At 66.3% G+C, this 57,671-nt stretch carries 47 protein-coding genes and 1 pseudogene (1 of these 48 cut by a window edge); 29 read left to right on the top strand and 19 right to left on the bottom strand.

The features are described 5' to 3' along the window. On the bottom strand, positions 1-1,504 hold the 5' portion of the coding sequence (locus ACQR1Y_RS16330; RefSeq protein WP_434875904.1) for a methyl-accepting chemotaxis protein. Its footprint begins 161 nt before the window's first position; only the first 1,504 of its 1,665 coding nucleotides appear in the window; its start codon is at positions 1,502-1,504; its stop codon lies off the left edge, out of view. Positions 1,505-1,775: 271 nt separating this feature from the next. Then, positions 1,776-2,738 carry a pyridoxal phosphate-dependent aminotransferase gene (locus ACQR1Y_RS16325; RefSeq protein ID WP_434875903.1) on the bottom strand — a complete coding sequence of 321 codons (963 nt, stop codon included), beginning with the start codon at positions 2,736-2,738 and terminating at the stop codon, positions 1,776-1,778. Between ACQR1Y_RS16325 and ACQR1Y_RS16320 the strand changes: the two genes are divergently transcribed. Both ACQR1Y_RS16320 and ACQR1Y_RS16315 read left to right on the top strand, forming a co-directional pair. After that, complete coding sequence (locus ACQR1Y_RS16320; RefSeq protein ID WP_434875902.1) at positions 2,712-2,873, top strand: hypothetical protein; 162 nt, start codon at positions 2,712-2,714, stop codon at positions 2,871-2,873. The genes ACQR1Y_RS16325 and ACQR1Y_RS16320 overlap by 27 nt on opposite strands. Positions 2,874-3,035: 162 nt before the next feature. Further along, on the top strand, positions 3,036-4,472 hold the full coding sequence (locus tag ACQR1Y_RS16315) for a PLP-dependent aminotransferase family protein (protein WP_434875901.1): 1,437 nt from the start codon (positions 3,036-3,038) through the stop codon (positions 4,470-4,472). Between the two features lie 628 nt (positions 4,473-5,100). Here ACQR1Y_RS16315 and ACQR1Y_RS16310 read toward each other — a convergent pair. After that, on the bottom strand, positions 5,101-5,577 hold the full coding sequence (locus tag ACQR1Y_RS16310) for a DUF3124 domain-containing protein (RefSeq protein WP_434876028.1): 477 nt from the start codon (positions 5,575-5,577) through the stop codon (positions 5,101-5,103). Positions 5,578-5,686: 109 nt separating this feature from the next. Between ACQR1Y_RS16310 and ACQR1Y_RS16305 the strand changes: the two genes are divergently transcribed. Both ACQR1Y_RS16305 and upp read left to right on the top strand, forming a co-directional pair. After that, entirely contained in the window at positions 5,687-7,417 is a 1,731-nt protein-coding gene (locus ACQR1Y_RS16305) for a cation:proton antiporter (protein WP_434875900.1), read from the top strand. A 59-nt stretch (positions 7,418-7,476) separates the two neighbouring features. Further along, a complete protein-coding gene (gene upp / locus ACQR1Y_RS16300; protein WP_434862270.1) occupies positions 7,477-8,112 on the top strand; it encodes a uracil phosphoribosyltransferase in 636 nt (211 codons plus the stop codon). A 46-nt stretch (positions 8,113-8,158) separates the two neighbouring features. Here the strand turns inward: upp and ACQR1Y_RS16295 are convergent, their stop codons facing one another. The 5 genes from ACQR1Y_RS16295 to ACQR1Y_RS16275 form a co-directional block, all read right to left on the bottom strand. Further along, complete coding sequence (locus ACQR1Y_RS16295) at positions 8,159-9,070, bottom strand: DMT family transporter (protein ID WP_434875899.1); 912 nt, start codon at positions 9,068-9,070, stop codon at positions 8,159-8,161. Between the two features lie 96 nt (positions 9,071-9,166). Further along, a complete protein-coding gene (locus tag ACQR1Y_RS16290) occupies positions 9,167-10,042 on the bottom strand; it encodes an NAD(P)-dependent oxidoreductase (RefSeq protein ID WP_434875898.1) in 876 nt (291 codons plus the stop codon). A 3-nt stretch (positions 10,043-10,045) separates the two neighbouring features. Then, a protein-coding gene (gene prfB / locus ACQR1Y_RS16285) for a peptide chain release factor 2 (protein ID WP_434862273.1) occupies positions 10,046-11,180 on the bottom strand; the annotation gives its coding sequence in 2 pieces (ribosomal slippage) (positions 10,046-11,110 and positions 11,112-11,180; 1,134 coding nt in all). A 119-nt stretch (positions 11,181-11,299) separates the two neighbouring features. Then, on the bottom strand, positions 11,300-13,807 hold the full coding sequence (locus tag ACQR1Y_RS16280; RefSeq protein WP_434862274.1) for a penicillin-binding protein 1A: 2,508 nt from the start codon (positions 13,805-13,807) through the stop codon (positions 11,300-11,302). A 230-nt stretch (positions 13,808-14,037) separates the two neighbouring features. Next, entirely contained in the window at positions 14,038-15,372 is a 1,335-nt protein-coding gene (locus ACQR1Y_RS16275) for an N-acetylmuramoyl-L-alanine amidase (RefSeq protein ID WP_434875897.1), read from the bottom strand. A gap of 802 nt (positions 15,373-16,174) precedes the next feature. Between ACQR1Y_RS16275 and ACQR1Y_RS16270 the strand changes: the two genes are divergently transcribed. Next, complete coding sequence (locus tag ACQR1Y_RS16270) at positions 16,175-19,387, top strand: Rne/Rng family ribonuclease (RefSeq protein WP_434875896.1); 3,213 nt, start codon at positions 16,175-16,177, stop codon at positions 19,385-19,387. Between the two features lie 93 nt (positions 19,388-19,480). Here the strand turns inward: ACQR1Y_RS16270 and dctA are convergent, their stop codons facing one another. Both dctA and ACQR1Y_RS16260 read right to left on the bottom strand, forming a co-directional pair. Beyond that, positions 19,481-20,818, bottom strand: coding sequence for a C4-dicarboxylate transporter DctA (dctA, locus tag ACQR1Y_RS16265; protein ID WP_434875895.1), 1,338 nt, complete (start codon positions 20,816-20,818; stop codon positions 19,481-19,483). Between the two features lie 130 nt (positions 20,819-20,948). Beyond that, positions 20,949-22,148: a pyridoxal phosphate-dependent aminotransferase gene (locus tag ACQR1Y_RS16260; protein WP_434875894.1), complete on the bottom strand. Its 1,200-nt coding sequence runs from the start codon at positions 22,146-22,148 to the stop codon at positions 20,949-20,951. A 153-nt stretch (positions 22,149-22,301) separates the two neighbouring features. Between ACQR1Y_RS16260 and ACQR1Y_RS16255 the strand changes: the two genes are divergently transcribed. Continuing rightward, positions 22,302-23,699, top strand: coding sequence for a M48 family metalloprotease (locus tag ACQR1Y_RS16255; RefSeq protein WP_434875893.1), 1,398 nt, complete (start codon positions 22,302-22,304; stop codon positions 23,697-23,699). A gap of 127 nt (positions 23,700-23,826) precedes the next feature. After that, positions 23,827-24,591 (top strand): DsbA family protein, encoded by a 765-nt coding sequence (locus ACQR1Y_RS16250; RefSeq protein ID WP_434875892.1) that lies wholly within the window; start codon positions 23,827-23,829, stop codon positions 24,589-24,591. 110 nt (positions 24,592-24,701) lie between these two features. Here the strand turns inward: ACQR1Y_RS16250 and ACQR1Y_RS16245 are convergent, their stop codons facing one another. Beyond that, positions 24,702-25,373, bottom strand: coding sequence for a GntR family transcriptional regulator (locus ACQR1Y_RS16245; protein WP_434875891.1), 672 nt, complete (start codon positions 25,371-25,373; stop codon positions 24,702-24,704). A gap of 133 nt (positions 25,374-25,506) precedes the next feature. Between ACQR1Y_RS16245 and tcuA the strand changes: the two genes are divergently transcribed. The 10 genes from tcuA to aat all read left to right on the top strand — a co-directional run bounded on the left by tcuA (position 25,507) and on the right by aat (position 35,569). Then, on the top strand, positions 25,507-26,922 hold the full coding sequence (gene tcuA, locus ACQR1Y_RS16240; RefSeq protein ID WP_434875890.1) for an FAD-dependent tricarballylate dehydrogenase TcuA: 1,416 nt from the start codon (positions 25,507-25,509) through the stop codon (positions 26,920-26,922). Then, positions 26,909-28,027 carry a tricarballylate utilization 4Fe-4S protein TcuB gene (tcuB, locus tag ACQR1Y_RS16235; protein WP_434875889.1) on the top strand — a complete coding sequence of 373 codons (1,119 nt, stop codon included), beginning with the start codon at positions 26,909-26,911 and terminating at the stop codon, positions 28,025-28,027. Before tcuA ends, tcuB begins: the two co-directional genes overlap by 14 nt. 186 nt (positions 28,028-28,213) lie before the next feature. Beyond that, entirely contained in the window at positions 28,214-28,966 is a 753-nt protein-coding gene (locus tag ACQR1Y_RS16230) for a DUF1236 domain-containing protein (RefSeq protein WP_434862284.1), read from the top strand. A gap of 264 nt (positions 28,967-29,230) precedes the next feature. Continuing rightward, positions 29,231-29,722, top strand: coding sequence for a type II 3-dehydroquinate dehydratase (locus ACQR1Y_RS16225; protein WP_434875888.1), 492 nt, complete (start codon positions 29,231-29,233; stop codon positions 29,720-29,722). 51 nt (positions 29,723-29,773) lie between these two features. Continuing rightward, on the top strand, positions 29,774-30,259 hold the full coding sequence (gene accB, locus ACQR1Y_RS16220) for an acetyl-CoA carboxylase biotin carboxyl carrier protein (protein WP_172109440.1): 486 nt from the start codon (positions 29,774-29,776) through the stop codon (positions 30,257-30,259). Between the two features lie 75 nt (positions 30,260-30,334). Further along, entirely contained in the window at positions 30,335-31,684 is a 1,350-nt protein-coding gene (gene accC / locus ACQR1Y_RS16215) for an acetyl-CoA carboxylase biotin carboxylase subunit (protein ID WP_434862286.1), read from the top strand. A gap of 115 nt (positions 31,685-31,799) precedes the next feature. Next, entirely contained in the window at positions 31,800-33,320 is a 1,521-nt protein-coding gene (locus ACQR1Y_RS16210) for a sensor histidine kinase (RefSeq protein ID WP_434875887.1), read from the top strand. Next, positions 33,317-33,754: a response regulator gene (locus tag ACQR1Y_RS16205; protein WP_434862288.1), complete on the top strand. Its 438-nt coding sequence runs from the start codon at positions 33,317-33,319 to the stop codon at positions 33,752-33,754. Before ACQR1Y_RS16210 ends, ACQR1Y_RS16205 begins: the two co-directional genes overlap by 4 nt. Continuing rightward, positions 33,751-34,839, top strand: coding sequence for a sensor histidine kinase (locus ACQR1Y_RS16200; RefSeq protein WP_434862289.1), 1,089 nt, complete (start codon positions 33,751-33,753; stop codon positions 34,837-34,839). Before ACQR1Y_RS16205 ends, ACQR1Y_RS16200 begins: the two co-directional genes overlap by 4 nt. 49 nt (positions 34,840-34,888) lie before the next feature. Continuing rightward, positions 34,889-35,569 (top strand): leucyl/phenylalanyl-tRNA--protein transferase, encoded by a 681-nt coding sequence (gene aat / locus ACQR1Y_RS16195; protein WP_434875886.1) that lies wholly within the window; start codon positions 34,889-34,891, stop codon positions 35,567-35,569. Between the two features lie 6 nt (positions 35,570-35,575). Here aat and ACQR1Y_RS16190 read toward each other — a convergent pair whose 3' ends face one another. Further along, entirely contained in the window at positions 35,576-36,559 is a 984-nt protein-coding gene (locus ACQR1Y_RS16190) for a DUF2155 domain-containing protein (protein WP_434862291.1), read from the bottom strand. 244 nt (positions 36,560-36,803) lie between these two features. Between ACQR1Y_RS16190 and ACQR1Y_RS16185 the strand changes: the two genes are divergently transcribed. From ACQR1Y_RS16185 to ACQR1Y_RS16150, 8 genes and pseudogenes are all read left to right on the top strand, one after another. Next, a complete protein-coding gene (locus ACQR1Y_RS16185) occupies positions 36,804-37,577 on the top strand; it encodes an SDR family NAD(P)-dependent oxidoreductase (protein ID WP_434875885.1) in 774 nt (257 codons plus the stop codon). A 40-nt stretch (positions 37,578-37,617) separates the two neighbouring features. Beyond that, positions 37,618-38,580 carry an alpha/beta hydrolase gene (locus ACQR1Y_RS16180; RefSeq protein WP_434875884.1) on the top strand — a complete coding sequence of 321 codons (963 nt, stop codon included), beginning with the start codon at positions 37,618-37,620 and terminating at the stop codon, positions 38,578-38,580. Positions 38,581-38,757: 177 nt separating this feature from the next. Continuing rightward, positions 38,758-39,114, top strand: a pseudogene (locus ACQR1Y_RS16175) (cupin domain-containing protein). A 162-nt stretch (positions 39,115-39,276) separates the two neighbouring features. Continuing rightward, positions 39,277-40,443 (top strand): amino acid aminotransferase, encoded by a 1,167-nt coding sequence (locus tag ACQR1Y_RS16170; protein WP_434875883.1) that lies wholly within the window; start codon positions 39,277-39,279, stop codon positions 40,441-40,443. A 17-nt stretch (positions 40,444-40,460) separates the two neighbouring features. Then, complete coding sequence (locus tag ACQR1Y_RS16165; RefSeq protein WP_434862296.1) at positions 40,461-41,084, top strand: YitT family protein; 624 nt, start codon at positions 40,461-40,463, stop codon at positions 41,082-41,084. A gap of 196 nt (positions 41,085-41,280) precedes the next feature. After that, positions 41,281-42,345, top strand: a complete 1,065-nt coding sequence (locus ACQR1Y_RS16160) for a ketopantoate reductase family protein (RefSeq protein WP_434862297.1) — start codon at positions 41,281-41,283, stop codon at positions 42,343-42,345. A gap of 101 nt (positions 42,346-42,446) precedes the next feature. Beyond that, positions 42,447-43,460: a Na+-dependent transporter gene (locus ACQR1Y_RS16155; RefSeq protein ID WP_434875882.1), complete on the top strand. Its 1,014-nt coding sequence runs from the start codon at positions 42,447-42,449 to the stop codon at positions 43,458-43,460. 116 nt (positions 43,461-43,576) lie between these two features. After that, positions 43,577-44,458 carry a transporter substrate-binding domain-containing protein gene (locus ACQR1Y_RS16150; protein WP_434875881.1) on the top strand — a complete coding sequence of 294 codons (882 nt, stop codon included), beginning with the start codon at positions 43,577-43,579 and terminating at the stop codon, positions 44,456-44,458. A gap of 123 nt (positions 44,459-44,581) precedes the next feature. On the opposite strand, the gene ACQR1Y_RS16145 is transcribed toward ACQR1Y_RS16150, so the two are convergent. From ACQR1Y_RS16145 to ACQR1Y_RS16125, 5 genes are all read right to left on the bottom strand, one after another. Continuing rightward, complete coding sequence (locus tag ACQR1Y_RS16145; protein ID WP_434875880.1) at positions 44,582-45,250, bottom strand: amino acid ABC transporter permease; 669 nt, start codon at positions 45,248-45,250, stop codon at positions 44,582-44,584. Between the two features lie 31 nt (positions 45,251-45,281). After that, positions 45,282-46,532 (bottom strand): NAD(P)/FAD-dependent oxidoreductase, encoded by a 1,251-nt coding sequence (locus tag ACQR1Y_RS16140; RefSeq protein WP_434876027.1) that lies wholly within the window; start codon positions 46,530-46,532, stop codon positions 45,282-45,284. 15 nt (positions 46,533-46,547) lie between these two features. Then, a complete protein-coding gene (locus ACQR1Y_RS16135) occupies positions 46,548-47,306 on the bottom strand; it encodes an SDR family NAD(P)-dependent oxidoreductase (RefSeq protein ID WP_434875879.1) in 759 nt (252 codons plus the stop codon). Positions 47,307-47,465: 159 nt separating this feature from the next. Then, positions 47,466-47,738 (bottom strand): hypothetical protein, encoded by a 273-nt coding sequence (locus ACQR1Y_RS16130; RefSeq protein ID WP_434875878.1) that lies wholly within the window; start codon positions 47,736-47,738, stop codon positions 47,466-47,468. Positions 47,739-47,777: 39 nt separating this feature from the next. After that, positions 47,778-48,716, bottom strand: coding sequence for a GlxA family transcriptional regulator (locus tag ACQR1Y_RS16125; protein ID WP_434875877.1), 939 nt, complete (start codon positions 48,714-48,716; stop codon positions 47,778-47,780). Between the two features lie 126 nt (positions 48,717-48,842). On the opposite strand from ACQR1Y_RS16125, the gene ACQR1Y_RS16120 reads away from it, so the two are divergent. After that, positions 48,843-49,574, top strand: a complete 732-nt coding sequence (locus tag ACQR1Y_RS16120) for a DJ-1/PfpI family protein (RefSeq protein ID WP_434875876.1) — start codon at positions 48,843-48,845, stop codon at positions 49,572-49,574. A 258-nt stretch (positions 49,575-49,832) separates the two neighbouring features. Here the strand turns inward: ACQR1Y_RS16120 and ACQR1Y_RS16115 are convergent, their stop codons facing one another. Continuing rightward, positions 49,833-50,243, bottom strand: coding sequence for an NADH:ubiquinone oxidoreductase subunit NDUFA12 (locus tag ACQR1Y_RS16115; RefSeq protein ID WP_434862426.1), 411 nt, complete (start codon positions 50,241-50,243; stop codon positions 49,833-49,835). Positions 50,244-50,399: 156 nt separating this feature from the next. On the opposite strand from ACQR1Y_RS16115, the gene ACQR1Y_RS16110 reads away from it, so the two are divergent. The 3 genes from ACQR1Y_RS16110 to ACQR1Y_RS16100 all read left to right on the top strand — a co-directional run bounded on the left by ACQR1Y_RS16110 (position 50,400) and on the right by ACQR1Y_RS16100 (position 56,327). Continuing rightward, the gene (locus ACQR1Y_RS16110) at positions 50,400-51,095 is read left to right on the top strand and encodes a BA14K family protein (protein WP_434875875.1); all 696 of its coding nucleotides are present in this window, start codon (positions 50,400-50,402) and stop codon (positions 51,093-51,095) included. Between the two features lie 448 nt (positions 51,096-51,543). Further along, positions 51,544-53,823 carry a CHASE3 domain-containing protein gene (locus ACQR1Y_RS16105; protein ID WP_434876026.1) on the top strand — a complete coding sequence of 760 codons (2,280 nt, stop codon included), beginning with the start codon at positions 51,544-51,546 and terminating at the stop codon, positions 53,821-53,823. Between the two features lie 218 nt (positions 53,824-54,041). Further along, positions 54,042-56,327: a CHASE3 domain-containing protein gene (locus tag ACQR1Y_RS16100; RefSeq protein WP_434875874.1), complete on the top strand. Its 2,286-nt coding sequence runs from the start codon at positions 54,042-54,044 to the stop codon at positions 56,325-56,327. Here ACQR1Y_RS16100 and ACQR1Y_RS16095 read toward each other — a convergent pair. Further along, the gene (locus tag ACQR1Y_RS16095; protein ID WP_434875873.1) at positions 56,290-57,183 is read right to left on the bottom strand and encodes a DMT family transporter; all 894 of its coding nucleotides are present in this window, start codon (positions 57,181-57,183) and stop codon (positions 56,290-56,292) included. The two genes, ACQR1Y_RS16100 and ACQR1Y_RS16095, sit on opposite strands and share 38 nt — an antisense overlap. Positions 57,184-57,671: the final 488 nt, after the last annotated feature.

Genomic DNA, 57,671 nt, shown 5'->3' with positions numbered 1-57,671 from the left:
TGTTCAGCGCTGCGATCTCCGAGGAAATCGTGTCGGTCGCATGCTTGGCCTGGCTCGCGAGGCTCTTCACCTCCGAGGCGACCACGGCGAAGCCGCGTCCGGCCTCGCCGGCACGGGCCGATTCGATCGTAGCGTTGAGGGCGAGCAGATTGATCTGCCCGGTGATGCCCGCGATCATCTCCACGATGCCGCTCATTGCCTGCGATGCCGCATTCAGCCGCTGGGCCTGGCCGTCCGCGGCCTCGACACGGCTGGTCGCGACCTTGGAATTCTCGCGCGACTTCGCCATGGTCTCGGAGATTTCGCGGATCGACGCGCTCATTTCCTCGCTGCCGGCGGCGACGGCATCGATCAGCTCCCGGGCGTTGTCGGCCTTCTTGCGGCCGATCGCCTGCGCGGTGATGTCGGTGGCGTATTTCACGACCTTGTAGGGCTTTCCGTTCAGGTCGAAGATCGGATTGTAGGAGGCCTGGATCCAGATCTCGCGGCCGCCCTTGGCGATTCGCTTGTACTCAGCCGCGCGGTATTCGCCGCGCCTGAGCGCGTCCCAGAACTCCTGATAGGCCGCCGAGTGGCGCTCGGCCGGTTCGACGAACATCGAATGATGCTGGCCGACGATGTCGGCCAGCGTGTATCCCATGGCCTGCTGGAAGTTCTCGTTGGCGGTGCGGATGGTGCCGTCCATGTTGAACTCGATCACCGCCTGCGACTTCTGGATTGCCGCGAGCTGACCTCCGCTATCCGCGGCTCGCATCTTCTGCGCCGTGACATCGGTTGCGAACTTCACGACCTTGAATGGCTTGCCCGTTTCGTTGAGGATCGGATTGTAGGTCGCGAGAATCCAGACCTCCTTGCCGCCCTTGCCGATCCGCTTGTACTCGGCCGCCTCGAATTCACCGCGATTGAGCTTGGCCCAGAACGCCGGATAGGCCGGACTCGCGCGGTCCTCGGGCGTCACGAACATGCCGTGGTGCTTGCCCTTGATCTCGTCCAGCGTGTAGCCCATCACGGACAGGAAGTTGTCGTTCGCCGTGATGATGGTGCCGTCCATGTTGAACTCGATCACGGCCTGGGCGCGGTTGATCGCCGCGATCTTGCCGGCGTCCTCCATGTCCTTGATCTTGTCGGCGGTGATATCGGTGGCGAACTTGATGAAGCTGACCACGTTGCCATCGTCGTCGAGCAGCGGCGCGTAGGACGCGTGAACCCAGATCTCCCTGCCACCCTTGCCGAACCGCTTGTACTGTGTGGTCCGGAACTCGCCGCGCCGGAGGCTCGCCCAGAAATCGCGATACCGCGCGCTATCGCGCTCCGCCGGGCTGACGAAGATGCTGTGATGCTTGCCCTTGATCTCCGCGAGCGTGTAGCCGCTCATCTTCAGGAGATTCTCGTTCGCGTCGAGAATATTGCCGTCGAGGTCGAACTCGATGACGGCCTGGGAGCGGTCGATCGCCTTGACCTCCGCCAGCGCGTGCTTCACCGCCTTGCCATAGAGAGTGAACACGTCCGGCATCCCCCACATTGCCGATAGCCGTAGTGGCCATCTACGACTGCAAACAATTTGCACAACCTCGTTGAGTAACTGTAAACGAGCACAACGCGAACATCGCAACTAACTGCAAAAAGAGTGAGTTCCCTCGTTCAGTTGATTGTTCCCGCGTGGAACATGGACCGGCGTGGCCTCCGGCATTCCTTCTGATGACTGCGATTCAGAGCCGGCCCGCTCGATCGCCGCGGCTCCTCAGCAACGCGCACGGTGCCGGATCAATCCTAGGTCACTGCTTCGACGCTGCGACGGTCATCAGCGCCTCCGACACCCGCCCCAGCGCCTCATCGAGATCCGGCAATCCCAGCAGGCCAAATCCGAGGCGGACCACGTGGGGCTCATCCGCGAACCACGATCCCGGAGCGACGCGGGTCTCGCGAACCGCGAGTTCGTCATGGAAGCGCGTGACGTCCGCATCGCCGAACACGCTGCGCTTGAGCCTGACGCAGCAAAGCGCGCCGGCATCCGGCCTGACCCATTCGATCAGGTCCGCATGAGCGATGACGAACGCCGCGGTCCGCGCCAGTCCTGACGCAAGATGCCGCCTCCGGCCCTCCATGATCGTCTCTCCTCGCTGCATAATCCGGAACGCGAGCGCTTCGTCGACCACGGAGTTGGAGATTGTCGTGTTGAACTTGCCCAGGATGAGCTGTGTCCGCAGCCCCGGGTGCTGCGTGATCAGCCATCCCATGCGGATGCCAGGCGCGCCGTGGGACTTGGAAAGCGATGCACAGCTGATAAGGCGGCGGTCGCGCCCGACGAGGCCCGGCCGGACCTCCGCCTCGCCATACACCGCCTCGCGGTAGGTTTCGTCCAGCAGCAGGAAAGCGCCAGGGCAGATCGCGTCCAGGGTTGCGAGCAGATCGCGCAATTCGCGATCCGTCAGGGCGACACCCGAAGGGTTCTGCGGCGACGCCAGGCTGACCAGCCGCGTCCGTGGCGTCAGCAGCGCTCTCAGCCGATCGAGCTCGAGACGATACCCGTCGTCGAACCTGACCGGCAGGTCGGCAACGCTCATGCCGGCGGATTGAAGCACAGTGCGCGCGTTGGGAAAGGCCGGCTGCCCGATCACCGCCTCGGCTCCCGGTTCGCTCAAAACGAAGGCGATCAGGAACAGCGCCTGCATGCAGCCGGCGGTCGTAACGACGTCGTCCGCCGTGACTCCATGGCGCGCTGCGATCAGCTCACGCAATTCGGCCCGGCCCTCTGTCGGCCCATAGGCGAGCGCAAGATCCTGCAGCTCGTCACCTCGGCGATCTGCAAACACATCGCCGAGCCGGAGATCCGGACCGAGGCTCTCGGCGAGATCGAAACGGACCGGCTGTGAGGTCAGGGACATGATGTCGTTATGCGGAAAGCGGCGCGGCACATAAGTCATCGGAGACCTCCGGGAAAACCTGCAAGGGACGCTACCGCCGCGACGAGCCTGGATGACAGATACAGACGGTGGCGATTGTCACCAGAACAGATTTGCGCTTGGATCATCTGTATGGAGGATCGCACACTCGCTCTGCCCCTATACGAAGCACTCGCCGCCCGCATTGCGGCGCTGGTCGATGACGGCGTGCTGCGTGCAGGGATGCGTGCGCCGTCGGTCCGCAGCTTCGCAGCCCAGCACGGGGTCAGCCTGACGACGGCGCTGCAGGCCTATCGCCTGCTGGAGGATCGCGGCGTGCTCGAAGCACGGCCAAAATCCGGCTTCTACGTCATGGTCAGGCCGCACCAGCAGCGCGCGCTGCCGACAGTCTCGCAGCCGCCGTCGCGCGCCACGCAGGTCTCGGTCAGCAATCCCGTGTTCAGCGTGCTGTCCTATGCTGGCGATCCATCCTATGCGCCGCTCGGCTGTGCCATTCCCAGCGCCGGCCTGCTAGCAGCTGAACGGCTCGACCGCCATCTCGCCCGCTGTGCGCGGGTCCACGGCCGCCGCTACAATGTGTACGCCGATCCGCATGGCGATGCCGAGCTGCGCGCCCAGATCTCCGACCGCGCCTTGCGACAGGGGCACGCGGTGGCGCCCGACGGCGTGCTGATCACCAACGGCTGCACCGAGGCGTTGAACATCGCTCTGAGCGTGACCACCAGGCCCGGCGACACCGTCGCGATCGAGTCTCCGACCTATTTCGGCCTGCTGCAGGTGCTCGAGGCGCGCGGATTGCGCGCGCTGGAGCTGCCGACCGATCCGGTGAGCGGCATCGACGTTGCCGCGCTGGACAAGGCTCTCGGCGCACGGCGCGTGTCGGCCTGCCTGCTCGCGTCGAGCTTCAACAATCCACTGGGATATCGGACCGCCGATACACGCAAGGCCGACATCACCAAGGTACTCACGCGTCACGACGTGCCCTTGATCGAGGACGACATCTACGGCGACATCAGCTTCGGCGAGGACCGGCCGCGCCCCTTCGCCGCGATCAGTCCGAAGGCCGACATCATCCTCTGCAGCTCGTTCTCCAAGACGATCGCGCCCGGCTATCGCATCGGCTGGCTCGCCGCCAACCGCCGTCACGATCAGATCCTGGCCGCCAAGTTCGCGCTGTCGCTCAGCGGCGCGGCGCTGCCGCAGAAGGCAATGGCCGACTTCCTCGGCTCGGGCGGCTACGACGCCCATCTCAGGCGCATCCGCAAGGTGTTCGCCGGCAATGTCGACCGGATGCGCCGCGTGGTCGATCGCAGCTTTCCGAAAGCGACGCGGATGACCGACCCGAAAGGCGGCTTCGTTCTCTGGTTGGAGCTGCCGAAGGGGTTCGACACCGATGCGCTCTATACCCGCGCCATGCGCGAGCGCATCTGCTTCGTGCCCGGCGGGCTGTTCACCGCGAGCGGCGGCTATCGCAACTGCCTGCGGCTGAGCTGCAGCCACGACTGGGACGCCCGCGTCGAGCGCAGCGTGGAGCGTCTTGGTGAACTGGCGTCAGAGATGCTCGCGTGATCCCCTGATGACGCCGGACTGCCTCGGTCGCGGCCGGATAGGTTCGGGTGGACCTGACAAGGCCGGGTCCGAAAGATTTTACTTTCGCTTTTCCAGAAAACATGTATGATGCCTGCCATCCTGTCCCGCTGCGAGGGGCGTACGCGTCGTCACGGACGTTGGGGCGGGGATGCGGTGGACGTGTTGGCGGTGCATGACGGGCATCGTGGCACGGACGGCGAAGTCGCGTGGTCCTGACCTCCCGACGCTGAGGTCAAGTCGGTGCCGGCAGACGCAAGGCATCGATGACGGGGCAAGAAAGCCCGGTCCCCGGGGAGATCGCGTATAAGCCGTAAAACCATCGCGCGGGGAATGCCGGGTCGAACCGGCTGAACCTGTGGTGACTGCCGCCTGCTTATTCTTCTGCAGGCGGGCCAATTTCTTAAAAGACATGGGTGAGGCCTTCACCCGGCATTCCCCGCGCCCTCGTTGTCGAGGGCCCGAGCCTCCCGCAGATCCCGGGCACGCTGGTGCCGCGGCAATGAAGAGGTGCGCCCGCCCACGGCGGCCCGTCGATGGTCCACGGATGGCTCTGCAGGCTCTCACCGACGTTGTCAGCGGGCGTGTCAGCAATCCGGCCGCCTCGCGTCTATCGCGGCCCGCCGCTCAGCCGGATCGGGCGGCCCTGGCTGATGAAGGCGTAGTGGCCCGCGCCGATGCCGCCGACCATCAGCGCCTCGACCACCGGCTCGGCGATCTCGCCGGTCGCCGCCCAGTCGATGACGAAATTGGCGCCGGTGCCGCCGCGGGTGTCCTTGGTCGGCACGAAGACCTCGATGGTCGCGAACGGCTTCAGCGCCACCGGCTCGGTCAGATGCGCCTGAACCAGTTTGCCGGCCGTGTCATAGTAGTTGATGCGCCGGAGAATCAGCGGCCGCTGCTCGGAGGCGTTGTGGACGCTCAGGGTGACCGAGAAATCCGCCTGGATCTTGCCGGGGGTCATCGCGACGCTGGAATAGACGGGAACATAGACCGCGCCGCTGACGGTCGCCGCATCCGCTGGAACCGCGGTCAGCGAGGCCGCGAAGGTCGTGGTGATGGCGTCGGCGGCCCGGGCCGCGCCCATCACGGCGGTGCCGGCGAGCCCCAGCGCGAGGACCGCAGTCAAGATGTGACAGATTGCGGGTTTCCTTGCGCGGCGGTGCGACATAAGTTGCCACCTTGGGGGTTGCTTCATGCATGAACTGATCGGCGACATCACGCTCTGCATCCTGTTTGCGTGGGTGCTTGGACTGGCGGCGCATTACTGGCGCCAGCCCTCGATTCTCGCATATCTGGTCGCGGGCTTCGCCATTGGCCCCTTCGGCACCGGCTGGGTCAAGTCCCAGGAATCGATCTCGGTGATCTCGGAGCTCGGCCTGATCTTCATGCTGTTCATGATCGGGCTGGAGATCGACCTGAAGAAGATCATCCGCGCCGGCCCGGTGATCCTGATCGCCGGCGGCGTCCAGCTGCTCGGCGGCGCCGCGCTCGGCATCCTGTTCTTCGTCGCCATCGGCATGCGGATGGGCGCCGAGAGCTACGACGCGCTGTATCTGTGCGTCGCCTGCGCGCTGTCCTCGACCGTGATCATCGTCAAGGTGCTGTACGAGAAGCGCGAGCTCGACACCCTGCCCGGCCGCATCACGCTCGGCGTGCTGGTGCTGCAGGACGTGTTCGCGATCCTGTTCCTGGCGGTGCAGCCCAGCCTCGACGATCTGCATGTCAGCGTGATCCTGCTGTCGTTCGCCCGCGCCGGCGCGCTGGTCGCGATCGCGCTGCTGCTCAGCCGCTACGTGCTGCCGCCGCTGTTCCACCGCATTGCGCGGACGCCGGAGCTGATCATGCTGGGGGCGCTCGCCTGGTGCTTCCTGATCGGCGAAATTGCCGAGCGGCTGCACTTGTCGCGCGAGATGGGCTCGCTGATCGCGGGCGTCTCGCTGTCGACCTTTCCCTACGCGCTCGACGTCACCGCCAAGATCACCACCCTGCGGGATTTCTTTATCACGCTGTTCTTCGTCGCGCTCGGCATGACCATCCCGATCCCGACGATGTCGGTGGTCGGGCTGGCGCTTGTCATCGCGGGGTTCACCGTGGCCAGCCGGCTGCTGACCACCTTCACGCCGCTCTACATGATGCGGCAGGGCCTGCGCGCGAGCCTGCTGCCCGCGCTCAACCTCGCCCAGATCAGCGAGTTCTCGCTGGTCATCATCCAGACCGGCGCCGCCGCCGGCCATCTCAAGCCGGGCACATCGAGCGCGGCCTCCTTCGCCTTCGTGCTCCTGGCGGTGCTCTCGACCTTCGTCATCGTCCGCTCCGACCCGATCGCACGCCGGACCATCCCGCTGTTGAAGCGGGTCGGATTGAACGATCTCGACGACAGCAAGGAGGGTGAGGCAGGCCATGAAGGCGGCGGGCACGGCGCGGGCCGTCCGATCGTGCTGCTCGGCTTCTTCCGCACGGCAAGCGCCCTGCTCAGCGAGATCGAGCGCAACCAGCCGGCGCTCTTAGAGCAGATCGGCGTGGTCGATTTCAATCCCGTGGTGTTCCGCACGCTGTCGGACCGCGGCATCCAGGTGACCTATGGCGACATCAGCAATGTCGACACGCTGGTCCATGCCGGCGTCGGCCAGGCCGAGCTGATCATCCTGAGCATCCCGGATTCGCTGCTCAAGGGCGCCAACAACGAGAAGCTGGTGCGGCACGTCCGCAGCATCAATGCCAAGGCCAAGATCGTGGCCACCGCGGACCTGCTCGCCGACGTCAACGACCTCTACAATGCCGGCGCCGACTACGTGACCGTGCCGCGGCTCAGCGATGCGCAGGTGCTGCTCAATCTGATCCAGGATTCCAGCGCGGGCCTGTTGTCCGAGCGTCGAAGCCAGGCCGAAGCGATGCTGGCCGACCGTCGCGAGGTGCTGCCGTGAGACGCGCTGACAGCTTCGCTCCCCACCTCCCCCACCTCCGAGCCCGTTAGACCCACATCATGGCCAATTCCAACGTTCACGTCGTCGATCACCCGCTGGTACAGCACAAGCTCTCGCTGATGCGCGAGCGCGACCGCTCGACCAAGGGGTTTCGCGAGCTGTTGAACGAGATCGGCATGCTGCTGGCCTACGAGGTCACGCGCGATCTGCCGCTCGAGCTCGTCGACATCGAGACCCCGATCGCGGCGATGAAGGCGCCGAAGATCGCCGGCAAGAAGCTGACGCTCGCACCGATCCTGCGCGCCGGCGTCGGCTTCCTCGACGGCATGCTGGCCTTGATGCCATCCGCGCGCATCGCTCATATCGGCCTGTACCGCGATCCCAACACGCTGCAGGCCGTGGAGTACTATTTCAAGGCGCCGCAGGACCTGACCGACCGCACCGTGATTCTGATGGACCCGATGCTGGCCACCGGCAACTCGGCCTGCGCCGCGGCCGAGCTTTTGAAGGCGCGCGGCGCCCGCGACATCCGCTTCGTCTGCCTGCTCGCCGCGCCGGAGGGCATCGCGCAGTTCGAAAAGGAGCACCCGGACATCCCGATCTGGACCGCGGCGATCGACGAGAAGCTCAACGACCACGCCTATATCGTGCCGGGCCTCGGCGACGCGGGAGACCGGATGTTCGGCACGAAGTAGGACGCCGCGATCGATGCGACCGCGTGACGACTTGCACAGGGAAGTGTCAGGACGCGCGCGGCGCGACGCGCAGAACATTGAAGATGCGTCCGTCGATCACCAGCAGCGCGCTCCCGATCACCAGCGCGCCGAGGATCTCCCGCAAGGCAATGGACTCCGCGAGCACGAGATATCCGAGGAGGATGGTGGTCAGCGGGATCATGAGCGTCACCAGGGTCACATTGGTCGCACCGGAACGGCGCAGGACCTGGAAGAAGACGATGTAGGCAAACGCCGTCGACAGCGCCGCGAGGGCGCAGATCGAAAGCCAGGTCTGCAATCCGGGCATCGGCAGCTGCCAGGGCTGGTCGACGATCCCCGCGATCACGAGCATCATCACGCTCGACGCGGACAGTTGGAAGGTCGCGGTCGCAAGCGGCGGCGAGTTGGCGAGGTGACGCCGCACCAGCAGGGCGGCGATGCCGTAGCTGAGCGATGCGCCGAGACCGAACAGAATGCCATAGCCGGCATCCATGTCCGACCCGCCCCGCAGGATCACGACGCCGGCGAGGCCCACGATCAAACCGGCGACACGGCGCGCCGAGAGGCTTTCCTCTCCCGCCGCAGCCATCACCGCGATCGTGAACAGCGGCGTGGTGGCGTTGAGAACCGCGGCAAGACCCGACGTGATGTAGGTCTGGCCGATCACGATCAAACAGAACGGCACAACATTGTTGAACAGCGCGACAGCAAAATAAGGCCGCCAGCCGCCGATCCCCCTGGGCATGCGGATCCCGCTCAGCCGCGAGACCGGCAGCAGGATCGCGGCCGCCAGCGCGATGCGCAGCAGCACGAGCGTCAGCGGCGGCAGCTCCTTCAGGGCGAGGCCATTGAAGATGAACGAGCCGCTCCACAGCAGCGACAGCAGGCCGAGCAGCGACCAGTCGCGCGGGTCCATCCTGTCGTTGGGAACTGCCATCACCGCCCGCCGCTGTTAGAATATTGCCTGATCGTTGCAGCGGCCGCCGAAAACTGTCCACCCGCTTTCCGTCGATGCAACGGCTCGCAGCCCAAATCAGCCCTTTGGCCGCGAGACCAGCTCGATCATGCGGCCCTCGTCCTCGTCGGGCATCGCCGCCTTTGCCTGCGCATACGCTTCGACCGCCGCCTGCGCCATCACCGGCCGCGTGCCGAGCAGCTCCTCGGCGAGCCGCAGCGCATAGGCCGCATCCTTGTGGCGGAGCGCCGCCGTGAAGCTGGCATTGGCGAAGTCGCGCGCGATCATCCGCGGCGCATGACGCAGTACCTGCGGGCTCGCTGCCACGCCGCTCTGGATCGCCTCGAGGACAAGGTTCATGTCGAGCCCGGCCTGCTCGGCGATCGCAATCCCCTCGGCGAGACCCGCGATCTGCATCGCGCCGAGCAGGTTGTTGATCAGCTTGTAGACGGTGCCGGCACCGACGGGACCGAAATGGCGGATGGTCGAACCGATCGGCGTCAGATACGGACGAGCACGGTCGAGATCGGCAGAGTCGGCGCCGACCAGCAGCGTGAGCTTGCCGCTCGCGGCGGCGTCGGGAAGACCCGTCACTGGACAATCGAGATAGGTGACACCGCGGGCATTCAGCTCGCGCGACAGCCGCAGCGCATGGTCGCGCGAGACGGTCGAGCATTCGATCGCGATGGTGCCGACCCGCATCGTGGCCGCGGCACCATCGGGCCCGAGCCATACCGTGCGCGAAGCCTCGTCATCGGCGACCATCGTGACGACCGCGTCGGCATCGATCGCGGCATCGGCCGGCGAGGTCGACCAGCGCGCGCCGCGCGCGATCAGGTCCTCGGCCTTAGACCTGCTGCGATTCCACACCGCCACCGAATAGCCGGCATCGAGATAACGGCCGGCCATGCCATGGCCCATCCGCCCCAGCCCGATGAACGCGACGCGCGCCACCGGCTAATCCACGTCGTCGATGACGGCGCCCGGCGACGTGCCGAAGGCACGCTGCGCCAGGGTCGCGGCCATGAACTCGTCGAGGTCGCCGTTGAGCACGCCGGACGTGTCGGAGGTCTGCACGCCCGTGCGCAAATCCTTCACCATCTGATACGGCTGCAGCACGTAGGAGCGGATCTGGTGACCCCAGCCGATCTCGGTCTTGGCCGCCTGGTCCGCCGCCGCCTTCTCCTCGCGCTTCTTCAGCTCGATTTCGTACAGGCGCGCACGCAGCATGTCCCAGGCCTGGGCGCGGTTCTTGTGCTGCGATCGGCCGGCCTGGCAGACCACCGCAACGCCGGTCGGAATGTGCGTCAGACGCACCGCCGATTCGGTCTTGTTGACGTGCTGACCGCCGGCGCCGCCGGACCGCATCGTGTCGACGCGAACGTCGGACTCCTTGATGTCGATCTTGATCGAGTCGTCGATGACCGGGAAGATCTGCACCGACGAGAACGAGGTGTGCCGGCGCGCATTCGAATCGAACGGCGAGATGCGGACCAGGCGATGCACGCCCGCTTCCGTCTTCAGCCAGCCATAGGCGTTGTGACCGGAGATCTGGATGGTCGCCGACTTGATGCCGGCCTCTTCACCCAAGGACTCTTCGAGATACTCGACCTTGAAGCCGTGGGTCTCAGCCCAGCGCACATACATGCGCAGCAGCATCTGAGCCCAGTCCTGGCTCTCGGTGCCGCCAGCGCCGGCATGCACTTCAAGATAGGTGTCGAACTTGTCGGCCTCGCCGGACAGCAGCGCCTCGAGCTCGCGGCGCGCGACCTCCTTCTTCAGCTCCTTGAGCGCGTTCTCGGCCTCAGTGACCACCCCGGAATCGTTCTCGGCTTCGCCGAGCTCGATCATCTCGATGTTGTCGCTGAGCTCACGTTCGACCTTGCCGATGCCGGTCAGCGAATCCTCCAGGGAGGTCCGCTCCTGCATCAGCCGCTGAGCTTTTTGGGGGTCGTTCCAGAGATTGGGATCTTCGGCGAGCTTGTTCAGCTCGGCCAGCCTTGCCGTCGATGTTTCGACGTCAAAGATGCCTCCTCAGCAGCCCGACCGACTGCTTTATCTCTTCTACGATTTTTTCGATTTCGGCGCGCATGTCGCTCTCTTTGGGCCCCGGCCGAAACGGCCGCGGCGGTCACGTCTGGTGGGGGATGTAGCGGCGCGCGGTGCAAAGCGCAATCGCGATGCACCGCGTCGGCACCAGTTTCAACGCGCTCAGTACAGGCTGCCCGTTCCCGGACGAATGATGAAGCTGCCGGCATCCGGCTGCCCGCCGCTCTGCGACGGCATCACGCGACCGTCGGCATCGGCGACGCCGATGACCGAGTAGTTGTCCGGCGGCGCCGTGCCCGGCTTGAACGCCTCCATGATCGTCCGGCCGCCGTCGCCCGGGCTCGCGCGCATGCCGGTCTTGGCATCGACACGGACCAGCTTGATGCCGGCCGGGATCTTGAACGGGGTGGCCGGCTTGTCGGCCAACGCGAGCTTCATGAAGTCCTTGGCGATCGGAGCTGCGAGATGGCCGCCGGTCGCGGCGTTGCCTTTGCCGAGCGGACGCGGCTTATCGTAGCCCATGTAGATCGCGACCGCGAGGTCCGGCGAGAAGCCGACGAACCAGGCGTCCTTGGCCTCGTTAGTGGTGCCGGTCTTGCCGGCGATCGGCTTGCCGACCTCCTTGAGCACGGTGGCCGTACCGGCCTGAACCACGCCCTCGAGCATCGAGGTGATCTGGTAGGCCGTCATCGTGTCCAACACCTGCTCGCGGCGGTCGACCAGTTGCGGCTCGCTCTGGTTCTTCCAGCCATCCGGCGCGTCGCAGCCGCGGCACTCGCGGGCGTCATGCTTGAAGATGGTGTGGCCGTAGCGGTCCTGGATGCGGTCGATCAAGGTCGGCTTCACCCGGCGGCCGCCATTGGCGATCATCGAATAGGCCGTGACCATGCGCATCGCCGTGGTCTCACCCGCGCCGAGGGCGTAGGAGAGATAGTTCGGCAGCTCGTCGTAGACGCCGAACCGGCGTGCATATTCCGAGATCAGGGGCATGCCGACGTCCTGCGCCAGCCGCACCGTCACCGTGTTCAGCGACAGCCTCAGCGCGTTGCGCAGAGTCGTCGGTCCCAGATACTTGCCGTTGGAGAAGTTGTCCGGGCGCCAGACCTGGCCGCCCTGCCCCTGGTCGATCTCGATCGGAGCATCGACGACCTGCGTCGACGGCGTGTAGCCATTGTCGAGCGCCGACGAATAGACGATCGGCTTGAACGACGATCCGGGTTGCCGGTAGGCCTGCGTCGCGCGGTTGAACTGGCTCTGGTCGAACGAGAAGCCGCCGACCATCGCGAGCACGCGACCGGTGTTCGGGTCCATCGCGACCATCGCGCCGGAGACTTCCGGCAGCTGCTCGAGGCGGTACTGGCCTTCGACCGGGTTGCCTTCCTTGAACAGCGGATCGGCGTAGATGACGTCGCCGGGCTGCAGAACCTGCGCGACGGACGTCGGCACCTTGCCACGACCGTTGCCGGTCGCCGCGCGCGCCCACTTCACGCCGTCGAGCGTGATCAGGCCGGTCTGGCGTTCCTTGCTGACGGCGCCGCCGAGCTCGCGCGGCGGCTGGAAACCAATGCGGGCGGACTGGTCGCTGGTCTCCAGCACCACGGCCATCCGCCAGGGCGAGATGTCGGACAGGGACTTGATCTCGGCGAGCTTGAGGCCCCAGTCGCCGGAAATGTCGAGCTTGGACACGGGACCGCGATAGCCCTGTTCCTGGTCATACCGCACGAGGCCGGCGACCATGGCCTTACGCGCCATCACCTGGACCTTGGGATCGAGCGTGGTGCGGACCGAGAGGCCACCTTCGTAGAGCTTCTTCTCGCCGTAGCGCTCGAAGATGTCGCGCCGCACTTCCTCGGCGAAATATTCACCGGCGAAGACGTGTGCGCCCGTGTTGCGGGTCGCGATCGTCAGCGGATCCTTGCGTGCCTTCTCGGCGTCGGCCTGCTTGATCCAGCCGTTCTCCAGGAGGCGGTCGACGACATAGTTGCGGCGCTCGATGGCGCGGTCGCGGTTCCGGATCGGATGCAGACTGCCCGGCATCTTCGGCAGCGCGGCGAGATAGGACGCCTCGGCCACCGTGAGCTCGTTGACCGACTTGTCGAAATAGACCAGCGACGCCGCGGCGATGCCATAGGCGCCGGAGCCGAGATAGATCTCGTTCAGATACAGTTCGAGGATCTTGTCCTTGGAATAGGTGCGCTCGATGCGCATCGCCAGCAGCGCTTCCTTGATCTTGCGCGCGAACGACACTTCGTTGGTCAGAAGGAAGTTCTTGGCGACCTGCTGGGTGATCGTGGACGCGCCCTGCGGACGGCGGTTCGAGCCGAAGTTCTGGGCGTAGACCACCGCGGCGCGCGCCATGCCGGTGAAGTCGATGCCGCCGTGCTCGTAGAAATTCTTGTCTTCGGCGGCCAGGAAGGCGTTGATGACGAGCTTGGGAACCGCCTGGATCGGCAGATACAGCCGGCGTTCCCTGGCGTATTCACCGACCAGCGAGCCATCCGCCGCATGCACGCGGGTCATGACCGGCGGCTCGTAATCCTGCAGCTGCGAATAGTCGGGCAGATCCTTGGAGAAATGCCAGATCAGGCCGGCTGCCGCCGCCACACCCACCAAGAAAACAACGGTACCCGCCGCAAACAGGAATCCGAGAAATCGCACCAGAAAGCGCATCGGCAAATATCCGTCCTAACTCTTGTTCGTCTCTCGGCTCGGATGCGGCGCGCCCCCGGGCGCCGCCGCCAAATCAACCCGGTTCGGCCATAATGCCGCGTGATCCATGCCAGAGAACCGCACGGTCAAGCCCATCAGCGGTCAAGCCTATCACAAGTCTGCAGAGAAGGAATCCTCACCTGATTCCTGGTGCCTCGCAGCGCGTTTATACGGCGGTTGCTGTGGCCAAACTAGGGCTTTGCGCGCGGCGCCGCCGCCGCTGGCTTGTCGGCCCGCTCGCCACCCACGGTGGCCACCCGCTTGGCCAGGAAGGCGTCGATCGCCCGCGCCATCGCCTCCGCTGTGCGCGACCGCCACGTGTCCGAGACCAGGTTCCCCATGTCGCCCTTGTTGGAGACATAGCCCAGTTCGACCAGCACCGAAGGGACGTCCGGCGCCTTGAGCACGCGGAAGCCGGCCGATTTCAGCGGCCGCTTGTGCATGTGCACCGCGGTCTTCATGTCGTTCATGAGCAGGCGGGCGAACCTGTTGGAAAACGTGCGCGTTTCCCGCCTGGCCAGATCGATCAGGATATCGGCCACGTCGGCCGGTTCCTCGGTCAGGTTGACGCCCCCGATCTGGTCGGCGCGGTTCTCGCTTTCCGCCAGCCGTTCCGCCTCGACGTCGGAGGCCTTGTCCGAGAGCGTGTAGATCGTGGCGCCCTGGGCATTGCCCTCGCCGCGCGGCAGCGCATCGGCATGGATCGAAACGAACAAAGCCGCCGACTGCTTCTGCGCGATCCGCACCCGGTCGCCCAGCGGAATGAACGTATCGTCGTCGCGGGTCATGACCACGCGATACTTGCCGGTCCGTTCCAGTCGGTCGCGCAACGCCTGACCGAAGGCGAGCACGATATTCTTCTCGGGAACTTCGCCGCCCTGGGTGCCGTAGTCGACGCCGCCATGGCCAGGATCGATCACGACGACCGGCCGCGGATCCGGCGGTCCGCCCGGAGGCGCCGTCGCAGCGCCAACGGCGGTTGCCGGCGGCCGGATCGCGGGCGGCACAGCGCCGCCGCTGCCGGCGACCGAAGGCACGGTCGCGGTGTTCGATTCGGCAGGCTTCGCGGCCATCCGGCTGTCGACCCCGATCGCCCGGGCAAAGGTCGCCTCGTCGACTTCCTCGAGCTCCAGGACCAGTCGCGGCGGCTGACCGTTGGCGGCGTCCAGGACCGTGGAATTCGCGATTCGGGCAGGCCCCGTCAGGTCGAATACGATTCGCGACCCGCCTGGCATCACCAGCCCATAGCGGAAGGCCTTCACCAGCCCGCGCCCCGCCGTACCCGCCCCGGTGGGCAGATGAAAGCTGACCTGCGGGAGGTCGACGACGACACGATAGGGCTCGCTGAGCAGAAACGCCCGGAAGGGAACCGTACGGTCCAGGTCGAGCACGAAGCGGGTCTGGCGGGAATCACCTGCCACCCTCGCATCTGACGCGATCGGGAACCCCGGGCCGGCCATTGCCGGCACCCCCTGCCCGACGGCGGCACTCTGGGCCAGCGCAGGCGAAGGCACGGCATATAACATTTGCGTGACGCAGAGCGACGCGCATCCCAGCAAAGATAGGTAGTCTGACCGGCCAGATGCCAAATCAATGCCTCCGCGGGATCGTCTTACCGCAACCAATCCCAGGGGTTAATCGCCTAATTTTGTCATTTTCGTTAAAGGCCACCGATTGTTGCGGTTCCGCGACGCTTCCCTTGCACGGCCTGACCAATCCACGTATGTACGAATGGCTGAAGGCTATTCCTTACTGCCGGTTGTGTCGCGTTCAACCTCCCGGTGAAACGCCGGAAGCTTCGTGATCGGGTCTTTGATCTCAAGCGAAGATTCCAGCGACTTTCCGACGCTCCACCAAGCCTGCGCGCTCCCGCGCGGCCACGGCGGAGAGCCGGTCCGACGAGTGGTCCCTGCCAAGGGCTCTGCTCGCAACGACCGCCCGGGCACGAGGTCAGATTTGGCCAAGGTCAGACACGGCGTAGCCTAATACCGCATCCCTGCCGGGATGGGTATTTGATCCCAGGGCAAGCGTCTCGGCGCGATCTGGCCTTCGGCAAGAGACAGGTGGCACCCGCTGCCGCCCACATATTCCAGACGGGCCGACGCTTGATGCGCCAGACTGAAATGCCAACCAAGACCAGCGGACGATCCGCGCCGATGCGGGGCCAGACCCCCGCCCGGCCAATCGCCCCGCCGGCAAGGTGGGCACGGCGCGACCAGCTGCGTTTAGGCCTTCCCCTCACCCCCGAATCAGGTGGACCGTCGCGTCATCCGACAGCGCGCCACGCGCTCGCGGCCAACCGCGTCCGTCGCCTCCAAGAGTTCCAATATGCCCAACAAGATGTTGATCGATGCTACCCACCCGGAAGAGACCCGGGTGGTTGTCGTCCGCGGCAACCGCGTCGAGGAATTTGATTTCGAAACTGCCCAGCGCAAGCAACTCCGGGGCAACATCTACCTGGCGAAGGTCACCCGCGTCGAGCCTTCGCTGCAGGCCGCCTTCGTCGAGTACGGCGGCAATCGCCATGGCTTCCTGGCTTTCAGCGAAATCCATCCCGACTACTATCAGATCCCCGTCGCCGATCGGCAGGCGCTGATCGAAGCCGAGGAACGCGCCCATCGCGAAGCCGAGGAAGAGAGCGAGAACCGCTCCAACCGTCGGCGCAACCGTCATCGCAGTTCGCGCCGCCGTGGCAGCGGCGAGCGGGTGCAGAGCGAGATCGTCGAGTCCGCGGAGACCGGCCTCGCCGCGCACGCGGAAGGCCATGAGGCCGAGAACGAGACGCACGATCACGAGGGGTACGTCCACGACGACCATCCCGATCAGCCGCATGCCGAAGCCGCCGAGCATTCGGAGGCGCATGGCTTCGCTGAGGCCGCGGGTCACGACGCAGCCGAGGCTGCGCACCCGGCCGCCGAATCGCACGATCACGTCGACCAGCCCCCGGCTGTCGGCGCTGACGACGACCACGTGCAACACGCCGCGGCTGCCGAACAGCCCGTCGGCGACGTTGCAGGTCAGGAGCCCGCTCAGGCCGCGGGAATTCCCGTCGCGGAGACGGGCGAATCCGCCCCGGCGGCTGAGGCGGACGACCATGAGACCCATGATCATGGCGAGCACGACCATGATCATCACGATCATGACCACCATGATCACGACCATGACGAGCACGATCACCACGAACACGACGAGGACCTCGCGCCGGTCGCCGAGCATGACGGCGGCGACGTCGGCCTCGTGCCCGCGGACGAGCATGGCGCCGAGCCGGCGGCCGTCGACCATGAGGACGACGACGAGGACGGCGAGGAAATCGAGGAAGAGGTCGTCGAATCCGTCGGCGGCGACGATGTGCTCGAGGAGGTGCCGGAGCGCACCTTCCGTCCGCGCCGCCAGTACAAGATCCAGGAAGTCATCAAGCGTCGCCAGGTGATGCTGGTGCAGGTCGTCAAGGAAGAGCGCGGCAACAAGGGCGCCGCGCTGACGACCTATCTGTCGCTCGCCGGCCGCTATGCCGTCTTGATGCCCAACACCGCGCGTGGCGGCGGCATCAGTCGCAAGATCACCTCGGCGCAGGACCGCTCGCGCCTGAAGGAAGTGGTGCAGGATCTCGACGTGCCCGAGGGCATGGGCGTCATCCTGCGCACCGCCGGCGCCAACCGTACCAAGCCCGAGATCAAGCGCGACTTCGAATACCTGCTGCGCCTCTGGGAAACCGTCCGCGACATGACCTTGAAGTCGCAGGCCCCGACGCTGGTCTACGAGGAAGGCTCGCTGATCAAGCGCTCGCTGCGCGACCTCTACAACAAGGAGATCGACGAGATCCTGGTGGCCGGCGAAGCCGGCTACCGCGAGGCGCACGACTTCATGAAGATGCTGATGCCGACCAACGTCCGGGCGGTGAAGCAGTATCGTGACGGCCAGCCGCTGTTCTCGCGCATGGGCGTCGAGAGCCAGCTCGATGCGATGTTCACGCCGACCGTGCAATTGCGCTCCGGCGGCTACATCGTGATCAACCAGACCGAGGCGCTGGTCTCGATCGACGTGAACTCCGGCCGCGCCACGCGCGAGCATCACATCGAGGACACCGCGCTCAAGACCAACATGGAAGCCGCCGAGGAGGTGGCGCGGCAGCTGCGGTTGCGCGACCTCGCGGGTCTGATCGTCATCGACTTCATCGACATGGACGAGAAGCGGAACAACCGCTCCGTCGAGCGCAAGCTGTCGGACTGCCTGCGGCAGGACCGCGCGCGCATCCAGGTCGGCCGCATCTCGCATTTCGGCCTGCTCGAGATGTCCCGCCAGCGCATCCGCGCCAGCGTGCTGGAAAGCTCGACCGAGCCGTGCGCACATTGCGGCGGCACCGGCCATGTCCGCTCGGTGTCCTCGGTGGCGCTGCAGCTGCTGCGCAGCCTCGAAGAGGCGCTGATGAAGGGCGCGACCCACAATCTGGTGGTCCGGACCCGCACCGAGGTGGCGCTCTACGTGCTCAACCACAAGCGCGGCCATCTGCGCGACCTCGAGAACGGCTTCAAGGTGTCGCTCGCCGTCATCGCCGATCCGCATGTGAGCGGCCAGCAGTCGTTCATCATCGATCGCGGCGAGCAGGTGCATACGCTCGAGGCCGCCAAGGCGCTGCTCGCGGCGCAGGCGTCGGCGCCGCCGCTGGTGGCCGAGGAGATCTTTGACGACGAGGAGCCGTTCGACGTCGAGACGGAGTCCGAGGTCGAGACCGAGGAAACCGAAGGTCTCGCCGAGGAAGCCGCCGAGAACGGCGGAGGCGACGGCGAGCGCGAAGGCTCCCGCCGCAAGCGGCGGCGGCGCCGGCGTGGCCGCGGCGGCGAGACTCGCGAAGGGGCGCTGCCCGAGGGCACCGCCGGACTGCAGCCATCCGAACCGGGTCTCGCTTCCGAGCAGCCGACCGAGGATTCAGACGTCGAGGACGACGAAGCCGAGGAACAGCCCGCCTTTGCCCAGGGCGAACAGGCGGACCAGCCGAACGGCGAACGGCGTCCCCGCCGCCGCGGACGTCGCGGCGGCCGCCGCCGGCGCGGTGGAGCGGAAGAAGGGCTCGCCGCCTCGATCGGTGACGAACTCGCGCCCGCTTCGGCATCGGAAGCGGAAGCGGCTGTGGCCGATTTCGACGGCAATGGCGGTCCGCATCATGATGACGAGCCGGCGGAGCCCACGACGGCAGCGGAAGCAGCACCGGTCGTCGCCGAGAGCGACGAACTCGTCGCCGCGGCACCCACGCCTCAGGCTGCGCAGCAGCCGGCGGCTCAGGAAGCTGACGTGCCGAAATCCGACTCCGAGAAAGCTCCGCGGCGGTCCACCGTTCGCGAGAAGGTGAGCTTTGTCACCGAGCCCAAGCCGGACAGCGCCATCTCGGCCGTGAACGTTGCCGAGAACAACGCACCCGCAGCGGTGACCGATCAGGTGGCATCCGAACCGGCGACCACCGAGCCGGCTGCTCCGGAAACCACGACGCCGACGGCGCCACGGCGCGCCGGCTGGTGGTCCCGTCGCTTCGGCGGCGGGCAGTAAGGCCCGCGCGCTCGACCGATGCTCCAACGCAAAACGCCCGGCCTTGCGGCCGGGCGTTTTCATTTGGTGTCGGGTTCGCGGCTGCGATGCGGTTCAGCCGGTGGTGATCGCCGTCTCGACGTCGGAAGGATCGATCTCCTGATTGAGCCGCTTCTGCAGCAGATCGTGATCGAGCTCGCCCTCCCACCACGACACGAACACGGCGGCGATGCCGTTGCCGGTGATGTTGGTCAGCGCCCGCACCTCGCTCATGAACTTGTCGATCGAGAACACGATCGCCATGCCCGGCACCAGCGCCGGGTTCACCACGGTCAGCGTCGCAGCCAGCGTGATGAAGCCCGCACCGGTGACGCCGCTCGCGCCCTTCGAGGTCAGCATCGCAACCACGAGGATGGTGAACTGCTGTCCCCAGGTGAGCTCGACGCCGAGCGCATGGGCAATGAACAGCGTCGCCAAGGTCATGTAGATGTTGGTGCCGTCGAGGTTGAACGAGTACCCGGTCGGTACGACCAGGCCGACCACCGGCTTGGAGCAGCCGAGCCGCTCCAGCTTCTCCATCAGCTGCGGCAGCGCGCTCTCGGAGGAGCTGGTGCCGAGCACGATAAGCAGCTCGTCCTTGATGTAGGCAATGAACTTGAAGATGCTGAAGCCGACGAAGCGCGCGATCAGCCCGAGCACGATCACGACGAACAGAGCCGCGGTGATGTAGAACACCGCAATCAGCCCGATCAGGTCGCCGAGCGCCGACGGACCGTACTTGCCGATCGTAAAGGCCATGGCGCCGAACGCACCGACCGGCGCCGCCTTCATGACGATGGCAATCACTCCGAACACCGCGTGCGCGGTATCGTCGATCACGTCGCGCAGCCGATGCCCACGCTCGCCGAGCGCCATCAGCGCGAAGCCGAACAGGATCGCGAACAGCAGCACCTGCAGGATGTCGCCGCGCGCAAGCGCGCCGACCACGCTGTCGGGAATGATGTTGAGGACGAAGTCGACCGACTTCTGCGCCTGGGCCTGCTTCACGAAGCCGGCGACCGCCGCGGCATCCTGCTTCTCGGCGAGATTGTGCCCGATTGGGGCCAGATTGCCGACGATGAGACCGATCACCAGGGCGAAAGTCGAGACGATCTCGAAATAGATCAGCGCCTTGATGCCGACCCGACCGACCTTGCTGGCGCTTTCGATATGCGCGATGCCGGATACGACGGTACAGAAGATGATCGGCGCGATCACCATCTTGATCAGCTTGATGAAGCCGTCACCGAGCGCCTTGATCCAGTCGTTGGTGGCGAAGTTGGGAAACAACCACCCCACCAGGACGCCGATCACGATGGCAATCAGGACCTGGACATAGAGAATGCTGTACCAGGGCTTCTTGCCCGTTCGCGGCGGAACGCTTTTCGTCCCGACTTCAGTCGCTGCCACCATGGGCCCTTCCTCATCCACCTTAGACCAACGGGCTCGATGTCCCAGCCCTGCCGCGGCCAACTCGGGCAAATCCGCGGCGGAGTCAATGCTGGCGATGGGAGGATCGGCCGTTTACGGCTAATCCGACCCGTTAACCCAGCCAGCGTGCGATCCGTGCAACGGCTTCGCGCATATCCTCAGCCGAGCGTGCATAGGAAAAGCGCACATAGCTGCGGCCATGGATCGGATCGAAGTCGACGCCCGGTGTTGCGGCGACATGGGTTTCCTCCAGCATCCGCTTGGCGAACGCGTAGCTGTCGGAGGTAAAGTCGGAAACGTCGGTGTAAAGGTAAAATGCGCCGTCCGCCGGCAGGAACCGGGTCAGGCCGGCCTTGGGAAAACCCTCGATCAGGATGCGGCGGTTCTCCTGGTAGCCGTGCTTAATGGCCTCCATTTCGGCCCGTCCCTCGAACGCCGCTTCCGCTGCGATCTGCGACAGCGTGGGAACCGAGATCGCCAGGTTCTGCTGCAGACGCTCGATCGGCCGCACCAGCGCCTCCGGCACTACCATCCAGCCGATGCGCCAGCCGGTCATGCAGAAGTACTTCGAGAAGGAGTTGATGATCAGCGCCTCGGCCGACAGCTCGGCCGCGGTCACCGCAGGGAAGGCATAGTCGAGACCATGATAGATCTCGTCCGAAATGAAGCGGATGCCGGCGTCGCGCGCGGCCGCGATGACGCTGCCGAGCGCCTCGCGCGACATCATCGTCCCCGTGGGGTTGGCGGGACTTGCGACCAGCACGCCCTTGAGCGGCGTCTTGCGGTGGGCGGCGAGCAGCGCCTCGCCGGTCAGGGCGTGGCGGTTCTCGGCCGTGGTCTCGATCAGCACCGGCTCGCAGCCGAGCGCCGTGAGGATGTGGCGATAGGGCGGATAGCCGGGCACCGTGACGGCGACGCGATCGCCCGGCTCGAACATGGCCAGGAAGGCCAGAATGAAGCCGGCCGAGGATCCCGTGGTGATCACGATCCGGGCCGGATCGATCTCGCAGCCATGGGTTTCACGATAGTGCCGCGCGATGCGTTGCCGCAGAGACAAAAGGCCAAGCGCGGAGGTGTAGTCGATGCGCGCCTGATCGAGCGCGGCATGGGCTGCCACGATCGCGGCGCGCGGCGCCGGCGCCGCCGGCTGCCCCACCTCCATGTGGATGACGTGCCCTCCCCCCGCCTCGATCCGCTCGGCCGCCGCCATGACGTCCATCACCATGAACGGCGGAACATTGCTGCGCGCGGACGGCGCGGTCAGGTTGGCGATCCGCTGTTCCAACGTCGGTATCACTGTCGCATCCACCATCGATATCTGCTATTGACCCCGGCTGTTCGGACCCGCTCTCTGAGCCGGTCGATGGGCCGCACTTGGGCCTCATTCGCCGCAGATGAGCCGCATTCCGCCGGTTGGTGGGCAATAGCCCGTCTTCGGCCTCGCGCCAATTGCAAAGATCGCCTGATGTTGCTCCGTATCGTGCTTCGCAAGACATTCTCCGGCGGGCTTGCCGCGATCGTCGCTGCCGCCATGACGCTGTCGCCGGTCGCGCCCGCCTTAGCGCAGCAGGGCAAGGGGCCGCCGATTCTGCGCGACACCGAGACGGAAGTGCTGCTGCGCGAGTACACCCGGCCGATCCTGCGCGTCGCCGGTCTCGAGAAGCAGAACATCCAGATGGTCATCATCAACGACGCGTCTTTCAACGCGTTCGTGGCCGACGGCCGTCGCATCTTCGTCAACTACGGCGCGATCATGCAGTCGGAGAATCCGAACCAGCTGATCGGCGTTCTCGCGCACGAAACCGGCCATCTCGCCGGCGGCCATCTCGCCAAGCTGCGCCAGCAGCTCGCCACCGCGCAGACCCAGATGATCATCGCCACCATTCTCGGCGCCGGCGCGCTGGCCATGGGGGCGCGCGGCGGCGGCAGCAGCGGCCTCGCCAATGCCGGTGCCGCGACGCTGTCGGCGCCAGGCGAAGTCATCCGCCGCTCGCTGTTGTCCTATCAGCGCCAGCAGGAGGAGAATGCCGACCGCGCCGGCGTGAAGTTCCTGACGGCGACGGCGCAGTCGCCCAAGGGCATGTACGAGACGTTCAAGCGCTTCACCAATGAAAGCCTGTTCGCCGCCCGCGGCGCCGATCCGTACCTCCAGTCGCACCCGATGCCCGCCGACCGCGTCGAGGCGCTGGAAGGCCTGGCGCGCCAGAGCCCCTATTGGGACAAGAAGGATGACGCCGCGCTGCAACTGCGTCACGACATGGTGCGCGCCAAGATTTCGGCCTTCATGGAGCGGCCGGACACGGTCGCCCGGCGGTATCCGCTGTCCGATGCCAGCATGCCCGCGCGCTATGCCCGGGCGATCTCGACCTACCTGCATGGCGACCTGCGCAGCGCCCTCACCCAGATCGACACTCTGATCCAGGCGCAGCCCAACAACCCCTATTTCTACGAGGTTCGCGGCCAGGCCCTGCTCGAGGGCGGCCGTCCGGCCGAGGCGATCGCGCCCTTGCGCAAGGCTGCCCAGCTCTCCAATAACGCGCCGCTCATCAACATGTTACTTGGCCAAGCCTTGGTCGCATCCGAGAACAAGGCCTACACTGAGGAAGCGATCACGATCCTGCGCGCGGCCGTGGCACGCGAATCCGAGGCGCCGCTCGGCTACTCCCAGCTCGCGATGGCCTATGGCCGCAAGGGCGACTATGCGGAGGCCGATCTGGCCTCGGCCCAGGCGGCATTCCTGCGCGGCGACAACAAGACGGCGCGCGAACTGGCTTCCCGTGCGAAGACGCGGTTTGCCGTGGGCTCGCCGGGCTGGGTCAAGGCCGACGACATCGTCACGTCAAAGCCGCTTTCGAACCAGTAGGTGTCGGAGAGCGGCGTTTGGCGCAGGGTGCGGCGCCTGGGATAGCTGCTATAGTCTGGACCGGAACATCAAAATACCCGCGATCATCGACAAGGACCCGATCATTTTGACCCAAAGGACCTCCTTCATGCCGTCACTCCGCACGCTCATTCCCGCGGCGCTGCTCGCGCTCTCGCTCAGTGGCGTGCCGCAGGTGGCGTCGGCCGACAGCTTCTCCGACAGCCAGCGCGGCGAGATCGAGACCATCGTCCGGAACTATTTGGTCGCCCATCCCGAGGTGCTCGAGGAGGCGATGGCCGAGCTGCAGAAGCGCCAGACCGCGGCCGAGACGGCCAAGCAGGCGGCGGGCGTCGCCAAGAACGCCGACACCATCTTCAACTCGCCGCGCGGCGTCGTGCTCGGCAACAAGGACGGCGACGTCACCTTCGTCGAGTTCTTCGACTACAATTGCGGCTACTGCAAGCGCGCGATGAACGACATGATGGAGCTGATGAAGAGCGACCCGAAGCTGAAGGTCGTGCTCAAGGAGTTTCCGGTGTTGAGCCAGGGCTCGGTCGAGGCCGCGCAGGTGGCCGTCGCCGTCCGCATGCAGGCGCCGCAGAAATATCTCGACTTCCACCAGAAGCTGCTCGGCGGCCGCGGCCAGGCCGACAAGGCGCACGCGCTCGCCGTCGCCAAGGAGCTCGGGCTCGACATGGCTCGCGTCGAGAAGGACATGGCGAGCCCCGAGGCCAAGGCGACGATCGAGGAGAACTTCAAGCTCGCCGAGGAAATGGGCATGAACGGCACGCCCAGCTACGTGATCGGCAAGCAGGTCGTGATCGGCGCCGTCGGGGTCGAAGGTCTCCGCGAGAAGATCAGCACGGCCCGTTGCGGCAAGGCGAGCTGCTGACGCCACGCTTCCTCGCAGAACCATCCATGAAAGGCCGGCTGGATCAGCCGGCCTTTTGCGTTGATGAAGGTTGTTCGCGGCAACGCCAACGCCGGACGGCGACCGCGCTCCTACCCCGTCAGCCGCATGCCCAACCGGGTGCGTAGCGCCTCGCGGATGTGGCTGCGTGCGATCGCCTCGGCGCGGTCGGGATCGCGCGCCGCGATCGCCTCGATCAGCTCGCCGTGCTCGGCCGCCGCCGTCGCCGGGCGTCCCTCTGCCGCGAAGGTCGTGGCGCCCAGGAGCGCGATCGCGACATGCATGTCGGCGAGGGCGGCGTCGAGATAGCGGTTGCGCGCGGCGCGCTGGATCGCGCTGTGCATCATCCGGTTGAGCCGCGCCAACTCGGCCGCATCGGCCTCTCCCCGGCAGAAGCGCTCATGGATGTCGCGCAGCGCGGCGATCTCGGCCGGCACGGCATATTGCGCGGCGAGCCGGGCGGCGGCGCCCTCCAGGATCTCGCGCATTGCATAGAGCTCGAGGATCTCGTTTGGGTCGAGGCTCCTCACGATCAGCCCGCGCCCGCCCCCCGGCTGCACCCAGCCCTTGGCGACGAGCTTGCCGAAAGCCTCGCGGACCGGCGTCCGGCTGACATTCAGCTTCTGCGCCACCTCGTCCTCGCGCAGCCGGTCGCCCGACCGATAGAGGCCTTTCTCCAGCGCCGAGCACAGGGCGCGAAACACCGCTTCGCCGAGCGAGACGTTGTCGCGATCCAGGGTGAGTTGCGGGCCTTCTGAGGACATGCGGCGAATGTCTCACATGCGCGGACGGAACAACAGCGTCTCTTGCATATCTTCGTATACAATAGTATACAAAATTCATTGCGGCACGGTGGAAGCGGCTGGCGCGTCATGTTTTGGCTGCTGGGCAGATCGGATGACTTCGGAAGACCACTGCATCGACTATCCCGCCACTTACGACGTCGTGGTTGTCGGCGGCGGCAACGCCGCGCTCTGCGCCGCCATTGCGGCGCGCCGGGCGGGCGCCTCGGTCATCGTGCTGGAGGCCGCCGCCAAATTCTACCGTGGCGGCAACACGCGCCACACCCGCAACATGCGCTGTGCCCATGACGCGGCCACCGCGACGTTGAGCGGCCCCTACACCGAGGAGGAGTTCTGGGACGATCTCCTGCGCGTCACGGAAGGCCAGACCAACGAACAATTGGCGCGGCTGATGATCCGCGAGTCCAAGCAGATGCTCGACTGGATCGTCGAACAGGGCGTGCGCTTCCAGCCCTCGCTCGGCGGCACGCTGAGCCTTGGACGCACCAATTCGTTCTTTCTCGGCGGCGGACGCGCCATGCTCAACGCGCTCTATCTGACCGCGGAGCGGCTGGGCGTGGACGTGCTCTACGAGGCCGAGGTCGTCGCGCTGGACGTCGACGAGGATCGCTTCCGCGCGGCGATCATCCAGCGACAGGACGGCAGAATGCGTGTCCGCGGCAAGGCGCTGGTCGCCGCAGCCGGCGGCTTCGAATCCAACATCGACAAGCTGGTCGAGGGCTGGGGCGAGATCGCCCGCAATTTCCTGATCCGCGGCACGCCGAACAATCGCGGCACGGTGCTCGACATGCTGCTCGGCGCCGGCGTCGACAGCATCGGCGATCCGACCCAATGCCACGCGGTCGCGATCGACGCGCGTGCGCCGAAATATGACGGCGGCATCATCACCCGGCTCGACTGCGTCGTGTTCGGCATCGTCGTCAACAAGCACGCCAAGCGCTTCTACGACGAGGGCGAGGACGTCTGGCCGAAGCGCTATGCGATCTGGGGGCGGCTTGTGGCAGCGCAGCCGGACCAGATCGCCTACATCATCTTCGATGCGAAGTCGTCGACGCTGTTCATGCCCTCGCTCTACCCGGCGATTCAGGCGGCCAGCATCACCGAGCTTGCCGGCAAGCTCGAGCTCGATCCCGATCAGTTGTCGGCGACGGTTGCCGAGTTCAACGCGGCGGTGCGCGAGGGGCATTTCAATCCCGACATCCTCGACGACTGTCACACCGAGAACCTGACGCCGCCGAAATCGCATTGGGCGCGGCGCATCGAGACCGGCCCGTACTACGCCTATCCGGTGCGGCCCGGCATCACCTTCACCTATCTCGGCGTGCGCGTCGATCACGCCGCCAGAATGATGATGAAATCCGGCGGTCCCGCCGCCAACATGTATGCCGCCGGCGAGATCATGGCCGGCAACGTGCTTGGCCGCGGCTACGCCGCCGGCATCGGCATGACCATCGGCAGCGTGTTCGGACGCATCGCCGGCGTGGGAGCAGCGACACATGCAGCGCAGTGAGGCCCTGACCGAGGCAGATCGGCTGATGACGATCTGCAACTCCTGCCGCTATTGCGAGGGACTTTGCGCGGTGTTTCCTGCGATGGAGATGCGGCGCGCCTTCACGTCAGGCGACCTCAATTATCTCGCCAATCTCTGCCATTCCTGCGGCGCCTGCTACGTCGACTGCCAGTTCTCACCGCCGCACGAATTCGACGTCCGCGTGCCCGCGGTGCTCGCCCGCGTGCGGCATGAAAGCTATGCCGACTATGCCTGGCCGCGTGCGCTCGCGCCCCTGTTCCAGCGCAACGGGCTGGCGGTGGCGCTGATCGCCGCAGTCAGCATCGCCGCGTTCATTCTCGGCTTCGTCGCCGTCAACGATTCCACGGCGTTGTTCGCCGTCCGCCATGGTCCGGGATCGTTCTACGCGCTGATGCCGCATCACGCGATGGCGCTGCTGTTCGGCGCGGCCTTCCTGTGGGCCATCGTCGCCCTCATCATCGGCATCAGCGCCTTCTGGAAGGACATCGGCGAGCCGGGCGCGACGCTCGTCCGGCCACGACCGCTGCTCCGCGCGATGCACGACGCCACGACCTTGCGTTATCTCGATGGCGGCGGTGTCGGCTGCTACAACGAGGATGAAAAGCCCAACGACACCAGGCGATTCTATCATCACCTGACGTTCTACGGCTTCCTGCTCTGCTTCGCCTCGACCACCGTCGCGACGCTCTATCACTACCTGCTGCAGCGCGAGGCGCCCTACCCGCTCTGGGATCTGCCGGTCGTCCTCGGGACGCTCGGCGGCATCGGCATCGTGATCGGTCCGCTCGGACTTTACGCTGCCAAGCGCAAGCGCGATCCGGCGCTGCTCGACGGCGGCAGCCGCGGCATGGACGTCGCGTTTCTCGCGATGCTGACCCTGACCGGCGCAACCGGTCTCGCCCTGCTGCTGCTGCGGGAAACCAGCGCGATGGGCGTGTTGCTCGCCCTGCATCTCGGCGCCGTGTTCGCATTGTTCGTCACGCTGCCCTACGGCAAGTTCGTGCACGGACTGTATCGCTTCATGGCGCTGGTGCGCTACGCGCGGGAACGTCACCACGACGAGCGCGGCGCACACGCCGCGTGAGATCCACTCGGCTGTGCGCGACTAGCTCACCGACTGCGCCTCGTCATGCTGCGTTCATGACGATGAGCATCCATTCATAAAGTCGCGAGCCGCGACAATTCTGAGGAACCATCAGCTGAGTGCGGAACGACTCCAATGTCCTGCAGTTGTCGGCGCGGGCAGTGCCAATACAGAGGAGGATAGAGGATGACTAATCGGTTGATGGTATCCGTTGCCGCGATCGCGCTCCTGGCCGGCGCAAGCTTCGCTCACGCGCAGGGCGCTGGTGGTGCAGGCGGCGCAGGCGGTCAGTCCGGCGGCGCGGCGATGCAGGGCGGCGCGGCAGGTGGCGCCTCCGGCGGCGCAACGAGCGGTGGCATGAGCGGCGGCGGCGCCATGAATCGCGACAGCGCCTCGCCGTCGGCCGGCGGCTCGTCCGAGATGCGCTCGAGCCAGTCTGAGCAGAAGTCCGGCGCGACCAAGGGTCAGCACGCCGAGGACAACATGAAGGGACCGGCCACCAAGGGCGCCAGCTCCGAGATGGACAAGAGCGGCGGCAAGAACATGAAGGCCGAGGGTCGCGAAGGCCGTGACAACAACATGAAGGCCGAGGGCCGCGACAGCAAGACCGGCACCAGCACCAATGCCGAGACCAAGACCGGCGGCGACCGCTCGCAGACCACCACCGGACAGGCCGGCGCCAGCGCCAAGCTGACAACCGAGCAGCGCACCAAGATCACCAGCGTGATCCGCAGCCAGCGCGTCGAGCCGGTGACCAACGTCAACTTCAACATCTCCGTCGGCACCCGGGTGCCGCGGGACGTCCGCTTCTACCCGCTCCCGACCGAAGTGGTCACGATCTATCCGGAATGGCGCGGATATGACTACATCCTGGTTCGTGAGCAGATCATCGTGCTCGATCCGCGAACCCACGAGATCGTTGCAGTCCTCGACACCTGATCCCCGACCAGGCGGGTGACGAGAAAAAGGGGCGGGCAGCGATGCCCGCCCCTTTGTTGTGCAAAGAGCGGCGGCGCGCCGCCACACGCCAGACGTGCAGACCTGTCCGCCGGTCTGGTTAACCAGCGATTTCCGAGGCTTGGCCGGATTTTTTCGCGTGGCGGAGCAGCATGGCCCGAGCCCTGCCGGGCGCCGAAAGGCTTCCCCTTGGCGGGTTTGTTACCTATAACGCCGCCCACTGCAGCCACACCGCCCGGGATAGGAATGGCCGACGACGCGGAAAAGACGATTCTCGTCCTCAACGGACCCAACCTCGATCTGTTGGAGACCCGCGAGCCGGAGACGCATGGCCGTGCCACCTTGGCCGACGTCGAACGGCTCTGCGTCGAGACGGCGGCCCGTTTCGGACTGGTGACGGACTGCCGGCAGTCCAGCCACGAGGGCGCGCTTGTGGATTGCATCCATGAGGCTCGCAGCCGCGGCGTGCCCGGGATCGTCCTGAATGCCGGCACCTACTCGCATACCTCGATCGCCCTGCATGACGCCCTGACGGGAGTCAAAATCCCCACGGTCGAGGTGTATTTCGGCAACATCCACGCCCGCGCGGGCGTCCGGCACCATTCTTTCACCGCGAAGGCCGCGTTTGCGTCGATTTGCGGCTTTGGAATCGACGGCTACCGACTCGCGATCACCGGCCTTGCCGCCAAGATCGGTGCCAAAGCCGCTCCCTTGGCCACCACGACCACCGACATCTAGCGCAAGCCTGACGTCCTCGCTTTCACGCCACCCAACGTTTCGGATCAGATCATGGCGCCCCAGACCGACGACACCACCACCGCGAAGTCCGAAGACAGCCGGCTCATCCGCGAGCTCGCCGCGCTTCTGGACGAGACCAGCCTGACCGAGATCGAGCTGGAGCGGGCCGGCCTGCGCATCCGCGTCGCCCGCAACGTGACCATCGCAGCGGCCGTGCCGTCCGCGGTCCCGGCCGCGGCCTCGGGCGTCCCCGTGATGGCCGCCGCCACGGCGGCTGCCGCCGGCGCCGACCTGTCCAAGCATCCCGGGGTCGTGCCCTCGCCGATGGTCGGCACCGCCTATTGGGCGCCGGAGCCCGGCGCCAAGCCGTTCGTCGAGGTCGGCTCCAAGGTGTCGGTCGGCCAGACCCTGATGATCATCGAGGCGATGAAGACGATGAACCAGATTCCGTCGCCGCGCGCCGGCACGGTGACGCAGATCCTGGTCGAGGACGGCCAGCCGGTCGAGTTCGGCGAGCCGCTCGTCATCATCGAATAAGCGCGGATGGCGCGCGGCGAATGGTCTCCATTCCCCGCCCGCTCATCACGCTTCGCTACTCGCGCCCGAGGCACCATGTTCGACAAGATCCTCATCGCCAATCGCGGCGAAATCGCCCTTCGCATCCTCAGGGCCTGCAAGGAGCTCGGCATCTCCACGGTCGCGGTGCATTCCACCGCCGACGCCGATGCCATGCATGTCCGCCTCGCCGACGAGAGCGTCTGCATTGGCCCGCCACCGTCGAAGGACAGCTACCTCAACATCCCCGCCCTGCTCGCCGCCTGCGAGATCACCGGCGCCGACGCCGTGCATCCGGGCTACGGCTTCCTGTCCGAGAACGCGCGCTTCGCCGAGATCCTCGGTGACCACAATCTGCATTTCATCGGCCCGAAGGCCGAGCACATCCGCCTGATGGGCGACAAGATCGAGGCCAAGAAGACCGCCAAGCGGCTCGGGATTCCCGTTGTGCCGGGCTCCGACGGCGCGGTGACGCCCGATCAGGACGCGATGGCCATCGCCAAGGCGATCGGCTTCCCGGTGCTGGTCAAGGCAGCCGCCGGCGGCGGCGGCCGCGGCATGAAGGTCGCGCACACCGAGGCCGACCTGCAGCTGGCGCTGACCACCGCGGCCAACGAGGCCAAGTCGGCATTCGGCGACGCCTCGGTCTATCTCGAGAAGTATCTGCAGAAGCCGCGCCACATCGAGATCCAGGTGCTCGGCGACGGCCGCGGCGGCGCCATCCATCTTGGCGAGCGCGACTGCTCGCTGCAGCGCCGCCACCAGAAGGTCTGGGAGGAAGGCCCCTCGCCCGTGCTGGACGCAGCCGCGCGTGCGAAAATCGGCAACACCGTCGCCAAGGCGATGCAGGAGCTGAAATATATCGGCGTCGGCACCATCGAATTCCTCTACGAGGACGGCGAGTTCTATTTCATCGAAATGAACACCCGCATCCAGGTCGAGCATCCCGTCACCGAGATGATCACCGGCATCGATCTCGTGCTGGAGCAGATCCGCATCGCCGCCGGCGGCGATTTGCCGATGACCCAGGACCAGGTCGTCATCAACGGCCACTCGATCGAGTGCCGCGTCAACGCCGAGAACCCGGTCAGCTTCCGCCCCTCGCCCGGCAAGATCCAGCAGTACCACCCGCCGGGCGGCCTCGGCGTCCGCATCGACTCCGCCGTGTACCAGGGCTACGTGATCCCGCCCTATTACGACTCGCTGGTCGGCAAGCTGATCGTCCACGGCAAGAGCCGGGTTGAGTGCCTGATGCGGCTGCGCCGCGCACTTGACGAGATGGTCGTGGACGGCATCGAGACCACCCTGCCGCTGTTCCGCGCGCTGGTGCGCGAGCCCGCGATCATCGACGGCGACTACCACATCCACTGGCTGGAGCAGTATCTGGCCGGCCAGAAGACCGACTGAGCCGGAAGCGCAAAATTCGCGTCCCCGACCGGGAACTCTTCAACCGGCCGCGCGTTTGGCTGTGTCGGCGGTTCCGCTGAGGGGGCACGTATTTTCATTGGCATGCGAGTAAGCGGTGGCGCCTGAGGTCAGACATCGGCGCACGCTGGGACAAATCCTGCTGTTGTCGGCGGGATTCCTCGTGCTGGTCATCGTCAGCACCGCGTCGGTCCTGCTGGTCAACAAGGCCCGCAGCGACAGCGCATGGGTCGTCCATACCGTCGAGGCCGAGAACCAGATCAACGCCGTGCTGCTGGAGGTGCGCCGCGCCGAGAGCGGCGCGCGCGCCTACCTACTGACGCAAAGCCCTGACTTCCTGCGGGATCACGAGAACGCCGTCAGCGCGATCCGGCCGCTGCTCGACAAGCTCGCAACGCTGGTCGCCGACAACCAGGTACAGGTCGACAACCTCACCAGGCTGCGCAGCGTGATCGAGATGCGGCTGTCGCAGTTCGACCGCGAGAAGGCCCTCGTTGCCTCCGGTGATCTCCCGGCCGCAATCGCCCTGGTACGCGACGCCGCCTCGACCGACAGCAGCACCACGATGCGGACCGCGGCGGAAGCGATGCGCATCGAAGAGGAGCGCCTGCTCGCCACGCGCACCACCGCGGCGGATCACAGCCAGCAGCTCGCGACCATCGTCACGGTCGCAGGCTCGGCGCTTGTCGTCGTGCTCGCCATCATCTCGGTGCTCCTGGTGCGGCGCTCGACGCAGGCGCGCGACGAGGCCGAGGCCAAGCTGCGCGAGAGCAACCTGAACCTCGAATCGACCGTCGACGAGCGCACCGCCGATCTTCGCGAGGCCAATGAGGAAATCCAACGCTTCGCCTACATTGTGAGCCACGACCTGCGCTCGCCGCTGGTCAACATCATGGGCTTCACCAGCGAGCTCGACGAGCTGCGCAACGACATCTTCCGCCGCATCGCCACCCTGGCGCGGGCCGTGTCCGACGCGCCGCCGCCGGCCGAGGGCAGCGAGCCGGAACTCGAGGGCGCCGACAAGCAGCTGTCGGAGGATTTCTCCGAAGCCCTCGGCTTCATCAAATCCTCGATCGGCAAGATGGACCGGCTGATCAACGCGATCCTCAATCTGACGCGCGAAGGCCGCCGCGAATTCGTGCCTATCCGCATCGACACCCGCGAGCTGATCGAAGGCATCGTCTCGACGATGGCGCATCAGGCGGCGGAAACCGACACCACGATCCGCGTTGAACCCCTGCCGGCCATCGTCAGCGACCGCCTGGCGCTGGAGCAGATCTTCTCGAACCTGATCGACAACGCGATCAAATATCTCAAGCCGGGGGTTCCCGGCGACATCGCCATCCGCGCCCGCACCAAGCTCGGTTTTGCGATCTTCGAGATCACGGATAACGGCCGGGGGATTGATCCCCGTGACCACCAGCGTATCTTTGATCTGTTCCGCCGCGCCGGGACCCAGGACCGTCCGGGTCAGGGGATCGGATTGGCCCATGTGCGCGCTCTCGTGCGCCGGCTCGGTGGAACCATGTCGGTCGCGTCGGAGCTCGACCAGGGCAGCACGTTCACCATCACGCTCCCGATCAACTGGAACGCCTCTAACCGGAACTCAGATAGATGACCATGCCCGTGACGATCATCATGATCGAGGACGACGAAGGCCACGCCCGCTTGATCGAGCGGAACATCCGCCGTTCCGGCGTCAACAACGAGATCAAGCCGTTCACCAACGGTACAGATGCGGTGAAGTACCTGATGGGCGCTGACGGCACGGGCCTCGATCACAAAGGCAATGCCCTCCTGATTCTGCTCGACCTCAATCTGCCGGACATGACCGGCATCGACATCCTGAAGATGGTCAAGCAGAACAGCTACCTGAAGAGCGCGCCGGTGGTCATCCTCACGACCACCGACGACTCCCAGGAAATCAAGCGCTGCTACGAGCTCGGCTGCAACGTCTACATCACCAAGCCGGTCAACTACGAGAGCTTCGCCAACGCCATCCGCCAGCTCGGCCTGTTCTTCTCCGTCATCCAGGTTCCGCCCGCAGCATGACAACCGCCGGCCCCACGCTGCTCTACATCGACGACGACGCGGCGCTGGCACGGCTGGTGGAGCGCGGGCTCAAGCGCCTGGGCTTCACGGTGGAGCACGCCCTCGACGGCAGCAAGGGCCTCGATCGGCTCAAGAGCGGCGGCATCGATGTCGTCGCGCTCGATCAGTACATGCCGGGTCTCGACGGGCTGGAGACGCTGGAACGCATCATGGCGCTGCCCGAGGCGCCGCCGGTGGTGTTCGTCACCGCCTCGCAGGATTCCAAGATCGCGGTCACCGCACTGAAGGCGGGCGCCGCCGATTATCTCGTCAAGGACGTGCAGGGCGAATTCGTCCCGCTGCTGCAGGTCGCGGCCGAAGGCGCGGTGCGCCAGGCCCGGCTGCAGAAGGCGCGTGACGAGGCCGAGGCCGAGGTGCGCGCCTCTCGCGACCGCTTTGCCGCGCTCGCCGCCGAGCGCGAGGTGCTGCTCCGCGAGGTCAACCACCGCGTCGGCAACTCGCTGCAGATCATCGCCTCGCTGCTGCATCTGCAGGCCAATTCGAGCACCCAGGACGACGTCAAGGCCGCGCTCACCAACGCCATGGGCCGGGTGGCCGCCGTGGCCCAGGTGCACCGCCGGCTCTACACGTCGCAGGATCTCAAGAGCGTGATGCTGAACCAGTATCTCGACTCCCTGCTCGACGACCTTCGCCGCTCGGCAGAGGGCAACCGGATGTCGCGGCTGACCTTGAAGGCGGAGCCGGTCGAGATCGATCCGGACCGCGCGGTGGCGATCGGCATCGTCGTCAACGAGCTGGTCATGAACGCGGTGAAGTACGCCTATCCCGATGGACCCGGTCCGATCCATGTCGAGTTGAAGCTCATCGGTGACGACATCGTGCTGTCGATCGCCGACAACGGCGTCGGCCTCAACGCCACCAGCGACCCGCGCTCAACCGGCATGGGCCAGCGCATCGTCAGCGCCATGGCGACTAAGCTCGATGCGACGTTCGGTCCGGATCCGAGCCATTCCGGCACCAAGATCGTGGTCCGCTTCCGCCTCGTGAAGGATGCGCCGAAACCGGCCGCCGCCGCCGTCGGCTAGCCGCCACGCGACCGTCGCGCGACGCGTCGCCGCCTGCTATGCTCACACCATGAATTCGCGCGACTCCGCAGCGTCCGAGATCACGCCCGAGGTCCTGCTGCGTGCCTATGCCTGCGGCATCTTCCCGATGGCCGAAAGCGCCGACGACCCCTCGCTGTTCTGGGTCGAGCCGGAGCTGCGCGGCCTCATTCCATTGGACGGCTTCCGCGTCGCCTCCCGGCTCGCCCGCACCGTGCGCTCCGACGCGTTCACGGTGACCGTGAACCAGGCGTTCAAGGCGGTGATGGATGGCTGCGCCGAGCCGCAGCCCGGCCGCGAGGACACCTGGATCAACCGGCGCATCCGCGAGCTCTACAGCGGCCTCTATGCGATGGGCCATTGTCACAGCGTCGAGTGCTGGCAGGACGGCGAGCTGGTCGGCGGCCTCTACGGCGTCAGCCTGGGCCGGGCCTTCTTCGGCGAGAGCATGTTCCACCGCGCCCGCGACGCGTCGAAGGTCGCGCTCGTGCATCTGGTCGCCCGGCTGATCGCCGGCGGCTTCGAGCTGCTCGACACGCAATATGTCACCGAGCACCTCAAGACCTTCGGCGCGGTCGAGATTCCGCGCCGTCGCTACACGGTCCTGCTGGAAAAGGCGCTCACTGGACCGGCGGCGAACTTCGCGAGACTGCCGGTGGATCGGCCCCTGCCCGGAGCCGACGCGCTCGCGATCATCGCCGCGCGCGGCTGAGGCCGTCTATCGGAACACGCCGCCGAACGGTCCGCCCGACTGGGGCGGCGGAGGCGGCGGTGGCACCTGCTGCGTCTGGTACTGCGGCGGCGGTCCTGGCGGCCGAGGCGCGGCCTGCTTCTGCTGCGGCGGGCGCTTCTGCGCCGGCTGCGGGGCTGCCGCGGGCTTCTGATCGGGCGCGGCGCTCGCAACCGTGTTCTGCGGCTCTTTGCAGTCGACCAGCCAGATATCGTAGATCGGGTGCTCCACGCCGTGCAGGCCGGGGCTGGCCGCGAACATCCAGCCGGAGAAGATCCGCTTCACCTCGCCCTGCAAGGTGATCTCGTCGACTTGCACGAAAGCGTCGGTGTTGGCGGCTTCCGTGGCCGGCCGCGTATAGCAGGCGTCGGTCTTCACGCGGAGCGCGCCGAACTGCACGGTCTCGCCGATATCCTCGTCGAAATTGATGATCCGTCCGGTGATCTTGTCGAGCCCCGAGAAGCTCGCCTTCTTGTTCACGATCTTCTGCGTCGGCAGCTCGGTGACCACCTCGTCGCCCGGCTGAATGGTCGCCGGCGTCTGCGGCACGGCACCGTTCGGCGGAATGGCCGCGTTCTGGGGCGCGCCACGGGGAGCCGGCCGCTGACCGGGCGCAGCGCCGGGCTGGCCGCCCGGCGGCGCGGCCGCAACCGGCGGATTGTTCTGCGGCAGGATCGTCGTTCCCGGAGGCGGCGCCAAGGGCTGCGACTGCACCGGTCCCGGCAAGGCGGCGCCCTGCCCTGGCGGCGGCCGCGTCGGCGCCGGCAGCACACGCCCCTGCGGCAGCTCGGGAACCTCTTCCTCCTCGTCGGGCGGCGGCATCGGTTCTCCGCGACGCGGAATGTTGCCGGGCGGCCGGGGAACAGGATCGGAGAAAATGGTGCCGATCTGCGCGTGCGCAGGCGCAGCCAGCGTGAGGGATGTGGCGGCCAGCAATGCCGCGATACCGGTCAGGGCGATTGTTCGGTGCATCTCGCGCGGCTTTATCAGGCGAATCGGGGTTCGGGACAATCAAATCGCGTCATGACCCATCCGCCGCTCTCGATCAGCCCTCCCGTTAACACGCCGAATACGGCGGGGAAAGGGCGACTTACCAGCGCACCGCGAGGTGGCCATCTGGTTCATCCAATGAGATAGTTGCATGATCAAGACATAGCGTGAAACCAACACGCGACAAGACCGCGGCCCCGAGCCGCGGCGCACGGGAAGGAAACAGATGCCTGATTCGATCCGTCTCGACGGCAGGGTCGCCGTCGTCACCGGCGCGGCCGGGGTGATCGGGGCCGCGACCATGCAGCTCCTCGCCGCGCGCGGCGCCCGCATCGTCGCCGTCGACCGGCGGGAGCAGGACCTCAACGAAGCGACGCGCGCCCTGCCCGCCGGCGCCGAGACACTCGCCATCACGGCGGATGTCACCGACGAGGCGCAGGTCGCATCCTATGTCCGCCAGGCCTGCGATCGCTTCGGTACCATCGATGTGTTCTTCAACAATGCCGGCGTCGAGGGCGAGATCAAGTCGATCACCGACTATCCGCTCGACGCCTTCCGTCGCGTGCTCGACGTCAACGTCGTCGGCGTCTTCCTCGGCCTGAAGCACGTGCTGCCGGTGATGCTGAAGCAGAACCGCGGCTCGATCATCAACACCGCCTCGATCGCCGGCCTGATCGGCTCGCCGCAGATCGCCGTCTACAGCGCCAGCAAGCACGCGGTGATCGGCCTGACCAAGAGCGCGTCATGGGAATGCACCGGCACGAACGTGCGCGTGAACTGCATCTGCCCCGGCCTGATCGACAGCCGCATGCTCAGCGCGATTATCGAGGGGCGCAGCGGACCTGCCGTTCCGATCGAGAAGGTCGTGGACCGCGTGCCGGCACGCCGGCTCGGACAGGGCGCGGAGGTGGCGGCAATCGTCGCCTTCCTCGCCTCGGACGATGCGAGCTACGTCTCGGGCGCCGCCTACACCGTCGACGGCGGCCGCACCGCCGCCTGATCACTCGCAATCATCAATCAACACACCAGGTCGCTTCCCAATGCCCGTACAACTCGATGCCGATGCCGCCGCCGTCTACAAGGCGTTCCAGGAGGCCGGCCGCCCTGCCTACGAAACGCTGACGCCACAGGAAGCGCGGGACTACTATCTCGCCGGACGAGTCGTGAGCAATCCGGAGCCGCCCGAACTTGCTGACGTCAAGGAGCTCTCCATCCCCGCGCCGCATGGCGCGATCCCCGCCCGGCTCTATCGGCCGAAATCCGTGCGGCACGCCGACGGCCTCGCGCCGGGACTGGTGTTCCTCCACGGCGGCGGCTGGGTGATCGGCAATCTGGATTCGCATGACGTCGTCTGCCGCGCGCTCGCGCATGAGGGCGAAATGATCGTCGTGTCGGTCGACTACCGCCTCGCGCCCGAGCACAAGTTCCCCGCGGCGGTCGACGACGCCGTCGCGGCCACGCGCTGGGTCGCCGCCAACGCCGCCTCGCTCGGCGTTGACGCGTCCCGGCTCAGCGTCGGCGGCGATTCCGCCGGCGGCAATCTCGCCGCCGTGGTCGCGCTCTCAGCACGTGACGGCAACGGCCCGAAGCTCTCCGGACAGGTGCTGATCTATCCAGCCACCGACTTCGCGATGAGCCATCCCTCGCACAGCGAGCCCGAGACCAGCGTGCTGCTGACGCATTCGGTCATCCGCTGGTTTCGCGATCACTATCTCAACAGCGCCGCCGATATTCATGACTGGCGCGCTTCTCCCGCCAAGGCCGAGACGCTCGCCGGCCTGCCGCCCGCCTATGTGCTCACCGCCGGCGCCGACCCGCTGCGCGACGAAGGTGACGACTACGCGCGCCGCCTGCGCGAGGCCGGCGTGCCGGTCACGCATCGCACCCATCCCGGCCAATTCCACGGCTTCTTCACCATGGGCAAGCTGCTCGACCAGGCCAATGTCGCCGCGCGAGACATCGGCGCATGGCTGAAGCAGCTGGATCGTCCAAGCGGCATCTGAGCATCCCCACGCTGCGCTCGAGATGGCACACGCCCGGCGATTTCGCGGGGTGCGTTCTTGGATGTGATGAATTCCGCTCGTGCGAGAGCGGCTTGCTCGCGCGTGAACAGCGACGACATGCCGTGCAAGCCGACCGTACCGCTCACATTTGTCTTGTTCGCAGCAGGAGACTTCCCCATGAAGACCGTGAACCTCGCCGACAAGCTGAGCCAATTCACGAGCCATTGAGACCCGCACGTCGTCGCCGACTACAACGACAATGACGTGATGGTCGTAAAATTCATCGGCGAATTTCCCTTCCACAAGCATGACACGACGGACGACTTCTTCCTCGTGCTCGAAGGCGAAATGGAAATGGACATCCAGGGGCAGCCGTCGCGGACGGTGAAGGCCGGCGAGTTGTTCGTCGTCCCCAAAGGCGTCGTTCACCGCCCGCGCGCGGCAAAGGAGGTCAAGGTGCTCCTCATCGAACCCAAGGGCGAACCGAACTCCGGCGACGCCGACCGCGTGCCCGCGCCGAAGCCGCGAATCTGACCCCGCTGGGCGGATGATGGTTTGCCGATTGCGCATTCGCGGGGTGCGGCCGAGCGTTGCGGAAAATCCGGCTGTTTTTGCGCTGCAACCCGGATAATGTCCGCGCGCCCGCGAGGACGGCAATGGCCGCCCGCAGGGCTGCCAGCCGACAGGATTGCCCCGATGTTCGAACGACTGACCCGCCAGCCCGATGATCCCCTGCTCGCTTTGATCGGCATCTTCAAGGCCGACACGCGGGCCGACAAGGTCGATCTCGGCGTCGGCGTCTATCGCGACGAGGCCGGCAATTCGCCGATCTTTCGCGCCGTGAAGGCAGCCGAGCGCCTGATCTGGGAGAGCCAGAGCAGCAAGGCCTATGTGGCACCGGAAGGCGACCAGGCCTTCCTCGACCTGCTGTGGTCGATGGTCGGCGGCAAGGCCTCTTCCGTCCATGCCGCGGGCGTGCAGACCCCCGGCGGCTCCGGCGCGCTCCGGCTCGCCGCCGACCTGATCCGCCAGGCCGGCACCGGCAAGATCTGGCTGGGCCTGCCGAGCTGGCCCAATCACGCCGGGATCTTCGAAGCCGCGGGCCTCGCGATCGAGACCTATCCCTATTTCGATGTCACCTCGCAGACGCTTCAGCTCGATCGCATGCTGGAGGCGCTGCGGCGCGCCGCGCCGGGCGATGCCGTCCTCATCCATGCCTCCTGCCACAACCCCACCGGGGCCCCGCTGACCGCGCAGGACTGGGCGCGCATCACCGACGTGATCGCGACCCGCGGCCTCGTGCCGCTGATCGACTCGGCCTATCAGGGGTTCGGCGCCGGTCTCGACGGCGACGCCGCCGGCCTGCGGGCAATGATCGCGGCCGTTCCCGAAGCGCTGCTCGCGGTGTCCTGCTCGAAATCCTTCGGCCTCTACCGCGAGCGGACCGGCGCGCTGTACGCCGTCGCCGCGGCGCAGGCCACGGCCGAGACCGCGCGCTCCAATCTCGTCGCGCTCGCCCGCACCAGCTATTCGATGCCGCCCGACCATGGCTCGGCGATCGTGAAGACGATCCTCAGCACGCCGGAGCTGTACGCCGACTGGAGCAGCGAGCTCGAGACGATGCGCCAGCGCCTGGCGGCGCTACGCGGCGCCTTCGCAGAGGCGCTCGGCGGCCGCTGGTCCAACACCGTGGCGATCGGCGTCCAGGAGGGCATGTTCTCGCTGCTGCCGGTCACGCCGGCGGAGGTCATGACCTTGCGCGAGAAGCACGGCGTGTACATGCCCACCTCCGGCCGCATCAACATCGCCGGCCTGAAGCTCGCCGACGTCGCGCGCGTCGCCGGCCTGTTCAAGTCGCTCTGAGGGCAGCGAGCGTCGAGATGACCGGCGTGACCGAGGCCGCGGTGCAGGAGCGTCACAAGCTCTACGAGGACGCGATGGCGCTGACGCTCGGCACGCTGTTCGTGTCGCTCGGCATGCTCATCTACAGCAAGACATTGCTGCTGGTCGGCAGCACCGCCGGCCTGTCGCTGCTGCTGAGCTATGTCAGCGGCTACGGCTTCGGCGTCAGCTTCTTCCTGATCAACCTGCCGTTCTATGCGCTGGCCGTCCGGCGCATGGGCTGGCCGTTCACGATCCGCACCTTCGTCGCGGTTGGGCTCGTCGCGCTGTTCTCGCGGCTGACGGCCTTGTGGGTCGACATCAGCCATATCGACCCGCTCTACGCGACGGTGATCGGCGCCGGCCTGACCGGCACCGGACTGCTGATGCTGTTCCGCCACCGCACCGGCCTCGGCGGCATCAACATCCTGGCGCTTTATCTGCAGGAGAACTGGAAGATCCGCGCCGGCTACTTCCAGCTCGCCGTCGACGGGCTCATCATGCTCGCGGCGTTCTTCGTCATCCCGGTCGACCGGCTGGCCCTGTCGGTGCTCGGCATCGTGATCGTCAACATCATCATCGCGATCAACCACAAGCCAGGGCGCTATATGGCGCTGAGCTGAAGGCCGCGCCGGCCCGCGGTTTTGGTGCGCTGCACTTGCCAGATCGCCCATTCCATGGGATGAAAGCCGTGGTATGCCACGGACATCGAAGCCGGGGATACCGCTTCGCCGGGCCCGTGGCGTCCGGCGGCGTCTGAGCGACATGATCGCCAATGAAAAAGCGCGAACGCAAACCAATCACTGGGGAAACCAAGGAATGGCACGCAATATCCTGATTCTCGGAGCCTCCTACGGCTCCCTGCTCGGCACCAAGCTGCTGATGGCCGGCCACAACGTGACGTTGGTGTGCCGCAAGAAGACCGCCGAGCTGATCAATCGCGAGGGCACGGAGGTCCGCATCAAGCTGCGCGACGAGCCCGCGCATCGCTCTATCTTCTCGCGCGACCTGCCCGGCAAGCTCGACGCCGTCTCGCCCGACGCCGTCGATCTCTCCCGCTACGATCTCGTCGGCCTGGCGATGCAGGAGCCGCAATACACCAATCACACGATCCGTGTGCTGATGGTCAAGATCGCCGAGGCGAAGCTGCCGTGCCTGTCGATCATGAACATGCCGCCGCTGCCCTATCTGAAGCGCATTCCGGCCCTGGCCAACGTCGACCTTGAGGAGGCCTACACCAATGCCTCGGTGTGGGAGCGCTTCACGCCCGGCCTCGTCACGCTGTGCTCGCCCGATCCGCAGGCGTTTCGTCCGCCGGAGGAAGGCGCCAACGTGCTGCATGTCGGCCTGCCGACGAACTTCAAGGCCGCGGCCTTCGAGGACGCCAAGCACAACGCGCTGCTGCGCGAGCTGGAGCGCGACATCGATGCCGTCACGCTCGACGGCCAGGACGTGCCGGTCAAGCTGAAGGTGTTCGACTCGCTGTTCGTGCCGCTGGCGAAATGGTCGATGCTCTTGACCGGCAACTACCGCTGCATCACACGCGGCGAGCCGCAGCCGATCCGCGACGCCGTGCACGGCAATCTCGCGCAGTCCAAGGCGATCTACGAGCATGTCGATGCGATCGCGCGCAAGCTCGGCGCCGATCCGAGCGACCAGGTGCCGTTCGAGAAATACGCCAAGGCGGCCGAGAGCCTGCTCAAGCCGTCGTCGGCGGCGCGTGCGGTCGCTGCCGGTGCGCCCTTCATCGAGCGCGTCGATCTGCTGGTGAAGCTGATCGCGCAGCAGATCGGCATGCCCAATCCCGAGATCGACCAGACCGTGCAGACCGTCGACTTCAAACTCAACGAGAAGATCGTGGTCGGCGGCTCCAGCGCGCAGTGAGATCAGGCGCCGACATCGTCCGTAACCAGATGTGACTTTGCATGAACGCGCGGCCAGCCCATGGTTCGCGCGTTCATTGATTCACATCGACTGGAATTCCGATGCCGTTCTCCGGGCCACTCGCTGTTCCGCTGCGGGCCCTGAGCTGGCTCGGAGACCAGGGCACCCGCGCCGTTGCGGCGGTGCTGCTGGTCGCGATCGCCGTGCCGCCGGTCGGCGAACTGACGCGACCCTACGTCACGCACGCGATATTCCTGCTGCTCTGCATCTCCTTCATGCGCGTCGACATCGCGATGCTGTCGGCGCATCTGCGCCGGCCGCGGCTGGTGCTCCTGGCAACCGCCTGGACCACGATCGCGGTCCCTGCCCTGGTCGGTAGCATCGGGCACATCACGGGCGCCGATGCCGCCGCCCCGGATCTCTATCTCGCGCTGATGCTGCAGGCCTCGGCCTCGCCGATGATGGCCTCGCCCGCGCTCGCGGCGCTGATGGGGCTGGATGCGATGCTTGTTCTGATCACGCTGGTGACATCGACTGCGCTGGTGCCCTTCACGGCGCCGCTGTTCGCCTATGTCTTTCTCGGAGAGACACTGGCGCTGTCGCCGGCCGCGCTGGGGCTGAAGCTCGCCGGCATCCTCGCGGCCGCGCTGGCGGTCGCCGCCGTGATCCGCCTCGCCTTCGGCAGCGACCGTATCCGCCGCTACCGCGCGCCGATCGACGGCTTCAATATCCTCATCCTGTTCGTGTTCGCCTCCGCCATCATGGCGCATTTCCTGATCGACCTGGTCGCGAGCCCGTTCCGCATGCTGGGACTGGCCGTGCTCGCCTTCGCGGTGTTCTTCCTGCTTCTGGGTATCACGATGCTGCTGTTTCGCCGCTTTGGCCGCGAGCGGGCGATGGCGCTGGGCGTGATGGTGTCGCTTCGCAACATGGGGCTGATGCTCGCGGCGACCGACGGCGCAATTCCCGGCATGACGTGGCTCTACTTTGCGATGAGCCAGTTTCCCATTCACCTCGCGCCGCAACTGTTGCGACCTGTCGTCGACCGCTTGCGATCCTCATCACTTCCATCCGGCGGGACTGATCACGGTGCGATCAGCCCTGCACGCGAATGAGGCAGCGCAGCATCACGGCTGCGTGTCGTGCGTAGGACAGCTATCAGCACCGAGATGCTTGTTGCTGGCGTGCGGCGCCGACGCTACGCTCCGCGCCATTGGTGCAGGAGGTTGATGTGACCACATCAGACGATCAGAAGATTTCCGAGGACCGCCGCGAGGCGCTGCGTTATGCGCTCGCCATCGGCTCCGGCGCGGCGCTCGCGTCCGCGATGACGACGACGCCCGCATCCGCACAGGCGGCCGGCGACAACACGCTCGACCGCGTCCGCGCCAACAAGGTGCTGCGCATCGCAGTGCTGCCCGGCGAGCTGCCCTATTTCAACAAGGACCTCGCCTCCGGGACATGGTCGGGCTTCTCGATCGAGATGGCCAATGACATCGCCAAGCTGCTCGACGTCAAGCTGGAATATGTCGAATCCACCTACGGCAATTCGGTGCTCGACCTGCAGGCCGGCAAGATCGATCTCGGCTTCGCGCTCAATCCGACGCCGCAGCGCGCGCTCGTCATCGACTTCTGCGGCACGGTGTTCCCGCATCCGTTCGGCGCCATGCTGAAGAAGGGCATGGAAGCGAAGACCTGGGCCGACATCAACAAGCCCGAGGTCAAGATCGCCGTCGACGTCGGCTCCGCCAACGAGGCCGTGGCACGGCGGTTCGCGCCGAACGCCACCATCAAGTCGCTGAAGTCGCGCGACGAGGTGATGCTGGAGATGGCCTCGGGCCGTGTCGACGTCGTCGTCAACGCGCTGATTTTGGGGCTGACGGCGATCGCCAAGAACCCCAATCTCGGCACCTACAAGATCCTGCAATCGCCGTCGGTCGCGATCCCCTCCAGCATGGGTGTCCGCCGCGAGCCGGACAAGCGCTGGCGCGACTTCCTCGCGGTGTGGGTCGACTATAACCGCGGCATCGGCCAGATGCGCGAATGGTTCGTCAAGGGCCTCGGCCTGGCCGGCGTCAAGGCCGAGGACGTGCCGGTGGAAGTGAATATCTGAGGGAAGCTGCATTCTCTCCACCGTCATTGCGAGCGAAGCGAAGCAATCCAGGACCGCGCGCGCGACTCTGGATTGCTTCGTCGCTTCGCTCCTCGCAATGACGGCGGGGCAAATGCAACGAACTCACGCCTTGTCGTAGCTCATCCCCCGTTCGAACCGGCGGCTCAACAACGTCGCCGGGAACAGGATCGCGAAATAGATGATCGCGATGATGGTGTAGACCTCGAGCGGCCGGTAGGTATCAGCATTGATCAGGGTCGCGTTGTAGACGAGATCCGGCACCGCGATCACCGACACCAGCGAGGTGTTCTTCAGCTGCGTGACCGACTGGTTGACGTAAGGCGCCAGCATCGGCTTCAGCGCCTGCGGCAGGATCACCAGCCGCATTATCCGCCAGGGACGCAATCCCAGCGCCCGGGCCGCGTCCCATTGCCCGCGCGGCACGCTCTCGATGCTGCCGCGCACGATCTCGGCATAAAACGCGCCAGCATACAGCGACAGCACCGTCACGGCCGCGACATGCGCGGGGATATTGACGCCGATCACCACGGGGAATGCGTAGTAGAACCAGATGATCTGCACCAGCAGCGGCGTGCAGCGGAACAGCTCGATATAGCCGATCAGGAGCCAGTCGATCACCGCGAGGCGGCGCAGCCGGATGATCCCGACGAGCAGGCCGATCACCGTCCCGAGCAGGATCGTGCCGAGCGTGTAGGCCATGGTCCAGCCAAGCCCCACCCAGAACAGATGGCTGTACTTGGTGAGGATGGCAAAGTCCCAGGTGTAGTTCATCTTGGCTCCGGCGTGACGCGGTCGCGGCTCATCAGAGATACCGGCTTGGCGCGAAGGCGGAGGCGTCAAAGGACGGCGCCTCGCCCGCGATCATCGCGGCGATCGCAGCACCCGTGGCCGGCCCCGTGGTGAAGCCGATGTGCTGGTTGCCGAATGCAAGCCACAGGCCGGAATGCCGCGGCGCCCGCCCGATCATGGGCAGCGAGTCCGGCAAGGTCGGCCGAGCGCCGCGCCAGGGCTGCGCCACCGCGTCGCCGAACTCGATCACGCCGCGCGCCTGCGGCACCACCTGTTCGAGCTGGGAGAAGTTCGACGGCGCGTCGCGATCGGTCAGATCGACGCCGGAGGTCACCCGCACACCGTTCTCCATCGGCGTCATCAGGAAGCTGCCCTCGGCATCGTTGATCGGCCGCAACAGCGTGCGGTTCGGGTTCGGCGTGAACTCCTGATGGTAGCCGCGCTCGAACGCCATCGGCACCTTGTAGCCGAGCGGCCGCAAAAGATCCGGCGACCACGGCCCGAGCGCGACGACGACGTTGCGCGCGCGGATCTCGCCGTCGCCGAGCAGCACGCGCCAGCCGTCGCCGTCGGGCAACAGCGCCCGGATCTCGGACTGCCGCAGCACGCCGCCCGCGCCCTCGAACATCCGCGCATAGGCTTTCGTCACATTGCCGGGCGAATCCACCGACGCCGTCTGGCTGTGCTGCAGCCCGACCTTGTAGACCGGCACGATGTTGGGCTCGAGCGCCGAGATGCCCTGCCGATCGAGCACCTCGCTCTTGATGCCGTATTCAGCCAGGAACGCCTGCTCGGCCTTGGCGGCAGCCAGCGCATCGCTGCGCCACGCCTTGAGCCAGCCGGTCTCGCGGATGCGCTGCGGTTCGCCGGCGCGGACGATCCAGTCGCGATGCAGCTTGAGCGAGGCGCCGATCAGCCCATGCAGCGCAATCGCGCGCGGCTTGACGCGGGACTCCACCGCATTCGCAAGAAAGCGCAGCACCCAGTCGAGGTTGCGCAACGTCCAGGACGGATTCCAGCGCAGCGCCGCGTTCTGATTGCCGAGATAGGACGGCAGCGCCTTGAACAGCGAGGGCTTGTTGAGCGGCAGGATCGAGCCCGAGGACAGAATGCCGGCATTGCCGTAGGAGGTCTCCTCGCCCGGCAGCTTGCGGTCGACCAGCACCACCGAAAGCCCGCGCTCCCGGTTGGCGAAGGCTGTGGAGACGCCGACGATTCCGGCGCCGAGCACGACCACGTCGGCGGTCTCAAGTCCATTCTGCATCATCAATCGATCCATCTACATCAGGGTCAGGCCGCCATCGACCGGCAGCACCGCGCCGGTGATGTGGCCGGCGTCGGGCGACAGCAGGAAGGTCACGGCGGCCGCGATATCGTCGGGCTCAGCCAAGCGCGCTTGCGGATTGGCCGCCGCCGCCTTCTGCCACGCCGCCGGATCGAGCGAGCCGAGCCGGCCCTCGTCCTTGCGCGTATAGCCGGGCATCACGACATTCGCGGAACCGCCGGTCGCGGCCAATTCGATCGCGAGACATTTCACCAGCGCCTCCAGCGCCGCCTTGGCGGCGGCCGACGCGGGAAAGGTGCCGCCCGGCACGAAGCGATGCGCCACGAAGCTGGAGATCGCGACGACCCGCGCCTGCGCGCTCTGCAACAGCTCCGGCAGCGCCGCGCTCGCGAGCTCATGAAAGGCCGCCGGCATCACCTGGAGCGAGCGCTCCAGCCCCTCGCGCGGCAGGTCGCGAAAGCCGCGGCGATCGGCGAAGCCCGCCGCATGGACCAGTGCATCGATACGGCAGAACTTGGTACGCGCAGCCCCGACGAGATCAGATGCAGCGCCCGCGGTAGCGAGATCGCCGCGATAGATGGCCACCTCGGCCCCGGCCTCACGGCAGCTCTCGGCGACCTTATGCAACCTCGCAAGCCCAGCTTCATCAGCGCCCTGGCCGTGAAGCATCAGGCCCTGCCCCGGCCCTGCGAGACGGCGCGCGACGGCAGCGCCGATGCCGGCTCCGCTGCCGGTGATGATGGAAACGCGCATGACCCCGATCTGCTGATATCTTCAAGCCGCGGACTATAGGTCCGGCATCGCCGGATGCAAACCACGCGCCGACATTCCTGAACATCTACAAAGCACGCCGGCCCTGCAGCGGACCTTCTGCGGCTGCGAGTTTCATCTGGTGAGACCACGCCGCTCCGCTCAGACCGACAATCCGCTGCACGTGAGAATGACGCGCGTCACGCGCCAGACCCAATTGTTACCGTCGCGCGCCGCCTGCACGCTGAACACGCGCTGCTTCCAGTGCGGGTCATGCGCGAAGCGGATGTTCTCGATCACGAAGTCCTGCTGCTGCCGCTTCCATTCGAGCGCCCAGGCGAGATGCGCCTCCTCCAGCTGCTGCCGCAGCTTGGAGAATTCGATCACATAGGGCGACGGGACGATGATCCCCAAGCTCATCGAAGTGCCGGCCATCGCGCGACCTCCGCGATCTCTTACGGACCTCGGCTGAGCCTATCCGGCCCGCGCCGCACGCCGCAAGGCCTGCGGCGGCTGGCCGAAGGCGCGGATGAAGGCGCGGCGCATCCGCTCGGGATCGCGAAAACCGGTCGTCTCCGCCACCAGCTCGATCGGCTGATGCGAGGCCTGCACGTGATCGCGCGCGACCTCGAGCCTGAGCCGCTCGATCGCCTTTGACGGCGTGGTGCCGGTCTCGGCGACGAAAGCACGGGTGAAGTGGCGCGTGCTCATGCCGGCGCGATCGGCGAGATCATCAACCGTCAGCGGTTCGTCGAGATGCTCGCGCGCCCAGGTCAAGAGCTCGGCGAAACGCCCGCTCGGCGCCTTCAGCTCGAGCAGCGAGGAGAATTGCGACTGGCCGCCGCTGCGCCGGTGATACAGCACGAGCTGCCGCGCCGTCTTCCGCGCGATCTCCTCGCCGTGGTCGTCCGCCACCATGGCGAGCGCGAGATCGATGCCCGCGGTGATGCCCGCCGAGCTCCACACCTGGCCGTCGCGCACATAGATGCTGTCCGGCTCCAGTTTCACGTTCGGATACATGCGCAGGAATTGACGGGTGCGCTGCCAATGCGTCGTTGCCCGCCGTCCGTCGAGCAGGCCCGCTTCGGCCAGCACGAAGGCGCCGGAGCAGATGCTGGCGATGCGGGTGCCGCGCTGGGCGACCTTGCGCACGAAATTGAGCGTGCAGGCATTGCGGCTGGCCGCCTCCACGCCCTCGCCGCCGGCGATCAGCAGGGTCTTCAGTCCCGACACCCGACCAAACTTGCGCGCCAGCATCTCGGCGCCCGATGACGACCGCACCGGCCCCGGCGTCGCGGCGACCACCCTGATCGCAGGCGCGGCGCCCGTGTAGCGGGCCGCGATCTCGAACACCGAGATGGGCCCGGCGGCATCGAGCAGCTGGAAGTCGGGAAAGATGAGCACGCCGATCATGCGGGTCGCTCCACCAAGGGATGTACTGAATGGCTTGGCTGAAATCGAGGGAACTTCGCCATATTAGACAAGCAGCGGATCATGCAGGGTGTTTCCCGTCAACCCGTAACGTCAGGGAGCGCCGTCATGGCCGAACCGCTGTCCATCGCCCTCGTCCTGTTTCCCAACCTGACCCAGCTCGACCTCACCGGCCCGGTCCAGGTGTTCTCGAGCGTGCCCGGCGCCACGCTGCATCTCGTCTGGAAGCGAATCGAGCCGATTCCGACGGACTCCGTGCTCACCTTGATGCCGACGACGACCTTCGCCGAATGCCCGCAAGCCGATGTGATCTGCATTCCCGGCGGGTTCGGTGTCGACGCCATTCTCGGGGATGCCGAGGTGATCGGCTTCATCCGCCGCCAGGCCGAGGGCGCCAAATACATCACCTCGGTGTGCACGGGCTCGCTGGCACTCGGCGCGGCCGGTCTGCTCGACGGTTATCGCGCCGCGACGCATTGGAGCGCGCGCGAGTGCCTGCCGCTGTTCGGCGCAACCGTGAGCAAGGAACGGGTCTGCATCGACCGCAATCGCATCACGGGCGGCGGCGTCACCGCGGGCATCGATTTCGCGCTGACCGTCGTGGCGCAGCTCGTCGACCGGCCGACGGCCGAAGCGATTCAGCTCAGGCTCGAATACAACCCCGAGCCGCCCTTCACCGCGGGCTCGCCGGACACGGCGCCACCGGAGGTGCTGTCACGCATGCTGGAGCGGATCGCGCCCTTCCGGACGCGGCGTGTCGAAGCGGCGGAGCGCGCCGCGGCCGCCTTGAACACCGCCGTCCCCTCAACATCCTTGAAGGCAGCCGTCCCCTCAACATGATGTGTTTCCAGGGAATCGCGTCTGCCCGCCTCGCGAACGCTTCCGCAGCGTGCAGCTTCGAGGTCAGCCCCGCTGCCACCCTCCCCTGGAGGGGGAGGGGGAGGGTGAGACCGAGACGCGGCGCCTTGCCATCGTGACCGTCGGCCGCTGGCTATTCACTCACAGCAACGGGAGCGCTTCGTCGGAATGGTCGCGGCGCAACAAAAAGGCCGCCCGCGAGCCAGACGGCCTGTTGCCGATCATCCACAGCAATTCGAATCAGCTGCCGGGAGTCCAGGGCTGATAATCGCCGGTCGCCTTGGGACGGCGGCCGCTGGCCAAGGTCGAGCCGGCCGGACGATAGGCCAGCGCGGTGCCCGTCAGGTTGGGCTGATGCGGCTTCTCCCACTCGCGCGGCTTGTAGCCGTCCTGAGTCGGCGGCACGTCGACCGTATGATGCATCCAGGCGTGCCATTCCGGCGGAATGCGGCTGGCCTCGGCCAGGCCGTTGTAGATCACCCAGCGGCGCTCGAAATGCAGCACCGGATCGATCTTGCCGCCGGCGGTCCGATAATAGCGGTTGCCCTGCGCATCCTGCCCCACGAGCTCGCCGAAACGCCAGGTCCACAGCTGGGTGCCGAAAGTCTGGCCGTTCCACCACGTGAAGAGCTTGAGAAAGAACTGTTTCATGCGCCGAGGCCGGTTCTGTGAGGATGGGCTCTGATGCCACCCCGCTTGCGACTTGTCCAGTGTTGCGGGCGATTGGCCGCGGTCCTGCACCGCCTTGCCCGGGGAACGACATCCCCCGCCGGCGGTTGGATCACTTTCCCTGATGGAGTCAGATCGATGACCAAGCTGAAGACATTAAGCGCCGTGGCGGCGATGGCGCTGATGCTGCCGCTCGCGACGGCGACGACGAGCTTTGCACAAGGTGGCGGCCCTGGCGGTGCGCGCGGCGGCGGAGGCGCGGCCATTGGTGGCGGTGGCGGCGCAGCGATGGGTGGCGGAGGTGCAGCCGTCGGCGGCGGTGGCGGCGCAGCCATGGGCGGTGGCGGACGTGGCGGACTGTCGGCGGCACCAAGCCCAAGCATGGGCGGCGGCTTTGCCGGCCGTAGTCCGGGAATCAGCGGAGGAGCATTCGCAGGTCGTGGCGGCGGCGGACCGGGCGCGGGCAGCGTTGCCGCCAATGTCGGCGGCGGCGGCTGGAACCGCGGCGGCAACTGGCATGGCGGCGGAGGCAACTGGCAAGGCGGCGGCTGGCGCGGTGGCCACGGCTGGCATCATCGTGGCGGCGGCTTCTGGCCGGGTGTCGGTGTCGGCGTCGGCATCGGTCTTGGCAGCAGCTACGCCTACTACAATGATCCGTATTATTACGGCCCGAGCTATTACTCCGACTACTCCTACTACGATGACTCCGAGCCCGTCGCAGTCGTCGGCACCGAGGGTCGCGATGCGAGCTACTGCGCACGCCGCTACCGCTCCTACGATCCGGCGTCGGGGACCTATCTGGGCTATGACGGCAACCGCCATCCCTGCCCGTAACGCCGACATCGACGTTTGAAACAGCGAAAGCGGCGAGGCCTCCCCTCGCCGCTTTCATTTTGTGTCCGATGCTTGTTCGTCGTGTGTCCGTCACGCCACGTTACCACCGGATTTTTGCCGAAATTTCGAATTTGTGCTACCCGACGTGCAGAGGAACCGTGCGTTCCGGTCCAATATCATTGAGCTCGTGATTCTGTTCGTGGGCGATATCACCTGAGTTTTTGCTTTCCGTAGAGACCACTTGAGTTCCGCGAGATCCGCGCAGCGCAGTACCGCTTCCCCGCGGGCTGGGCTGTTGCCCTCGAACGCGCCGGGAACTTCGAACAAGGAGGCGCGCCTTGCCGACATATCTTCATGACCTCCAACGCTCCCGGCTCCGAGCCAATCACCGGTTGGCCCGTCGCGCGCCCGAGCGCAGCCGGTTCAGGTCGACGAAGGCAACATGCGGATGATCCGTCAGCGCCCGGTCTTGGGGCTCGGTCTTGGAACGCTGCTCGCGATCGGCGCCGCGTCGACGGCGCTGGACATCAAGTCGCGCCATGACTCGGCCTGGGTGAACTCGTCGCTGAACATCCTGCAGAAGACCTCCGATCTCCGTCTGCTGCTGCGCGAGGCCGAGGCCACGTCGCGTGGCTATGCGCTCGTCGGGGAGGATCAATTCAAGACCGAGTTCGCCGAGGTCGTCAGCAAGATACCGGTCGCGGTCGCCGATCTGCAGCGCGAGGTCGGCGACAATCCCAATCCGCAAAAGCTTCTCTCCGAAACCCAGGCCCTCATCGCGCGCAGGGTGGAGCTCGCCGCCGAGCTGGTTCGCTTGCGCGCGGCGTCGGACAGTGAGGGCCTTGCGGCGCTCCGGCGCAGCGGCGAGGGCCCGGCTACCATGAGCGCGATCACCGCCAATCTCGACCGCTTTGTCACCGACCAGAGAAAACTGCTGGCGGAGCGATCGGCGACATCGAGAACCACCGGTTCGCTGCTGCTCGGAATCGATCTCTCCGGCCTCGCCCTGCTGCTGCTGCTCGCCGGCTATCTCATTCGCCGGGCCTATCTCCACGACCGGGCGCTTCGCGCATCATTGGTGCGGTCCGAGGCAGAAGCCATGTCGCTGGCCGAGAAGGCGGAGCAGCAGCACCTCGACCTCGTCGAGGCGCATGAGAAGCTGCGTCATTCCGCGGAAATCCTGCAGAGCACCTTCAACAGCATGGCCGAAGGCGTGCTCGTGATCGATGCCGCCGACACCGTCGTGTTCTCCAACCCCGCCGTCGAGCGCCTGCTCGGCTACCATCCCGGCAGCAATCTCACGGAGGTCCGGTCAAAGCTCCGCGTCTACGAGAGCGACGGCATGACGCCGATTGCGCCGCAGGACCTGCCCACCCCGCGCGCGCTGCGGGGCGAGTCGTTCGACCGCCGCGAGCTGATCGTCCATCTGCCCGAGCGCGACGAGACGCTGCGGCTCATGATCAGCGGCCGTCCGCTGCGCGATACGGCCGGCAACATCACCGGCGCGGCCATGGTCTATCACGACATCACCACGGCTCATGAGACCGAGCGGCTGTTGCATCAGGCGCAGAAGCTCGACGCCATCGGCAAGCTGACCGGCGGCGTCGCGCACGACTTCAACAACATGCTGACGATCATCACCGGCACGATCGAGACGCTGGCCGACGAGGTCAGGGACAGGCCGGCCGCCGCCGCCACCGCGGCGCTCATCGGCCAGGCGGCCGACCGCTGCACCGAGTTGATCCGGCATCTGCTCGCGTTCGCCCGCAAGCAGCCGCTGCATCCGCGCAACAGCGACGTCAACAGCACGATCCTCGACATCTCCAAGCTGCTGCGCCCGACACTCGGCGAGCAGATCGAGATCAACTCGATCCTCGAAGAGGAGACGCTGATCGCCCATATCGACTCCGCGCAGCTCGCCAATTCGCTGGTCAACATGGCGATCAACGCGCGCGATGCGATGCCCAATGGCGGCAAGCTGTTGCTGGAATCCCGCCGTGTGGTGCTCGACGAGGCCTATGCCGCGGCCAATGCCGGCGTGGCGCCGGGCTCCTACATCATGGTGGCCGTGAGCGACACCGGCACCGGCATGTCGCCCGAAGTGCGCGACCGCGCCTTCGAGCCGTTCTTTACGACCAAGGGGGCCGGCAAAGGCTCGGGGCTCGGCCTCAGCATGGTCTACGGCTTCGTCAAGCAGTCCGGCGGTCATATCAAGATCTATAGCGAGGAAGGCCGGGGCACCACCATCCGCCTCTACATCCCCGCTCCTCCCGAGCAGGTCGTGACGCCGGCTGCACCCGAGCTGCCGCCGCCGCGTGGCGAGGAGACGATCTTCATCGTGGAAGACGATCTTCTGGTGCAGGACTTCGTCGTGTCGCAGCTTCAGAGTCTCGGCTACAAGACCGTCACGGCGTCGACGGGCGTCGAGGCGCTGGCCAAGATCGAAGCCGGCCAGTCGTTCGATCTGCTGTTCACCGACGTCATCATGCCCGGCGGGGTCAATGGCAAGGAACTCGCCGAGGAAGCGCTCCGGCAGCGGCCCGGCACCAAGGTTCTGTATACGTCGGGCTATACTGACAATGCCATGATCGAGCACGGCCGTATCGATCAGACCGCTTTGCTTCTCACCAAGCCCTATCGCAAGTCGGAGCTCGCTCAAATGGTCCGCCTTGCGCTGAACGGCTCTGCGGACGTCTCGCCAACCCAGCAGCAGGCACACTCCGCCTGACCGCGTCGCGGAATTGGAACTACGAAGGGCATCCGTCGCTGCATGAAGCCAGAGCGATGGAATTAGTTGGAACTCAAAAATGAGTTTGGCAGGACGCCTGCCGTTGATTACAACTCATGACATTTGCCAACCGAAACATTCGCCATTCACGATAGGTACCTCATCATCACGATGATGCTCGACGCACCGAGCGCATTGCGCGCCCTTGGAGCTTGCCGATGATTCGCCGGCGCGTGGCGATCGGGCTCGGCCTTGGTACGCTGCTGGCGATCGGAGCCGCGTCAACCGCGCTTGACATCAAGGCCCGCAAGGAAAACGCCTGGGTCGAGCACACGATGGAGGTCCTTGAGAAAGCCTCCGAGTTGCGCGTCCTGCTCCGGCAGGCCGAGGCCGCCTCGCGCGGGTTTGCGTTGACGAGCGACGAGCACTTCATTTCCGAGTTTCAGGCGACGAGAGACCTGCTTCCGTCCGCCTGGACGGATCTCCGGCAACTGGTGCGCGACAATCCCGGCCAGGCCGAACGGCTCGGACAGGTCGCCGATGTCGTGCAGCGGCGGATCGCGCTGGCCGGTGAACTCATTCGCCGCCATGCCGCACATGATCGCGACGGATTGCAGGCGTTGGCGGCGAGTTCGGCCGGACTCACAGCGATGACGACGATCAACCAGACGCTCAACGCGTTCACCGAGGAGGAGCGCCGGCTACTTGCGGAGCGGGCCGCGATCTCGCGCCGAACGGGAGCGTGGCTGCTGACGATCGACCTCGCCGGTATCGGCCTTCTGCTCCTGATCGCAGCCTATCTCGTGCGCCGTGCCTATCTGTCCGACCGGGCGCTACGCTCGTCCCTCTCCCGGTCCCAAGCTGTCGCGACCTCGCTGGAGGCTCAGGCCCTGCAGCAGCGCGGCGATCTCGCCGCCGCCTATGATGAGCTGCGCCGCTCCTCGGCCATTCTCGAGAGCACCTTCAACAGCATGGCGGAGGGCGTGCTGGTGATCGATCCCGGGGGCACGATCCTCCTGTCGAACCAGGCTGTGGGACAATTTCTCGGAACCGACGTCGGCAAGACTTTCGCCGAGATGGTCGTCGAAAATCTGTTCTACGAGAGCGACGGCGTCACGCAGATCCCGAATGACGAGCTGCCGATCGCGCGCGCTCTGCTTGGGCTGTCCTTCGATCGCCGCGAGGTCGTGGTCAAGCCCACCGATGGCCGGCCGCACTTCCGCCTGATGGTGAGCGGCCGGCCATTGCGCGGCTCCGACGGCGCGATCAACGGCGCTGCGCTCGTGTATCACGACGTGACCGATGTCCGCGAGATCGAGCGACTGCTGCAGCAGGCGCAGAAGCTCGACGCGATCGGCAAGCTCACCGGTGGCGTCGCGCACGACTTCAACAACATGCTGACGATCATCACCGGCTCGATCGAGATGCTGATCGACATCGTCCGCGACCGGCCGGCGGCGGCCGAGCTCGCCGCGCTGATCAGCAGAGCTACCGATCGCTGCACCGAGCTGATCCGTCATCTGCTGGCGTTTGCGCGCAAGCAGCCGCTGCGGCCGCGCGACATCGACGTCAATGCCACCGTGCAGGACATCGCCAAGCTGCTGCGGCCGACGCTTGGCGAGCAGGTCGAGATCAGGACCAGTCTCGCCGACGAGGAGCTCGTGGCCCACGTCGATTCCGCGCAGTTGGCAAATGCCATCGTGAACATGGCGATCAACGCGCGCGATGCGATGCCGGACGGCGGCAAGCTGCTGCTGGAGACGATGAGCACCTCGCTCGACGAGGCCTATGCCGCGGCCAATCCGGGCGTCGCGCCCGGCCGCTATGTCCTGGTCGCGGTCAGCGACACCGGCGCCGGCATGCCGCCCGAGGTCAAGAACCGCGCCTTCGAGCCGTTCTTCACCACCAAGGAGGCCGGCAAGGGCTCGGGCCTCGGGCTCAGCATGGTCTATGGCTTCGTCAAGCAGTCGGGCGGCCATATCAGCCTGTACAGCGAGGAGCGCAGCGGCACCACCATCCGGCTGTATCTGCCGGCATCCAGGGTCCAGCAGCCGTCGGAGCCGGAGCTCGAACACACGCTGCCGAATGGCCACGAGACCATTCTCGTGGTCGAGGACGATCCGCTGGTGCGCGACTTCGTGCTCGGGCAGTTGCGCGGATTGGGCTACACCCTCCTCGCCGCCGCGCACGCCGCGGAAGCCCTGAGCATCGCCGAGGCCGAGCCGTTCGACCTGCTGTTCACCGACGTCATCATGCCCGGCGGCATCAGCGGGCAGCAGCTCGCGGAGACCATCCGGGCGACGCGGCCGGGGCTGCGCGTGCTCTACACCTCCGGCTACACCGACAATGCGATCATCGAGAACCGGCTGCTCGTGCCCGATGCGCTGCTGCTGACCAAGCCCTACCGCCGCGCCGAACTCGCCCAGATGGTCCGCCGCGCCCTCGACGAGGCGCCGGCCGCTGGCGCTAGCCCCGCGTCGCCAGCGCCACCGCCCCCAGCGTGAAGACGAGCGCGGCGATCTGCCCGGCCCCGAGCGGTTCGCGCAGCGCGATCGCCGACGCCACGACGCCGATCACCGGCACTGCCATGGTGCCGATCGCTGCCACCGAGGCCGGCAGCCGCGACAGCGCCGCGAACCAGGCGACATAGGCGACGCAGAACTGGATCACGGTGGAGTAGAACATCAGCGCCCAGTCGAGCTGGTCGAGCTTCGTCCAGTCGGAATGCTCGAGCGCGAAGCCTGCGATCACGATCGGCACGCAGCCGATGCCGATCTGCCAGGCCGCGGCCGACAAAGGCGGCAGCTTGATCGGCAGCTTCTTGGCCATGACCGTGCCGAGCGCGAAGCCGAACGCGCCGCCCAGCACCATCAGGATGCCCGGCAGCTTGTCGCGGCTGGCGTTCAGCCCGTTGGCGCCCATGATCGACGCGAGCCCCGCGAAGGCCAGCACCAGCGCCAGCACGCGCAAGGCCGTCGGCCGCTCGCCGAGAATTGGCCAGGCCAGCAGCGAGGCCCACACCGGCATGGTGTATGCGATCAACGCCGCCTCGCTGGCCGGCAGCCACAGCAGCGCCAGCCCCATCAGCACCATCCAGGCGGTGACGTTGAGCATCCCCGCCAGGATCAGCCGCGGCCAGATTTCGCGGGGCACCGCCAGGCTCTGGCTTCGGATCACCGCGAGCAGCGCCAGCAGCAGCGCGCCGACCACGCCGGTGGTGCCGCGCAAGGTCAGCGGCGGCAGCACGCCGACGAGGTGCTTGGTCACCGGCCAGTTGAAACCCCAGCCGAGCGAGGTGATGGCGAGAAACATCAGCCCGGCGGGCGTGATCCGCCCGCTGGCCGTTGGCTTGTCTGTCATGGAATCAACCGGCGCCGTCTGTGGGACCATCAGCTTGCCGGCGTTTTCCTGACCACACCAGGGATTGTGGGGCATGCCTGCCCCGCGCCCTGCCCGTAAGCCGCCGTGAGTCCCGCCGATGCAAGCAAAACACACCCGCATGCCGCGAATAAATTTGCCCCTGTGAACAGCGGGACGAAGCCCTGTGGACAGCACCTGGAGCAAATTTTTTTGGTTTCGAATCCGTGAGGACTCGTCGATAGTTACGGCCATCACGATACCGGCACGCGCCCTGGTTATCCCGCACTTTCCCCCATATTTAGTGTTTGGTTAGGGAACCCCCACTAGTCCTTGACGGGGGAAGCGGAGTCGTCCTAGCTTCCGGCCCGGTTCGGCGCTTCATCGTGTGTCTCGTTTCGCCGGCCGCTCCCAGAAGGGTTTTGAGGATGACCGCGCCAGAAGGCCAACAGGCCCGGCGTGCGGCTCGTCGTCTGTCCCGCGGCGGGGTG

It is taken from the genome of Bradyrhizobium sp. HKCCYLRH3099 (assembly GCF_051167855.1).
Lineage (GTDB): Bacteria > Pseudomonadota > Alphaproteobacteria > Rhizobiales > Xanthobacteraceae > Bradyrhizobium.
Note: the sequence above shows the minus strand (reverse complement) of the source record. Positions and strands in the feature narration are given on the sequence as shown.

What these genes read in the sequence shown, in the direction of transcription:
- ACQR1Y_RS16320 (WP_434875902.1), top strand. Translation starts at nt 2,712, where the DNA reads ATGGCGCGCTGCGATCAGCTCACGCAATTCGGCCCGGCCCTCTGTCGG.
- ACQR1Y_RS16315 (WP_434875901.1), top strand. Translation starts at nt 3,036, where the DNA reads ATGGAGGATCGCACACTCGCTCTGCCCCTATACGAAGCACTCGCCGCC.
- ACQR1Y_RS16310 (WP_434876028.1), bottom strand. Translation starts at nt 5,577, where the DNA reads ATGGGCGCGGCCCGGGCCGCCGACGCCATCACCACGACCTTCGCGGCC.
- ACQR1Y_RS16305 (WP_434875900.1), top strand. Translation starts at nt 5,687, where the DNA reads ATGCATGAACTGATCGGCGACATCACGCTCTGCATCCTGTTTGCGTGG.
- upp (WP_434862270.1), top strand. Translation starts at nt 7,477, where the DNA reads ATGGCCAATTCCAACGTTCACGTCGTCGATCACCCGCTGGTACAGCAC.
- ACQR1Y_RS16295 (WP_434875899.1), bottom strand. Translation starts at nt 9,070, where the DNA reads ATGGCAGTTCCCAACGACAGGATGGACCCGCGCGACTGGTCGCTGCTC.
- ACQR1Y_RS16280 (WP_434862274.1), bottom strand. Translation starts at nt 13,807, where the DNA reads ATGCGCTTTCTGGTGCGATTTCTCGGATTCCTGTTTGCGGCGGGTACC.
- ACQR1Y_RS16275 (WP_434875897.1), bottom strand. Translation starts at nt 15,372, where the DNA reads ATGTTATATGCCGTGCCTTCGCCTGCGCTGGCCCAGAGTGCCGCCGTC.
- ACQR1Y_RS16270 (WP_434875896.1), top strand. Translation starts at nt 16,175, where the DNA reads ATGCCCAACAAGATGTTGATCGATGCTACCCACCCGGAAGAGACCCGG.
- dctA (WP_434875895.1), bottom strand. Translation starts at nt 20,818, where the DNA reads ATGGTGGCAGCGACTGAAGTCGGGACGAAAAGCGTTCCGCCGCGAACG.
- ACQR1Y_RS16260 (WP_434875894.1), bottom strand. Translation starts at nt 22,148, where the DNA reads ATGGTGGATGCGACAGTGATACCGACGTTGGAACAGCGGATCGCCAAC.
- ACQR1Y_RS16255 (WP_434875893.1), top strand. Translation starts at nt 22,302, where the DNA reads ATGTTGCTCCGTATCGTGCTTCGCAAGACATTCTCCGGCGGGCTTGCC.
- ACQR1Y_RS16250 (WP_434875892.1), top strand. Translation starts at nt 23,827, where the DNA reads ATGCCGTCACTCCGCACGCTCATTCCCGCGGCGCTGCTCGCGCTCTCG.
- ACQR1Y_RS16245 (WP_434875891.1), bottom strand. Translation starts at nt 25,373, where the DNA reads ATGTCCTCAGAAGGCCCGCAACTCACCCTGGATCGCGACAACGTCTCG.
- tcuA (WP_434875890.1), top strand. Translation starts at nt 25,507, where the DNA reads ATGACTTCGGAAGACCACTGCATCGACTATCCCGCCACTTACGACGTC.
- tcuB (WP_434875889.1), top strand. Translation starts at nt 26,909, where the DNA reads ATGCAGCGCAGTGAGGCCCTGACCGAGGCAGATCGGCTGATGACGATC.
- ACQR1Y_RS16230 (WP_434862284.1), top strand. Translation starts at nt 28,214, where the DNA reads ATGACTAATCGGTTGATGGTATCCGTTGCCGCGATCGCGCTCCTGGCC.
- ACQR1Y_RS16225 (WP_434875888.1), top strand. Translation starts at nt 29,231, where the DNA reads ATGGCCGACGACGCGGAAAAGACGATTCTCGTCCTCAACGGACCCAAC.
- accB (WP_172109440.1), top strand. Translation starts at nt 29,774, where the DNA reads ATGGCGCCCCAGACCGACGACACCACCACCGCGAAGTCCGAAGACAGC.
- accC (WP_434862286.1), top strand. Translation starts at nt 30,335, where the DNA reads ATGTTCGACAAGATCCTCATCGCCAATCGCGGCGAAATCGCCCTTCGC.
- ACQR1Y_RS16205 (WP_434862288.1), top strand. Translation starts at nt 33,317, where the DNA reads ATGACCATGCCCGTGACGATCATCATGATCGAGGACGACGAAGGCCAC.
- ACQR1Y_RS16200 (WP_434862289.1), top strand. Translation starts at nt 33,751, where the DNA reads ATGACAACCGCCGGCCCCACGCTGCTCTACATCGACGACGACGCGGCG.
- aat (WP_434875886.1), top strand. Translation starts at nt 34,889, where the DNA reads ATGAATTCGCGCGACTCCGCAGCGTCCGAGATCACGCCCGAGGTCCTG.
- ACQR1Y_RS16190 (WP_434862291.1), bottom strand. Translation starts at nt 36,559, where the DNA reads ATGCACCGAACAATCGCCCTGACCGGTATCGCGGCATTGCTGGCCGCC.
- ACQR1Y_RS16185 (WP_434875885.1), top strand. Translation starts at nt 36,804, where the DNA reads ATGCCTGATTCGATCCGTCTCGACGGCAGGGTCGCCGTCGTCACCGGC.
- ACQR1Y_RS16180 (WP_434875884.1), top strand. Translation starts at nt 37,618, where the DNA reads ATGCCCGTACAACTCGATGCCGATGCCGCCGCCGTCTACAAGGCGTTC.
- ACQR1Y_RS16170 (WP_434875883.1), top strand. Translation starts at nt 39,277, where the DNA reads ATGTTCGAACGACTGACCCGCCAGCCCGATGATCCCCTGCTCGCTTTG.
- ACQR1Y_RS16165 (WP_434862296.1), top strand. Translation starts at nt 40,461, where the DNA reads ATGACCGGCGTGACCGAGGCCGCGGTGCAGGAGCGTCACAAGCTCTAC.
- ACQR1Y_RS16160 (WP_434862297.1), top strand. Translation starts at nt 41,281, where the DNA reads ATGGCACGCAATATCCTGATTCTCGGAGCCTCCTACGGCTCCCTGCTC.
- ACQR1Y_RS16155 (WP_434875882.1), top strand. Translation starts at nt 42,447, where the DNA reads ATGCCGTTCTCCGGGCCACTCGCTGTTCCGCTGCGGGCCCTGAGCTGG.
- ACQR1Y_RS16145 (WP_434875880.1), bottom strand. Translation starts at nt 45,250, where the DNA reads ATGAACTACACCTGGGACTTTGCCATCCTCACCAAGTACAGCCATCTG.
- ACQR1Y_RS16140 (WP_434876027.1), bottom strand. Translation starts at nt 46,532, where the DNA reads ATGCAGAATGGACTTGAGACCGCCGACGTGGTCGTGCTCGGCGCCGGA.
- ACQR1Y_RS16135 (WP_434875879.1), bottom strand. Translation starts at nt 47,306, where the DNA reads ATGCGCGTTTCCATCATCACCGGCAGCGGAGCCGGCATCGGCGCTGCC.
- ACQR1Y_RS16130 (WP_434875878.1), bottom strand. Translation starts at nt 47,738, where the DNA reads ATGGCCGGCACTTCGATGAGCTTGGGGATCATCGTCCCGTCGCCCTAT.
- ACQR1Y_RS16125 (WP_434875877.1), bottom strand. Translation starts at nt 48,716, where the DNA reads ATGATCGGCGTGCTCATCTTTCCCGACTTCCAGCTGCTCGATGCCGCC.
- ACQR1Y_RS16120 (WP_434875876.1), top strand. Translation starts at nt 48,843, where the DNA reads ATGGCCGAACCGCTGTCCATCGCCCTCGTCCTGTTTCCCAACCTGACC.
- ACQR1Y_RS16115 (WP_434862426.1), bottom strand. Translation starts at nt 50,243, where the DNA reads ATGAAACAGTTCTTTCTCAAGCTCTTCACGTGGTGGAACGGCCAGACT.
- ACQR1Y_RS16110 (WP_434875875.1), top strand. Translation starts at nt 50,400, where the DNA reads ATGACCAAGCTGAAGACATTAAGCGCCGTGGCGGCGATGGCGCTGATG.
- ACQR1Y_RS16105 (WP_434876026.1), top strand. Translation starts at nt 51,544, where the DNA reads ATGATCCGTCAGCGCCCGGTCTTGGGGCTCGGTCTTGGAACGCTGCTC.
- ACQR1Y_RS16100 (WP_434875874.1), top strand. Translation starts at nt 54,042, where the DNA reads ATGATTCGCCGGCGCGTGGCGATCGGGCTCGGCCTTGGTACGCTGCTG.
- ACQR1Y_RS16095 (WP_434875873.1), bottom strand. Translation starts at nt 57,183, where the DNA reads ATGACAGACAAGCCAACGGCCAGCGGGCGGATCACGCCCGCCGGGCTG.